Genomic DNA, 55,344 nt, shown 5'->3' with positions numbered 1-55,344 from the left:
TGTCGATGTCGCTCACGGGCTCGCGCTTCTCTTCGGAATCGGCACCAGGGCCCTTCCATCATGGGATTCGAGGATGAGGTGGAACAATCTATACCGCGGCCTTGTCGTCAGTTTGAACGGCAGGTTCAAGCGGACTCGCGAACTCACCTCATCCATCGTCCCGCGAGGGACATCTTTCCACTGCTGGGTGGATCTCGATTTTTCTCCTTATCGGGTTTGATCCTGAACGGCTTTCATGCTGCTGCCGTGGCCGGCTCCCGGGTCCACCGGAACTCGGTGCCATCAATCCATATGCGGTGCATGATGACGGCCAGCCGGCGGGCCAGGGCGACGATCGCCCTCTTCATTCCACGGCGCCTGGCGATCTGCATGGCCCAGGCTTTAAGCCATGACCATTTCTTCGAATGCAACATGCTCTGCGCTGCTTCGTAGAGCATCGTCCGCATCATCTCATCGCCACAGCGCGATATCCTACCGCTCCAATCGATCTCGCCTGATTGATACCTGGAGCTCGTCAGCCCAAATACTGCCCCGACTGACTTGGACTTTCGGAATCGGGCTGGCACATCGACAGTCGCGCGATAGGTCAGCGCCACCACCGGGCCGATACCGGGGGTCGTCATCAGGCGCCGGCACACCTCGTCGTCTCGCACGATTGCCAGCAAGCGGCGGTGCAGGATGACGATCTGTTCGCGCAGCGCCCGCCGCACAACGAGCATCGGTTCCACCAGCACCACCAGGTCGGGAATAGTCTCGACAAGCTCCTGGATGCGGGCCTCGAACCTCACCGTTCCGACCATGCCCACCTTGAGGCCGAAGTTACGCAAAGTCCCGCGCAGATCGTTCTCGATGGCGATGGCCTTCGACTGCAATAGCTTACGATGGGTCAGCAGCATACGCAGTTTCTGGCTGCGTAGCGTCTTTACATGCACCGGGCGGTACACTCCCACCCGCATCATCTGAGCGATGCCGCGCGCGTCATTGCGATCGGTCTTGTTGATCTGCGCCTTCAACACCGCCTGCATGTGCCGCGTCTCCACACAGATCACTGGTAATCCGGCTTCGGCGAGAGCGCTGAATAGCCATTGCGATAACGGTCCGGCTTCCAGTCCGATCCGCTTGAAGCGGTAGGCGGGATTCCCCAGAACCTTCAGAAGTGCTTGAGGCTCGCTCGCCACCTTCACTTCCTTCAAGATCTTGCCCGTGTCATCCAAAATACAGACACTCGTCTCCTTGACCGATACGTCCAGTCCGGCAAAATGGTCCATGCTGCGCTTCTCCTTCTGATGCTTGAGGCCGTCACCACGGACCTCGTTTCACCATCAGCCTGAAGCGCAGCACCTAAAATCTTCAGCTATCCACAAGCTGGATCGGCCGATTACCCCATCTATGCCCCACCGAAGCGGGCCTCCATCAGACGAGGCGCACTTCGCTGATGGGCCAAGAGGCGCCACCAGAAATTTGCGATCGCCCCACAACCGTGGGTCGGACGCCTGGAACTTCCAGAACCGGCGGCTGTTGTAGCGCACAGAGGGTCTCCTGCATGGACGTGGTCACGCACGTTCGCGGTTTGGATGCCGCTCCATCGGGCCGAGTTTCTCCGGTGAACTCACACAACGAGTGGGGCACGCTGGAGGAAGTGATCGTCGGAAGGCTTGAGGGTGCGGTCATCCCGTCCGATCATCCGGTTGTCACCTGCAACATTCCGGGCATGGCAGCGCGTGCTCAGTCGCTGCTCGCAGGCTTTCGTTACCCAAGGATCATGATCGAACCGGCGCAGCGTGAGCTTGATGGCTTTGTTGCGCTGCTACAGTCGCTGGGCATCATCGTAAGACGGCCGGACGCCGTCGACCACGGGAAGCGCTTCAGCACGCCGGAATGGTCCTCGCGCGGCTTCTGCAATTCCTGCCCGCGCGACAGCATGCTCGTGATCGGCGACGAGATCATTGAAACCCCAATGGTTTGGCCTTGTCGGTACTTCGAGACGCATTCCTATCGTCCAATTCTGAAGGACTATTTCCAACGTGGCGCGCGGTGGACGAGCGCACCCAGACCGCAACTGACGGACGAACTGTTCGACCCAGAATTTCGCGTCCCTAAGAAAGGCGAGCGGATCTCATACATCCTCACCGAATTCGAGCCGGTCTTTGACGCCGCCGACTTCTTTCGCTGCGGGCGCGACCTATTCGTGACCCGCAGCAACGTCACCAATGCGTCCGGTATTGAATGGCTGCGTCGCCACCTTGGCGACGGTTATCGCATCCATGAGATTGAGAGCCGCTGTCCCAATCCAATGCACATCGACACCACCATATTGCCGCTTGGGCCCGGCAAGATTCTGATCAATCCCGAATACATAGACGTCGATCATCTTCCGGCCATCTTGAAAGGATGGGACATCCTAGTGGCCCCCGAGCCCGACCCGATAACCGAACCTATGCTCAGGCTCACTTCGCTTTGTGGGAAATGGCTCAACATGAACGTACTGATGGTCGACGAGAAGCGCGTCATCGTAGATCCACATCATACTGCAACGACGCGTGCGTTGGAGAATTGGGGATTTGAACCGCTTCTCTGTGAGTTCTTACACTATGCGGCATTTGGTGGCGGCTTCCACTGCGCCACGCTCGACGTCCGACGGCGCGGCACGTTGGAAAGCTACTTCTGAGCTGATTTCCAACTCTCATCGCACCGCTCCGCCTAAGAGGTGATTTTCAGTCCGATGATGCCCAAGAGAATAAAGCCGATACAGGCTAATCTAAACAACGTCACGGGCTCGTTAAATAGATAGATGCCGAGCGCCGTGGTGCCAACAGTGCCAATGCCCGTCCACACCGCATAGGCGGTACCGACCGGCAGCGACTTAAGGGCGAGTCCGAGGAACCCAATGCTGGCCGCCATAGCAACGACCGTGCCGATTGTTGGCAAAAGGCGTGCGAAGCCTTCCGTGAATTTGAGGCCGATCGCCCAAGCGATTTCGCACAGGCCAGCAATGAGCAGAAAGAGCCAGGCCATGGGAATACCCTAAAATCCTTAAACCACGAGCACTCTCTCTCTCGGTATGCTCCAAATCAATGCTTTGAAAATCGGCAGTAGCATCGGGCCAGGCTGTCCCAAAGAGATCGAGCATTGCCCCAACGCCGTCTTGGTCGCCTTGCGTCAACCCCGCTCGCTAACGGCCTGCGCCCGATCTGTCTGGTTCAGATAAGCCTTTCCCCATGGCATCCAGATGCTGGACACAATTGATGTGGGACTAAATATCAGCCAGATTGTCCCAAGCTCAGACGGGTTGGCGGCCGCGCCGCTATCGGCTCACACAGCAACTGACACACCCCCCGAGCCCGTGCCCACTTTCGCTTGGTTGCCCTGAGTTGTTGCGCCGCTACCAGCAAGGTTGAGCTATGCTGAAACACTTGCTCCTTGAAGTCATTGGTCACATATCCGGTCTCAGCGATGCGCAGCTTGAAAAATTGAGCGGTCGTTGCCGGCAAGGTGCGGACCCCGCATCGTCTTCACCCTTTATTCGCGGTCACGGCGAGGGCGAGGCGGCCGTGCAAGCCACATTCCCTGGCGCAGCCGTTATCCGCTCTGCGGTAATGTTCGCGCGAGACGACGTCTTTCTCACGACAATTCTTGGGTTCGAGGTCGATCAACGCGCGGCGGCGTCAAACTCAAGAACGGCCAGCCACTCTCTTAGATGAACGGGCAACAACGGCAGGTTCAGCCTTCCTTCAAAGCGCGCGATGTAGAACGCGATCGCCACATGGAGGGGACAATGGTTTCGCTCAAGAAGGCTCTTTCAAGCAGCGTCGCCGCGCTTGCCGTCGCCGCAACGCTGTTCACCGGATCCGCACCAGCCCAAGCACACGACGGCCGCAACGCGGCGCTTATCGGCGGTTTGGTCGTCGGGGCTCTCGTCGGCGGCGCACTGGCGTCGGAGCCGCAAGGCTAATCCAGCCCCGCGTCGCTACTACAGCGGATATTCGACGTACAGCCGCGACTACAGCGGCTATGATGATAGCTATTACGCGCCCCAACATCGATATCGCCATTGCGACCACGATTACCGCAGCGTTTCGGGTTGGGACGACGACGAGGACTAATCCGCCAGCGCGGAAGAAGGCCCACCGGATCAACAGAGGGTGCTGCAAAAGCAGCGCCCCGACCGCCGGCGGGCCTTTGTGTTGGCCCGATCAGCATGACAGCCGGCCACGCGGTGGTGGTCGTGATAGCACCCTCTTACGGCCCGAACGCGGCCACGATGGTTCGTCATTCCACCAGGTCAGTCGCTGGGACCATCTTCTTCATCACAATCAACGCAAAGAGGCTCACGCGCGTGAATATTCCAAAGATTTCTGCGGCTAGTATCTTAGCCATTTGTATTTCGCTCGCGGGCTGCGCACAAACTCAACAGCAGCAACGGGCCGCGACCGGCGCCGCCGTGGGCGCTGTCGGTGGAGCGCTCGTTGGTCAAGCTATCGGCCGGAATGCGGGTAGCACCATTCTTGGTGCTGGTGCCGGCGCCCTGCTTGGCGCGGCCGTAGCCGACTCTACCAACCCACCACCGTCTGGGCGGGAAATGTGCCGCTACCGAGCTCCCGACGGCAGGATCTATTTCGCTGAATGTGACGAGCGCTATTACCAAGGCCGGTACTGACACCGGTCGGCAAGGCGTCCCCAGCCACGGCGGCGCCGCCCGCGCTACACTCCGCCCACGAATGCAACCATGGAGACTCCGATGGGAAAGCCGATTGCCATTCTACTCTCTTCCGCGGCGTTCGCCGCCCTTGCCGCGAGTAGTGCCGACGCCATGCCGATCTCGCGCTCGACCGCACCAACGTTGAACGTCGAGCAGGTTCGCTGGGTCTGCAACGAATCGGGGCGCTGCTGGCACCAGCGGGACTATTACCGTCCCCACGGCTACTATCGACGCTATGATGATGGCGACGAGTGGCGAGAGCGTTATCGGTACCGCTATAACTATGGCTATTACGGTCCACGTTGGGACGGTTACGGTTGGCGCCACGGTGGGGAGGATGACAACGAGCAATGAGCCGCGATCAGCGTGCGGCGTCGAGAGCATCGTGATCCACGCGCATGCTCGCTTCATCGCTAGAGTCACGCGCTGTTCGATAGGTAAAGCTGGGGCACAAGGTTCCCATGTAAGCTTGCTGTCAGGATATGAGATCGCAATCTCGAATAGGATCGTTCGAGCTTTGACGCATTCGCACCAAAGACCAGACTGCGTCTTACTTTGAACACGCCATCCGATTTCTACTTTTTCCCGATCCGGGACGGCTGCTGAATCGTTGGCAGCCGATCAAGGAGAAAGGGTGGATCAAATGAAAAAGGTGTTCGTAGTCGCGGCCGCGTTGGTCGCTGTCACTTCGGCAGCCCATGCGCGTGGACCGGGCGGTAGCTTTGGCGGAGGCGCCTCCAGCTTCTCGCCGGGCCATTCGTTCCAGAGCAGCGGCCCCGTCACGGGCTCTACCGGCGCTTCAGGCTATTCCCCCGGCCATCAGATGCAGTCCAATGGACCCGTAACCGGATCTCCGGGAGCCTCAGGCTACGCGCCCGGTAAGCTCAAGCGCTAATAGCATAAAGGACACGCGCAAGAGGCCGCCTCAGTTGGCGGCCTCTTTTCGTTTTTGGGGAGGATCAGCGCGCGGCTACAGCACGCCGGTTTCCCGCAGGAATGGCGTATGGTTCTTGTTGATGCAGGCCGTCTCGGCGAGCGCTGGCCGTTCCGGCGTAACGATCGAGGTTCATGGGGGAGCGATGGCGTTGATCGAAAGAGAGCCCCAGCCAAGGGAGCTGGGCCGGGGCTTAAAGGTCCTAGCGCGCGACCGGGAGAGGTGTCGCGCACCGTCGGAGTATGTCTGAGTCGATGCTGCCTAGCGCTGTGGTCCACAGGAAAGACCGGCCGCTAGCTTCACTCCGCGGCGAGCTTCGCTATCTGCTCATGGTCGAGAAGCGACGGCTGAGCTTCCCTGAATATCGTGGCGTCCAGGCCGTGTAGCTTCTGGGCCACGACCCGCTGAACAGCGGTTCGAAGCGTCATTTGGCCCTGCCCGTACAATGTGACGATCTCCTCAGGACCGAAGGTCATTTTGCTCCTGCGCTTGTCTTTGATGCTGCAGGTCGTGCAAGATAGCGCGGCTGTTGTCGGCAAGCATTACCCGCAAATTAGGGGTCGTCTCGTTTCGAAATCGTCTTGGGGCCGTTCTGCAAAACGAACGAGCGGCCGAGGTTGGCGGCTCGTGGACAACGGGAAACTGTCCGTATCGAACCCCCGGCGTCTGAAGTTGAATTTCGCGAATCCGGGCGCATATTCACGGTATGCCCCACTTGGATACTTGTCAGGGGATCCTGCGGCGGCTGATCGCCAAGGGAGACCCAAACGCAATTCCACTGGCTGAGAGGGCCATCAACGAGTACCTGGAAGTTACGCCCTCGGGCGCTCGTAAGAGCGGCCTAAGGCTTATCCAGCAAGACGTTCTGGCCCAGTATAATGCTGTGGTTGGCGTGCAGCGTTCCTTCGCTGAATCCGTAAATGCCTACATCGAAACGAAACTCGCGGAAGAGTAAGGCCACCTCAGTTGGCGGCCTCGCGGGGATTGTCCCTTGCCATTATGCCGCGGGCCGCGATGGAACCAGCGCGGCGAACTTACGGTTGATTAGCGTGTAAACCTTCCAATGGAGGGTGTCATGAAGAACTGGATGGCGAACTGGACGAACGCAAAACTGTGCGACGTCGCAAACCTGATCCTTGGCGCGATTCTGTTCGTTTCGCCCTGGACGTTCGGCTTCGACGCCGGAACGGTCTCCACCAACGCCTATATCACCGGCATCGCCATCGCGATCCTCGCAATCGCGGCGCTGGCGGCATTCGCGGTGTGGGAGGAGTGGCTTAACCTCGTCGTCGGTTTGTGGGCGCTGGTTTCGCCCTGGGTATTGGGCTTCCAGGGAACCACCGCGATGACGGTGCATGTGGTAATCGGCGCGGCGGTCGCGATCCTGGCTGCGATCGAGCTCTGGATGATGTCCCAGATCCCGCCGCGGCTGACCACTGGCCGCTGAGAGGCCTTTGCGCTTGCCGGTGTCGGAGCCCGGCCGAGGAACGCCAGTGCCGGTTGCAGGGCCCGCCAGATCGTGGCCTCGCCCACTTCGTATTCTTCTGCCAGCGCGGCCATTGTCTCGCCTGCAGCATAGCACTCGGCGATCTTCTGGCGCTGGCCTGCATCAAGGGCGCGAACCACTTGCCTTGCTTGCGGGCCTTCGCGATGTCGGCCTCGGTGCCGGCAAGGATCAGTGATCGTTCGAATTCGCTGATCCCGCCGAGGATGGTTACTAGCAACTTGCCCGCCGGGCTGGTGGAGTCGCACCACGACTCAGCCAAGCTGGCAAAGCCGCAACCAGCTTCCTGCAGGTCATGAACGATGTTCTGCAGGTCACGGCTGGAGCGCGCCAGCCGATCGAGGCGAGTCACCACGACTACGTCGCCGGGCGTCAAGGGCGCGCATGAGACACTTGAACTCCGGCCTGCCGCGGAGCGCCTCTCGCTGAGTCCCGACTTTCGGAATGAACGGTAGAGCGAGCTGCCGACGACCTGCCCGAGGGAACTGTTTTGGCGATTGCCGAATTGATAGGTCGCCAACGCGCGGGAGGTCGCCATGCGCCTTCACCTTCACCACAACTCGATCGACTTGGTCGCGGTAACAGCTGCCAGCATACTAGTGCTGGGGTTCGCCTCCGCCATCGCGGTCCTGCTGGTCCGTTAAAAAAATCCAAAGGCGCAGATGCGTATACGGGACCCGATCGTTGCGGGGGTGCCGATTTCCTGACTGTGTGCCCGCGTGATGCGCGAAAAAATCACGCGGAGCAATAAACTTTCGCGGAACGAATTGACTCGCAGCGCCGCGGCTCTCATCGCTATCCAATTGATACCTGCAACTAGATCACCCTCCGAGCCCGCCTCAGGATTACTGTGACTGTGCACTCAATGCTTCCGGCCGCTTCCGAAGGTTTATGAATTAAGGTGCACTGTCACCGTAATACATTATGTCTGGTGCTTTGCTGATCGAGGTCACCTTTTTCGCCTTGATCGGGATGTTCTGATAGGAACACAGGCTCCGTGCACCGCACAGCCGATGGGAAGAACCGCCGCCTCCAAGACTTCTAATCGCGACGCAGATGTTCCATTCGGAAGGAGGAACCTGGGGCTCCATGATGGCAACTTCGATGTAGGCGAAACATCGGCAGCAGCATTCGGGAACCATTTCTGAGAGTGCCGGTTGGTTTGTGGGGAGGGTCCGATGAAGGGACCATTGCCATGAGGACCGGATATCTCGCTGCGATTGTGATAACTGTTCTCGCCTCTGGTACGGCGCTGGCGGTCAATTCTGTCGGCTCGCGGCCTTCCGAAAATCAGTTCTTGCCGGGTGCCGCGCAAGTAGCGGAACGATTAGCTGCGTCCGTGGATGCGTTTTCGCTTCGGTTCTAACAGGCACGCGCAACTCAAAGGTATTGGCGGCGGGGTTTCGGTCTCCTAAAGCGCTTTCGCGAAATCCCCAGTGGCCCGACCGGCGCGCCGACAACCGCACATGAAGCGACCGTGCGCCCGTATCGGTCTGTTACCGGCTCACATGTCACGGGCCGCCCACCGACCAACGCTGCAAGTTCGTTAGCGGCCTTGGCTCCACATCGATATATGTATAGCGATGCGCAATCTGCGACCTTGGCTATTGCTTGGCGGTGCGGCAATGTCCGTAATCGTGCCCGCCATGGCGCAAACCTACGATCCCAGATATCCGGTTTGCCTGCAAAGATGGGTCTGGGGTGGCAGCACATATTTCGAGTGCAAGTTTACATCATGGGATCAGTGTCGAGCGGCGGCGTCGGGACTTCCGGCCATGTGCTTGGACAATCCCTATTGGTCGCAAGGGTATCGCCCCGCGGCGCGCTAGATAATGATGTTGCCTTTCCTGCGTGTAGCTTCGACGACAATTGCCATTCTATAAAACTGGCGCGGCGGCGTAATCATTGACGGCCTTAGCGCGGAGCGGCATATCCCTAACCGGGCGCCACTCGATCTTCCTTCTCCGGCCCACGGCATCACGATCTTGAGCGCGTGACGCGCATCCGCACGTCACGCTCCTCGTCGGTGGTCAGGATCGGGATGGATCGGGAGTTGACAGCGCGCTTATTGCCGCCGTGCCACGGGCCGCCGCTTGGGGCAACAGGGCCCCTCCCACGATTACCGCTCACAGGTCCACAACAAAGTGCTAGGCTCCTCCTTTCTCAGCGACGTGGTGGTTTGCCTGGTCGTTCGGAGGGCGCTGTGGCGGAGCAGCGGGTTCAAAGGCGATTAGCGGCGATCTTGGCTGCCGACGTGGTCGGTTACTCTGCGTTGATGCAACGCGCCGAGGAAGCCACCTACGCCGGGTTCGAGCGGCTCAAGCGGGAATTGATCGAGCCAAGCCTCTCCCGCCACGACGGGCGACTTATCAAGACAACGGGCGATGGCGCACTTGCCGAGTTCGCCAGTCCCTTGGCTGCCGTGAGATGCGCGGTTGAGATGCAGGATGGTCTCGGTTCGGACAGCGATGGCTTCAAGTTGCGCATCGGGATCAATCTTGGTGACGTAATCGTTGGAACCGGCGGCGATCTTTTTGGTGACGGGATCAACATTGCTGTCCGGCTAGAAGGGGCCGCCGATCCAGGCGGCATCCTGATTTCCGAAAAGGTGTACAGCGAGGTCGAGGGTAAGCTGGACGTTGGCTTCGAGGACCGGGGCGAACAGCAGCTCAAGAACATCGCCAAGCCGGTTCGCGCCTTTGCTGTACGCGCGGGCGAGCATAGCGCGCTGATCGAGAAAACAAATGCCCTACCTCCGCTACCCGACAAGCCATCCATCGCCGTGCTGCCGTTCGAGAACATGAGCGGCGATCCCGAACAGGAGTATTTTGCGGACGGAATGGTTGAGGAAATCATTACGGCGCTGAGCCGGTTTCATTGGCTGTTCGTCATCGCCCGCAATTCGAGCTTTACGTTCAAGGGCAAAGCCGTCGATGTGAAGGAGGTCGGACGCAGGCTTGGCGTGCGCTACGTCCTTGAGGGGTCGGTGCGCAAGGCGTCGGGGAAAGTCCGGATCACCGGCCAGTTGATTGACGCGGTGACGGGCGCCCACATCTGGGCAGACAGGTTCGAGCGTGAACTGACCGACGTTTTCGCTCTCCAGGATGAAGTCACCGTCGCCGTTGTCTCAGCTATTCAGCCGAAACTGCTTCAAACAGAAATCGCAATAGCGACGCGGCGGCGACCGCGGAACCTTACCGCCTATGATTTTTATCTCCGAGCTATGCCGCAGTTTTACCTAGCGACCCACGAAGGGGTGGCCGAGGCGATCACCCTGGCGCATCGTGCCTTGGAACTGGACCCTCGGTTCGGCCTTGTCGCGGCTCTGGCAGGTGTCCTCCACATGAACAACGTCGTTTTTGGCTTTGCTGCCGATCCGCAATTCGAACGCAAGGAAGCAATTCGGCTTTGTCGCCTGGCCTTGAGCCTCGACGATGGTGATCCGGAAACGTTGGCTTTTGCTGCCCTGATCTCGGCGTTCTTGGTCCGCGATTATGAAGGTGCAATCGAAATGGCTGACCGGGCCGTCGCGCTCAACCCAAATTCGCTTACCGGATGGGGTTGCAGAGGCTGGGTCTATCGAAGTGCGGGGCTGCCGGAGGAAGCGATCCGCAGCTTTGAACGTGCCATTCGCGCGAGCCCGGTAGACCCGCTGTTACACCGACCGCTTACCGGCATGGGGATGGCCTTAGTTGAACTGGGTCGCTTTGACGAGGCCGTCGTCGCCGCGAGGAAGGCCCTGCGTCAGAACCCCTTCTTTTCGCTAACTTATTGTTGTCTTGCGTCCGCTTTCGCCCATCTCGGACGCGACGCAGAAGCACGTGAAGCGGCGGCGCGTGTGCTCGAGACCGATCCCGCCTTCACAATCTCTGGGTTCATCGCTCGCGGCGGGCGATCAAACGCGAAGGTGTTGATTGAGGGCCTTCGGAAAGCGGGGTTGCCCGAGTAGACAGCCGACTTCATTCGATCACCTCGTCGGCGCGGACCAGCAACGAGGGCGGTACGGTCAAGCCGAGCGTTTTGGCAGTCTTCATGTTGATCACTAGTTCGAACTTGGTCGGCTGCTCGACCGGCAGATCGGCAGGCTTGATGCCTTTGAGGATCTTATCGACGTAGCCGCCTGCACGGCGGAACAGATCGGCTGTATCGGCGCCGTAGACCGACAATCCGCCATTCGCGTAATGTCGGAACAAGTAGTTTGCTGGCAGATGATACTTCGCCGCGAGCGCGATAACTCGCGGAGCCTCGACAAAGGTCAGAACATCGCCAAGATCAACTATGGCATCGGCGTGCTGGGCGGCGGCCGAGGCAAAGGCGGCGTCGAGTTCCTCGGCCGTGGTCGCCTCAACTATCGGCAGAGCCACGCCCAGGTTGCGGACTGTGCGGGGTATCTCCTCGGCTAATGCCAGCCTGTGCATTGGGTTGCCCGGATTGACTAGGATCGCGATTTTCGAGGCGAAAGGAACCAGTTCTCGGAGGATCTCTATCCGTTTCCCGATGAAGTCCCCAGATACGATGGTCGTAAGACCCGTTATGTTGCTACCTGGTCGCGATAGGCTTTGCACGAGGCCGAGCCCCACGGGATCGGCCACAAACACGAATACAATTGGAGTGCTGGCAGTTGCCGATTTAAGGGCTCCGGCTGCCCGCGGTCCCGCAGCGACGAGCACATCGGGATTGAAAGCAATCAAGTCGGCGACTGAAGCCGGCAGTCGATCCGGGGGTTGGGAAAAACGATACTCGATAATCAGATTTCTTCCGTCTATCCAGCCGTGGTTTCGCAGCCCATCAAACAACGCAAGCTCGGCGTAATTGAGGGCCTGCCCACTCCCATCACCTACAGCAAGAAAGCCAAGCCGACGGCGTGTCCCCTGCGCCCACGAACGTCGTGGTGAAACGAGCAGTGCCGCAGTAGCAGCCGCTATGAATTCCCGTCGCTTCATTCGATCCTCATCGCAGTTTGAGGACGACAGGGCCCAGAATATCACGTCTCGGTTGTAGCCGCACTCACTGCGCGCGCAAATGCTGCGCATGGCGAAAGATGGCTATGGGTCATGTGTGCGACAGGGTTGAGCCAGCGACAAGTCCGGACATGGTCCGCTATGCCGCCGAGAGCGGAAGTGAGGCTGTGATTACGGTGACAGTGCACTCAATGCTTCTGGCCGCTTTCATGGGCTCGAAGTCTTATGAATTAAGTGCACTGTCACCGTAATAGGCCGCATCTCAGCATATCTTCGCATTGTCGGCCTCGTCGCAAATGTGGCCGGGCCAGCCCCGGACCGATGGACCGAACCATATTGGAATGCCGCCCCAGATAATCCAGCGGCCATCCGGTTCAACCGGAAGCCTCATAGGCACGCGGATTTTGACGCGTGGCTCGCGAGCCACGGCGGACGTTGTGAGCATGGCGATTGCGATCAATCCAATCGACAAGAGCTTGATTGTAGTCATTGAACTTGCCTTTTAGCCCTTGATGGGGCTGCAACCTTAACCCGTTTCTTCAACCTCGTGCAGGCGAACCTGTGCCGCCCTCGCCAAGGTGTAACAAGCACAAACGGCATCCGTCGTTCGGGGGCACTTACCGCTGTCACCCTGCTCGTCAAACTCGCGACGTTTGAAGGGGCATGATTTGGGGCGCGCACCCATCAATAGGAGAAACATACCGCGCTCCGCTTGGTACTTAGCTTCGGCACGGGTACTTTCCCAACCCTGCAAGACGGCGTCGCCTAAAGGGTCACATACCCGCCATTCCCACTTACGACGGCGAGCGGTCTGTCTGTTAATCGCCCCATATATGGTAGTCTGACTTATTGCGAGGTTCACCATGAGGAAGACGTTATTGGCTCTCGCTGCCGCCGCGACTTTGGCCGTTTTAACAGCCTCGCCAGCGTATCCGCGCGATGATTACGGACCCGGCGGCAATCCGTATCCGCGCACTTATCCCGGACCACCACGCGGCACTCCGTACTGGTCGGGCTATGTCGATGCCCCGGTTGGCGAGGCGATGCCTCCCTGCCACTGGAATACCCAGCGCTTCTGGGACGGGCAGGGCTGGCGGGAGCGCCGCGTGCGAACCTGCGGCAGCGATCCAGCTTGGCCTTCCAGGCCTTAGAAGCTGACGACGGCTCGCGCAGCGACACACAATGCCGCCGCTACTAGCATCGCCAACGTGGTCCGTGCGATGAATAGACGATCGTGCAGCCCCATCTCGCAATGGTAGCAAAGCCGGTTCGCTGATCAATGCGGCGTCGCAGCTCGCCCTGCTGGGTGCGGCGGCCGGGGCCATTTCTTCATCGGCCCGTGCCGTGTAAGGCTAGCTCCCCCGTCCGCCATCTGGCGTCGGGAGGTGAGAAGGGCCCGGCTAGGTGCGGATGCCGGGCCCTTTCACTGCCAACTGCCGGGCGCCCATGCTTGTGGGGTCCTTTGGGAGGCACAGAGGATGCGGGGTACGCGCGACGCCGAGCCTTGAGGATATTTGGGGTTTTTAATTTTCGACTTTCTTTTTGTACCAGCTTGCACACAAATGTGGTTCGCGATGCATCCGCGAAGTGTCTACACGGGATTACGGTGACAGTGCACTCAATGCTTCTGGCCGCTTTCATGGGCTCGAAGCTTATGAATTAAATGCACTGTCACCGTAATACCTCCACCAGCTTTCGCTCGCTTCGCGAACTTCGGCTGGGCAAGCCCGCGGGATTTTCTGGCACAGAATATCCTCGCGGGCGTCGGTCGCGCGTACCCCGTGTTTTCCACGCGGCCCAGAGGACCCGGAGCCCGTGCTGGGTCCTCCGTCGCGAGCCTTCCATGTGTTTTCGTGCGGCTCGTGGTATGGTTCTCGGTACGGACACCTCCACATGCGGGGGGCAGCCATGGTCGAATGTCCTGACAGACGGATCGAGTACCGCGAGCAAGGATCGGGGCCGACCATTCTTTTCGTGCCCGGCTCATGGAGTACAGGAGCGCTGTGGCGTAGTGTGATCGCTCTCTTAGGAGATAGCTTTCGGGCGGTGACAATGAGCCTGCTCGGTTATGGCGACACCGAAGAGCGCCGCACCCCTGACGACATTTCTATCGAACGGGAGATCGACATCGTCGAGGCCGTCATCCAGCGCACCAACAGCCCTGTTCACCTCGTTGGGCATTCGTGGGGTGCCACGGTATGCTTGGCGACCGTCCTTCGCGACCGGACCAAGATCGCAGGCATGACCTTGATCGAGGCGACCCCGTTCAATCTGCTTCGCCACTCCGGCGATCTCGCGCTGTACGAGCAAGTGCGCGCCATGGCCGACGCTTATGTCCGCGCGTGTGATGACGGAAAGCTGCTGGCTGCGCGGAGCATCATCGATTTCTACGGCGGCGACGGCAGCTTTGACGCCCTCCCGGCGCGGACCCAGGACTACATTGTTGCCACCACGCCGACGAACGTTCTCGACTGGTCGTCGGCGTGGAGTTTCGATGTGCCGCTTGCCGCCTATGCGAGCATCACTGCGCCAAGCCTCTTCGTGCGAGGCGAGCGCGGTCATCCAGCCGTTCAACGTATCGCGGAGGTGCTGACTGGCGCAGTCTCAAGATCGTCGCTGGTAACCGTTCCCGGCGCCAGTCATTTCATGATCGCGACCCATACGTCGGATGTCGCGAGGCTCATCCGTGAGCACGTCGCGAGGGTCGAGACGCTGCGCTAGTTCAGCGACCGATCCCAAGTCCCGCACCAGAGGTGCCGCGTTTTGCCGCCAACTGCAATGAGAGCTGTACTCACCTTGCCAGCGCGGCATCGATCGCCGGCAAGAAGGCCGCCAAGCCTGCGCGCTCGAGCGTATCTCGCACGCGAAGAAGGTCGCCTCTCGGGCTGTCGTTGGCGCCACCGCGCAGCGCAGCAGCGAGCGCGCGACCGCGCGCCGCGAATACGTCCGCCCACGGCAGGGGCTCGGCGCGCGTATAGTCTTCGAGCGCACTGACATATTCGAGCGCGCTTGTCGCGTCGCCCGACGACAAAAGGCCCTCGATGGCATCGCGATAGAACCACAGGTAATTGTGCCCGACAGTACCGCGGGCGAGCATTGTCTTGCCTTCCGCCAGCAGATCCCAGCGTTCCGTCGAGTCCTCGACCGCCCGGCTCAGGGCGCCGGTGACCTTTGGACCACAAAACTGCGTTCCGGCCTGCTTGCAGATCGCAAGTGCTTCGCGCAGCATCGTCTCAGCTTCGGCTCTCCGGCCAGTATCGAGATACAAGCGCGCCTGCAGCTCCAGGCCCTGGGCTTCGAAGCGCGTTGCGCCGAGCTGATGGGCGAGCCGCATTGCCCGATCCAGGCAGCCTTGCATCACCTCGTAGTCGCCGAGCTCGTAGCAGGCGAAAACCCTCGCCGTCTCGCCGAGCAATTCGGCGCGGGGTTGGCCGACGAGCACGGCCAGCCGGGCCGTGGCCTCGCCGTCCTCGCGCGCCTGCCGGGGTTCGCCAAGGTAGATGCGGCTGAATCCGACCATCGAGCGGTTTGCCACTTCGATACGGCCAAAGCCGTGCTGCTGGCAGAGCGCGACGCATCGGCTGAAGTAGTCAAAGGCCGTCCGCATCTTGCCCTGCGCGTAAGCCGCATCCGCCAGGCCGCCGAGTGCGCGTGCCTCGGCTTCCGGAGAGCCCGATCGGGATGCATATTCGAGGCCTCGCTCATGCTCCTTTCGACAACCCTCGATATTGCCCATTGGAAAGAAAATATTTCCCCGCAGATGGTGCAGCCGCGCAAGCTCACTCACCATTTCATGGCGCTCGGCCGCGGTCTGCGCGTGGTCGAGCAATTCAAGCGCCTCGTTGAGGCCTTCGCTGACGCGCAAGCCCTCGGCGAGCCCGAGCCGCGCCCGGCACAGCGCGGCTTCGTCAGATGATGCGGATACCGCCAGCCGATAGGAGGCGATCGAGGCAGAAACATCGCCAAGGTCGCGCTGCAATTCGCCGCGCAGGCAGATCAGCGCATGGCGATCGGAATCCGCGCGCGCGATCTGGAGACCGCGATCGGCCAGGCGCAGCGCTGCATCGATATGGTAGTTGGCGCGTTGAGCCGTCGCCGCATCGAGATAAGCGTATGGCGCTCGACCGTCCTCGGCCCGATCGAGGTGCTGCGCGTGTAAAACCAGATCCTGCCCTGCAAACCATTCTGCGGCACGAAGATGCAGATCTTTCCGGCTGGACCGAAGCAGCGACGAATAGGCCCCCTCCTGGATGAGTGCGTGCGCGAAGAGAAAATCGTCGCCTTCCGGCAGGACGAGAGCGTTGCTGATGAGACCCGTGCAGACGTAGGACGGATCGCCGATGAGGTGCCGCAGCAGAGCGAGAGAGAAACGTTGGCCGATGACTGCAGCGGCTTGAAACGCGTAGTGGTCGGAAGCATTGAGGCGGTCCATGCGTGCCAGAACAAGGCTTTGAATCGACGGAGGGACGGCATCCGCGGTACCTTCCTCCGCATTGCGCAACAGCTGCTCCAGGAACAGCGGGTTGCCGCCTGCGCGCTCGATGCAGGCAGCCGCGACGCGCTGGGTCGCGTCCATGAAGCTGCCCGCGAGATTGAACGCCTCCTCCCGGCGCAGCGGACCGAGATCAATCGTTGCGAATGAAGTGCCGCGACAGCTAGCGCGCCACGCTGCATCGACAGGATCGCCTTCGATACGCGATGTCATGATCAATAGCCCCGGCCCGTCCGCCACCGCGGACGCAAATGCCGAGAGATGTCCGAGGAGCTGCGGATCAGCCCAATGAAGGTCCTCTACGACGATGAAGGTCGGCTTCTCGGCACAGGCATGCGCCGCGACGGCGGCGGCCACGGCTCGCCTGCCACGATTCCGTGCGACGTTATCCATTGCGTCGTAAAGCGTACGCCACTCACCGGTTTGCGGGAGATCCAGAAGATCGTACAGAAACGCAAGACGCTCAGCAGGCACGACGTTCGCCGCGACCAGATCATCAACCCTCTGCAGCCTGGCCTCGCTTCCGGATGCGGGTGAAAGACCAAGAAGGCTGACGAGCAACGCGCGAACCGCATCCTGTCCCTTGCCTACCCCAAAATCCAGGACCAGGCCACGGTGGGCGGTGAAACCATTTGCGTCTGCAATACGGCGCATCTCCTCGACAAGGCGCGTCTTTCCAATCCCCGCCTCACCGCGCACGTAGACAATCTGCCCACTGCGTCGCGCAACCGTTGCTGCAAGTATGCCCTTGAACTGCTCGAGCTCCGCCACTCGCCCGACAAAGGCGCTGCGGTGGGCGGACGCCGGGTCAGCCGACAGACCGACCAGCCGCCAGATGCGCACCGGCGCATCGAAACCCTTCACGTCCGTTTCCCCCAGCGCCTCGCACAACGCACGATCGGAGAGAGCCCGATAGACACCTTCGGACAGCAGCGTCTCGCCCGCTCCAGCGAGCGCGACCAGCCGCGCTGCGAGGTTCACGCTGTCGCCAAGAACCGTGTAGTCATGCGCTTCGACGCGGCTCAGCGTGCCAGCGACCACTTCCCCGCTGGCAATACCGACATGGGCCTGTAGTGGGCGGAAAGATGCGTCACTGATCCGAGCGAGCGCTGTATGAACGTCCAGGGCAGCTCGTGCCGCGCGCAAGGAATCGTCGTCATGCGCCCGCGGCGCGCCGAACAACGCCATCACCGCATCGCCGATATGTTTGTCGACCGTGCCTCCGTAGCTGATGACGATGCCATCCACCTGAGCAGTGAACCGAGCTACCAGTTCACGGATTTCCTCAGGATCGAGCGATCGAGACAGGGTTGTGAACCCGCACAGATCGGCAAACAGGATCGTGACCTGGCGGCGCTCGCCGGCCGTCCGGTCGACTGTCGGCGAAACGTTCGACGGCGATGCACATTGTAGTTCGCTTATTGCGGCGAGCAGCCGCTTGCGGTGCCCCAGCGAGGCCACGCCAAGTTCTTTGAGATCTGCTTCAGTGAGTCCGCTGAGAACGTCGAAATCGATATCGTTTTCGGCAAACGCCTCGGCATACTGGGCCAATCCCAAATTTCGCAGCCACTGCTCGACCGCCATGTCAAACAGGATCCTCGCGCCGCTTGGAAAGCCGCAGGGTACTCCGTATCCAAGTGGAATCAAAGGCATGCGGTGGCCAAACGCCTCCGCAGACCGCGCCAGTTTCGCGCCAGAAATGACCTCACCGAAACACAACAGACGCGATGGAATTCAGCCGAAAGCGCAGCAAAATCAACGATACTGATTATCACCATTCACCTGCAACTAGGTCACCCCCGGAGCCCGCCTCAGTCGGCAGCCTTTGCCTCCCGCGCCAGCCGCAGTGCGCGAAGCCGATCGCCGATTGCGGTGCACTCAATGACCCCGGCCGCTTTCGTGGACTCGACGGCTTAGGAAGGTTCAGGCCGCGCCAGCTTCGCGCCAGCTTCGCACCATAAACGAACCTTAACGGGACGCCACAGTCGCGCTCGGTGGACCCCGCCAGCATAGCTGAACGCGAACTGACGGAACGAGAAGGCAAGTGCGACGGACGCCTCCTTCGCGCGTGACTTAGGAATCGGCGAGCCATCTGACGTTGTCCACTTTTTTCTGGTCAGCTTATGAATCGTCAAGAGCGCCGGGCCGCGGCCAAGCAATCCCCAAAGGTCGCACCGCAAAATCTGGAGGCCGCGAAACGAAGTTTGGAGGCCGCGAAACAGGGCAAATTGCTGTTTGATCTCGGCCGGTATGCCGAAGCCCTGGAATGCTTCAACATATTCGCGAAGCTCAATCCGAATGTCCCGGCTCTGCATCAAACGCGCGGCCTTTGCCTCCAACGGCTAGGCCGGTTCGAGGAGGCGCAGGCCGACTTCGAGAGGTCCATTGCGCTGAACCCCGGCGAGGCGGAGACGCACAAGAACCTCGGCACGCTTCATTCAAGATTTGGACGGATGGAACAGGCGTTGGCGAGCATCGATCGCGCGCTCGCACTTCGTCCGAATTTTTCCGCAGCCCTGAACGAAAAGGCACGGGCGTTGTGGAGTCTGCAATTGCTGGATGAAGCTTTCGCGGCCTTTCACAAATCGCTGGCGGTCGATCCGAGCAATGCGCACACGATCTGGAATCTCGCGCTGCTTCAGATGCTGACCGGAGATTTTGAGCGCGGCTTGTCGGGGCGCGAGGCCCGCTGGAAAGCCTCTCTCGGCCTCGTCGATCGCGGCTTTTCCTGCCCGCTTTGGCTTCGTGACCAGCCGATCGAAGGCAAGACCATATTGCTTCATGCCGACGAGGGATTGGGCGATACAATCCAGTTTGCGCGCTATGTGCCCCTCGTGGCCGCGCTCGGGGCTCGAGTCATCCTGGAGGTCCAGTCTCCGATCCAGCAGCTTTTGGGGGATATCACTGGAGTCGCAACCTGTATCGACCGGTCGTCTTCGACGTCGCCGGCGTTCGACCTGCACTGTCCTCTTGGCAGCCTGCCGCTGGCGTTCGGGACGCGGCTCGATACGATCCCGTTCGCGCAAGCGTACCTTCCCGCGCCCCCGGCGGCGCGCGTGAAGGCCTGGGAAGACCTGCTTGAAGACCGGCTTGGCCTCCGCAATCGCTTCCGCGTCGGTCTTGCCTGGTCGGGGAATCCAGACCACAACAACGATCACAACCGATCGATGGCGCTGCGCTCGCTTGCTCCTCTCCTGGATTGCGACGTCCAGTTCGTCAGCCTGCAAAAAGGCGTCCGGGATCAGGACCGGGCCTTCCTCGCCGAACGTTTTGACATCCTCGACCTGACGGACCAACTCACGGATTTCAGCGACACCGCGGCGCTGATTTCCTGCCTCGATCTGGTGATCTCGGTCGACACCAGCGTCGTTCACCTTGCCGGCGCGCTGGGCACCCCTGTCTGGACGATGTTGCCATTCAACCCGGATTGGCGCTGGCTGCTCAACCGCGACGACAGCCCGTGGTATTCGTCCATGAGGCTGTTCAGGCAACCCAAGAGAGGCGACTGGGCCAGCGTCGTGGACTGCGTTCGCCTTGAACTGGAAGGACTGGTTTCCGCGTGGCGGTCGGGCGCACGGCAACACCAGAGCAAGGCGTTGCCCCCCACACCGCAGGAAGCGCTCCTCTCGAACTACCTCGGCTATCAGCACTGGCAACTCGGGCGCATGGACGAGGCCGCGCTGCATTTCCAGCAGGCGCTGAAACTTTATCCGCAATATCTGGATGCAGCGATCAACTGCGGCAGGCTGCTGCTTGATCTCGGCCGGCATACGGAAGCCCAGGAATGCTTCAACGCAGCCGAGAAACTGAATCCAAATTCCGCAGCTCTGTATCAAATCCGCGGCATGTGCCACCAGGAGGCGAACCGGCTCGAGGAAGCGGAGGCCGACTACAACAAGTCCATTGCGCTGGACCCCGGCCTTGCGGAAACGCACAGCAACCTTGGCACGCTCCATTCGAAATTAGGCCGGATGGAGCAGGCACTCGCGAGCCTCGACCGCGCGCTCGAACTTCGTCCGGATTTCAGCGCAGCGCTTTCCAACAAGGCATGGATATTGTTGGACCTGCAATTGCTGGATGAAGCGTTCGCGACCTTTCACAGATCCCTGGCGATCGAACCAAACCGTGCGCCGACGATTTTCAATTTCGCGCTGCTTCAGCTGCTGACCGGAGATTTTGAGCGGGGCTGGCGGGGACGCGAGGCCCGTCCATCTCTCGGCACCATCACTCGCGGTTTTTCCAGTCCCCCTTGGCTCGGTGACCAGCCGATCGAAGGCAAGAGCATACTACTTTATTGCGACGAGGGATTGGGCGACTCAATTCAGTTCGCGCGCTATGTACCCCTGGTGGCCGCACTCGGGGCTCGAGTCATCCTGGCGGTCCAGCCTCCGATCCAGAAGCTCTTGAGTGGCACCACTGGAGTTGCAACGTGTGTCGGCGACGTGTCTGGAACGTCGCTGGCGTTCGACCTGCACTGTGCTCTTGGAAGCCTGCCGCTGGCGTTCCGGACGCAGCTCGATACGATCCCGTTCGCGCAAGCCTACCTTCCTGCGCCGCCGACGGAGCGCGTGAAGGCCTGGGAAGACCGGCTTGGACCTCGCAATCGCTTCCGCGTCGGTCTTGTCTGGTCAGGGAATCCAGATCACAAGAACGATAGCAACCGATCGATGACGCTGCGCACGCTCGCGCCTCTCCTCGATTGCGACGTCCAGTTCGTCAGCCTGCAAAAAGGCATCCGGGATCAGGACCGGGCCTTCCTCCGCGAACGTTCTGACATCGTCGACCTGACGGAACAGCTCACGGATTTCAGCGAAACTGCGGCACTTGTTTGCTGTCTCGATCTGGTGATCTCGGTCGACACCAGCGTCGTTCACCTTGCCGGCGCGCTGGGCGTTCCCGTCTGGACGATGTTGCCATTCAGCCCGGATTGGCGCTGGCTGCTCAACCGCGACGACAGCCCGTGGTATCGGTCCATGAAGCTGTTCAGGCAACTGAAGAGAGGCGACTGGGCGAGCGTCGTAGACTGCGTTCGCCTCGAATTGGAGAGCCTGGTTTCCTCATGGCGGCCGGAAGCGCGGCAACACCAGAGCAAGGCGTTGTCCCCCACACCACAGGATGCGCTCCTCTCGAATTCCCTCGGCAATCTGCTCCAGCAACTCAAGCGCACGGAAGTGGCTGAGCTGCATGTCCAGCGAGCGCGGGAACTGGATCCGCAAAGCCTGGAGACAGCGAATAGAAACGGCGAACAGCTGTTTAATCTTGGCCGATATGCGGAAGCCCTGGAATGCTTCAACGTAGCCGAGAGACTGAACCCAAATTCCGCAGTTCTGTATCAAATGCGCGGCGTTTGCCTCCAGGAGGCGAACCAGTTCGAGGAAGCGGAGGCCGACTACGAGAAGTCCATTGCGCTGGATCCCGGCCTGGCGGAAACGCACAACAACCTCGGCTTGCTTCATTCGAGACTTGGCCGGGTGGAGCAGGCGTTGGCGCGTTTCGATCGGGCGCTCGAGCTTCGACCGGATTTTACTGCAGTGCTCAACAACAAGGCATTGGCATTGTTGAATCTGCAATTGCTGAATGAAGCTTTCGCGATCTTTCACAGATCCCTGGCGGTGGACCCAAACCACGCGCCGACGATCTTTAATCTAGCGACGCTTCAGCTGCTGACCGGAGACTTTGAGCGAGGCTGGCCTGGGCGCGAAGCACGCTGGAAGCTTCCTGTCGGCTTGCTCGATCGCGGTTTTTCCCAACCCCTTTGGCTTGGTGACCAGCCGATCGAAGGCAAGACAATATTGCTTCATTCCGATGAGGGATTGGGCGACGCAATTCAATTCGCGCGCTATGTGCCCATGGTGGCCGCGTTCGGAGCTCGAGTCATCCTGGAGGTCCAGCCTCCGATCCAGCGGCTCCTGGCTGGGGTGTCCGGCGTCGCAACGTGCATCGGCCGACCGTCCGCAACGTCGCTGGCGTTCGACCTGCACTGTCCTCTTGGAACTCTGCCACGCGTGTTCGGGACACGGCTCGATACGATCCCGTTCGCGCAAGCGTATCTTCCTGCGCCCCCGGCGGCGCGCGTGAAGGCCTGGGAAGACCTGCTTGGCCCCCGCAATCGCTTCCGCGTCGGTCTCGTCTGGTCGGGGACTCCAGATCACAAGAATGATCACAATCGATCGATGGCACTGCGCACGCTTGCGCCTCTCCTGGATTGCGATGTCCAGTTCGTCAGCCTGCAAAAAGGCGTCCGGGATCAGGACCGAGCCTTCCTCCGCGAACGCTCCGACATCGTCAACCTTACGGACCGGCTCACGGATTTCAGCGAAACAGCGGCGCTGGTTTGCTGTCTCGATCTGGTGATCTCGGTCGACACCAGCGTCGTTCACCTCGCCGGCGCGCTGGGCGTTCCCGTCTGGACGATATTGCCATTCAGCCCGGATTGGCGTTGGCTGCTCAACCGCGACGACAGCCCGTGGTATCGGTCCATGAGGCTGTTCAGGCAGCCAAATAGAGGCGACTGGGCCAGCGTCGTGGACTGCGTTCGCCTCGATCTCGAGGGACTGGTTTCCGCGTGGCGGCCAGGGCAAGCGCCGCCTTTGCTTCTGCCTGCCGAGTTAGAATCGAACTGAGCCGAGTTGACCCCCTGGCACCGCGGCGTCCGGTTCAACGCGCCTCGACGATCCCGTTGTCTTGCTTTGAACAAGCGTCCGATGGCGCGCGGTTCCGAGTTTGGGCAGCTACTCCTATCGAGTCCGTCTGCCACGCCTCCAAGGAAACACCTCCGAGAGAGAAGACCAATTAGGGCGCGTACTCAGAAATTCGCCTTACATGCCCTCAACCTCTATCTATCATCCAGCGGTTTACCGCTTGGTGAAAATTAAGAGGGCCAGGAACGGTCATGTGCGTCTTGACGTACTTGAAACCTGCCTTTTGGAGAGCGCGGTTCGGAGCCGCATTGAACGCATTGGGCTCGCAGAAGAGTTGCTTCAGCTTTAGAAGCTGGAAATAGAGTTCGACGGTCTGTCTGACAGAACCAATGCCCGCTCTTGCAAGCACACTTCAATCTTCGACCCGGTACAGGCGCCATCGCTCCGGCACGCCTTTGAGCTGGTGGACGCCGTGATCCATGAAGCGGATCTGAGACTGCGCCATCAGGTCCTTGACCGCACTGGAGACCAGGACTTCGCCGGCACGCGCTTTCGCAGCGACGCGCGCGCCGATGTGAAAAGCGAGGCCGACCACCTCAGTCCCGCTCACCTTGTATTCGCCCGCATGTAGCCCCACCCTGATCTCGAGCCCCAGTGTGCGCACCGCCTGGCGGATCGCGTTAGCGCAACGAATCCCCGCAGCCGGCGCCTTGAACGTCGCCAGCAGTCCGTCCCCCGTCGTCACGACTTCCTTTCCGCGTGAAGTCTTCAGCTCCTTGCGGACGGCTGCGTAATAGTGGCTCATCACCTTTGTCCAACGCGCATCGCCCAGCTTCGCTGCTTTTTCGGTGGAGCGGACGATATCGACAATCAGGATCGTGGCGAGTGCCTGCTTGAGGTCGGCGCTGCGGTCGGCGGATTGGCGTCGGATCGCTATCGGTCCGGCCAGCGGTTCATAGCGATGGTTGCGGCGCCGCGCGATCGCGGCTTTTGCATAGTCCTGTGCACGCTGCGCCGTGCCGCAACGAATTGTCTTCTCCCTCGGCGCAAGCGTCCAGTAGACCTTTCGCCCATCGCCGGCACCATGGACCTCCACGGCGCCCCACTTCAGAAAGACCGCCGAGCCAACGCGCCTGACACACCACGCCTTTGACGTGTATCCGGAGACGTTCGACTGATGGACTCCGATGCGAAGGAATTTTGGCATGAACACGCGGCCGATTGAATGACCGTTTGGACGAGTTGAGGCAAAGGGTAGTCGTACAATCCAGAGTTGGCAACAGTCGTCCCAGTCGGAAATTTGCCAATGGCTCCGAAGTCTGCTCGCGGTCACGGCCCCCCCCCGCGCCTTGTCGAGGCGCTGGCATTCCTTTTGCTGCACTGTTCGCAAACCCCAAAAGCCCCGACGGGGTCTGTTCCAGATTGAGGCGAACACATGCAGCCAATGTCCCATTTCAATGCGTCCGCCACCCTTCATCTCCACGCCCTGATTTCCGACCTGCATTGGCGCGTCGCGATGCTGGATGCCGACATTCAGGAAGCGGAGCTGAAGGGCAACAACTCGGACCCGAGCAGTCCCACCTACCCCACGCTGGCACTGACGCTGAGGGATCGGCGCAGCAACCTCCGCGCCTCGATCGAGACGTTGGAAGGTCGGCTCGACAAGGCTTCTGACGTGGCACACGAGACCTAGCGCGGGAACATCAACTCCGCAGCGTCGAATGCCCGCCACGGTTCACCTATGCCGGGGGTGTTGCGGATGCGGGAGCACGCGTTCGTCGTCACCGCAACAATGACCAAGGTGTAGGCGGCAGCTATGCCTGCTGCACAAGCGAATGCAACGCCTTGACCGCGGCCTCCCGACTCTCCACGGGGACAAACAGACTGACCGAATGCGGCGACAGCACGTAACTGTCGGGGACGATCCCGTGATGTCCGAGAACCTGCAACGCCCTGAACGGCAATTCCGATGAAACGCCGCCGAAACAGGTGAGACTCACCGAGCTTGACGCCTCGCGCTGCTTGCGCAGATCCTTGGCGTCCTCCAGCGTACGCGACAGGGCATCTAACCACTCCGCATCGCAGGCTACCGTCATGCTGGTTCTCCCCGCGGCGAAGTGCGATGCCAGGAGCTGCGGCCACGACAGGCTGTTTTGCTTGAGATGCTGCGCGAATTTCTCGAACCCGTGGTTGAGATCCCTGGAATCGATTTCCACGTGCTCAATGCGAGCGATCGCATTGACGGCCAGAACCTTACCGCTTTCCATGCCTGCAACCTCTTTCGTCACTTGCGTGCTGTGTTCAACGCTACCCCACCGCTTGAGAGCCAGAGGCACATCCTGACTTTGCGCCAGCTCTACGCTGCGAAAATGCAGGATCTTTGCGCCCCAGAAGCACATCTCCGACAGGGATGCAAAGTCCACGCGCCGCAGGGGCTTTGCATCCGGCACGATGCGCGGATCGGCCGAACAGATGCCGTCGACCTCTTTGATGATTTCACAGCGCTCGGCTTTCAGTGCCGCAGCCATTGCAACCGCCGTGGTATCGCTGCCGCCCCGGCCGAGCGTGGTGATTTCCCTGGTCGCCGGGTTCACGCCCTGAAATCCTGCCAGCACCACCACGCGCCCGCGATCGAGTTCCTCGCGCACGCGAATGGGCCGCACATCCAGAATGCGTGCCGATGAATGGGAGTCGTCGGTCATCACGCCAGCCTGGCTGCCGGTGAAGCTGATCGCGGGCACGCCGAGATCGGCAAGCGCCATGCTCATCAGGGACATGCTGATGCGCTCACCGGTCGTCAGCAGCATGTCGAGCTCGCGGCGATTGGGAGCCGGGCTCACCTGGTAAGCCATCTGGATCAATTGATCGGTGGTCGTGCCCATGGCGGAGACGATCGCCACGACGCGATGACCACGGCCATGCAGCTCGGCGAGACTGCGCGCAACCGCGCGAATCTTCGCCGGTGTTTCAAGGCAGACACCACCATATTTTTGCACGATGATGGGATGATTGCGCATCTAACCTCGCCTGGAAGCCTCGCTCGCCTCGTCCATCGAACCGACACCGCCTATCCATGTGCCGACGACCTCGAAGTCCGGAGTGAAGGCGACAAGGTCCGCGCGGTATCCGGGCGAGATCCGTCCGAGCTCGGACTCAAGACCCAGAAACGCCGCTGAAGTCCGAGAAGCCATGATCAGGGCATCGACAAGCGAGATGTCGAGCAGCGCAACAGCGTTGCGCACCGCCTCGATCATCGTGAGGTGAGCGCCCGCGAGTGTGCCATCGGGGCCCGTCAAGCGATTGTCGCGCAAGGTGATCTGCCGTCCTTGCAGCATGAATTTCTGATCGTTCGTGCCCGCCGATGGCATGGCATCGGTGACCAGCATCAATCGATCCCGTCCCTTGCAGCGGAAGGCAACGCGCAAACTGAGCGGGTCAACGTGGATGCCGTCGCAGATGATTCCTGCAAACAGCCGGTCATCCCCGAGCGCGGCGCCCACCAGGCCCGGCTCCCGCGCGTTCAACTGCGACATGGCATTGAACAGATGGGTCACCCCCGAGACGCCGCGATCGACCGCACGCCCGATGTCGGCTGCGGTGGAGTCGCTGTGGCCCGCCGCGATCCGCAATCCGGCGCCGATCAACGCGTCGATCATGGACGCGGGCACGCATTCCGGGGCCAGGGTCACAATGGAGCGGCCGCGGTTCCCAAATCTCTTGATCGCGGCGAGATCGCGGCCGTTGGGCACACGTATCTCGGCTTCCGGATGAATGCCCTTGCGGGACCTGTTGAGGGCCGGCCCTTCCAGATGAAAGCCGAGCACGCCGGGAATTTTGAGGCACGCCTCGGCTGCCGCGGCCAATCGCTCGATGATCTCGCTTCGATCGGTGATGAGGGTCGGCAAGCAGCCCGTGGTCCCCGCCTTGCGGTGCGCCGCGACGATGCGTCGAACGCCGGCCTCGGTTGGCTCGTCATTGAGAAGAACGCCGCCGCCTCCGTTCACCTGAATGTCGATGAATCCCGGTGCGAGGATCGCATCTCGAGGAAGCTGGATTGACGCGCGCGGCTCTGACGTTCCGAAAGCGATGCTTTCAATCCGGCCCTTCGAAATCCTGATCGCTCCCGGACCGCGCATGGCGATACCGTCAAAGATTTGCGGCGCAGCAATCGTGAGAACGTCGGAAGAGGAGCAGTCGCCCATCAGCATTCATCCGAGAGTGGCAGTCACAGACCCGTGAGACGAGTGCTATAATCTCAAATGTTCCCCATCTACGCATTGGGGGACCCGGACCGAAGCCCTCGCGTTAGCATCCGATGGGAACAAAGGGTATCACGTATCTCGGCATTGATGGCGGCGGAACTCGCTGCCGCGCCCGGATCGAGGACGACAGCGGCAGGCTGCTCGGCGAAGCAAGCTCGGGCCCTGCGACGACGCGGATTGGCGTCGAAAAGGCCTGGCGTTCCATCATGGAGGCGACCGAAGCCGCAAGCGCACAGGCTGGCCTCGCGCGAGAGGATCTTGCGCGGATGCGCGCCGGAATTGGCCTCGCCGGGCTCGGCCGACGGGGCGCGGAAGCGGCGCTCAAGGAGATCGCCCATCCCTTTGCGTCCGTTATCTTCATCAGCGACGGCATGGCCGCCTGTCTCGGCGCCCACAGCGGCGCGGACGGGGCCATCGTGGTCGCCGGCACGGGCTCGGTGGGTGTCGGCCTGATCGGCGGTCGCGAAATCCGTCTCGCCGGTTACGGCTTTCCGGTCTCGGACGAAGGCAGCGGCGCCGACATCGGCCTGCAGGTTGTTCGACTGGCGCTGCGGGCCGCGGATCGCCGCGGCGAGCTGACCCCATTGCTTGCGGAGGTGCTGGGCGCATTCGATCATGATCCTTATCAGGCGGTGGCCTGGTCTGAAGACGCCCGGGCCACGGACTACGCTGCGTTCGCGCCGACCGTGATGCGGCACGCCAATCAGGGCGATCCGGTCGGCCGTCGCATTGTCGAACGCGCGGCCGATGCCATTGGCGATCTCCTTGATCTGTTCCTGGCGAGAGGAATTGACCGGCTCGCATTGGTCGGCGGGCTGGCGGATGCCATTACGCCCTGGCTGACGCCCGACCTGCGCGCCCGCCTGAGGCGTCCCGACGCCGACGCAGCCGCCGGTGCGTTGCTCGTGGCGCGAGGGCGGTTCGACCTGCCCAAGCTGGATTTGCCCAAGAGAGAAGCTGAGCGAGAAACTGACCATGAACAGGCTTCAAAGTTCCGCGGTTAAGGACGCATGGATCAACTTTATGGCCACCGAAGAAGTCGACCCCCGTTTTGCCGATCTTGATGCATGGTCACTGCTGACAGCGATGGAAGCCATGTGGGAGGGCCAGCTTGCGGCAGTTGCCGCGATCGGCCATGCCCTTCCCGCGCTCACTGCGGCGACCGAAGCGGCGAAGGCGGCGCTGGGCGATCGCGGGCGCATCGTCTATGTCGGCGCCGGCACCTCCGGCCGCGTGGCGGTCCAGGACGGCGCCGAGCTGATGCCGACCTTCGCCTGGCCAAAAGAGCGCGTCCGCTTCATTGTCGCCGGCGGTGACAGCGCGTTCGTCACCAGCATCGAGGGCGCGGAGGACGATGTCGATGATGCAGTCACGCAAGTGAACGCGGCGCGGCTCACGCCGCACGACGTGGTGATTGCGGTAGCCGCCAGCGGCACGACGCCGTTCACGGTCGCGGCGCTGCAGCACGCAGGCTCTTTCGGTGCAGTGACGATCGGCGTCGCCAACAATCCCGGCACCGCACTGTTGGCATCGGCAAAGTTTCCGATCCTGATCGAGACCGGCCGCGAGCTGATCGCCGGCTCCACGCGGATGAAGGCGGGCACCGCGCAGAAGGTCGTCCTCAACCTGATCTCCTCAGGGATCATGCTGCGCCTTGGCCGGGTGTATCGCGGCATGATGGTGAACATGCCGCCGACCAATGCCAAGCTGAAGCGGCGTGCCGAGGCCATGGTGGCACAAATCGCACACTGCGATCCGTCGCACGCGGCACGCTCGCTCGAGCAGGCCGAGGGAGACATCAAGACCGCAGCCCTTCTGGCGTTGGGTGTCGACAGGGTTGATGCGGAGACCGTTCTGAAAAACTGTGACGGCAACCTTCGGCGCGTGTTTGCCGAACTCGCCAAGAACCGTGACTCGCATCGTGACCGACATCCCAAGGGAGCGGCGGCGCCCAATCGAGGCGGAGCGGTCGAGTCGTGACGACATCCGCGATGGCGAGCGAAATCGGGGAAAGCGCGGATGTTGTCGCCAACATCGTTCGCAGCCGCCCCGTCACGCGCGACATCGCACAGCGAATTGGGATTGGCTCCGCCCCCCTGTGCGTCGTATGCGGGCGCGGAAGCTCCGGGCATGCCGGAGTTTTCTTGAGATACCTTGTCGAGACGCGGCTTCGCCTTCCCGTTTCAGCCAGCGCTCCCTCGGTGATCACGGCATTTCGCACGCCCCTAATGCTGCGCGATGCGCTGTTCATCGTGATCTCGCAGTCCGGGCGCAGCCCGGATCTTGTCGCAGCGACCAGGTCGGCCCGCGCCGCGGGCGCCCGCACCATCGCCATCGTCAACGCGACGTCATCGCCGGTGGCTGACGAAGCGGAGTTCGTCGTTCCGATCGAAGCCGGCCAAGAGCACTCCGTAGCGGCGACCAAGACCGTGATCGGTTCGATGGCCGCGAGTGCCGTGCTTGTTGCCGAGCTGGCGGCAGATCATGCGCTGCGGTCGGCCCTCGACAGGTTGCCCGAGCGCCTGCACCGCGCGCTGGCGCTCGACTGGTCTGCGATTGCCGATGATCTCGCCAAGGCATCTGCTGTGTTCGTGGCGGCGCGAGGCCTCGGCCTCGGCTCGGCGCGGGAGATCGCGCTCAAACTTTCGGAAATCCTGCGCCTGCCTTCCATTGGAATGAGCGCCGCCGAACTGCAGCATGGGCCGCGCGCCGCGCTATCGTCGCGTACGCCAGTCGTCATGATGCGCCTCATGGATGAAACGGCGGCCACGGTGGACGCGCTGGCAGAGGAGTTGCGCGAGCAAGAGATCGCGCTGCATCTCTGCGGCGGACCGCATGGCTCGCTGCCCTGGCTCACCGAGGATGACCCCGCCACCGACCCGATCACCATGCTCGTTCCAGCCTATCGGATGATCGAGCAGACGGCGCGCGCCTGCGGATTTGACCCGGATCGCCCCCCTCGCCTGAGCAAGATTACCGAGACGTTTTGACAGCTTACCAATCGCCGGCTGGCGACCGACGGCCCAGACGAGCGGGCCTGGGCTTAAAGAAACCCCACCGATATCCAGGGCACGGCCGCGACGACAAGTGTCCCGATCAGCAGTGCGATCATGTATCCCACGATCGGCTTCATGCCTTCGTCCGGGTTGATGCGGCTGATGGCGCATGCCGCGTAGTAGCCGACGCCGAACGGAGGCGCGAACAGGCCGATGCCCATCGCGAGAACGACCACCATCGCGTAATGGACATCATGCACCCCGACCTGTCGGGCAATCGGAAACAGCAGCGGGCCGAACAGAACGATCGCCGGGATTCCCTCCAGCACGCTTCCCAGAATGACGAAGGCCATGATCGTGACGCCGAGGAACACAGGCGCGCCGCCGGGAAGGCCAGTCATGAACTTTGCCAGAGAGCCGGAGAAGCCTGACTGGGTCAACGCCCAGGCCATGCCCGTGGCCGCACCGATGATGAGCAGGATCGCTCCGGACAGCGACGCCGTCTCGATCAACATCGGATAGATTCGTCGCCAGGCGAATTTCCGATAGATCAACAGGCCTGCGAAAACCGAATACAAGATGCCGATGGTCGAAACTTCGGTTGCCGTCGCAACGCCCTCGACCACTGCGGTCCGGATCACGAACGGCAGGGCGATGGCAGGAATCGCAATGACGAAGGCGCGCCCGATCTCTCGCCCACTCGCCCGTTTGACGTGGGACAGGTCTTCGCGGCGATACCGCCACCAGACAACCGCTCCAAGCATGACCGCGAGCACGAATCCCGGAAGCAAGCCGCCGGTGAACAGCGCCGAGATCGAAACACCCGTCACCGAGCCGATCGTGATCAGAACCAGCGAGGGCGGTATAGTCTCGGTTTGCGCGCCCGTTGCGGCCAGGAGTGCAACGAGATCGCCCGGCTTCGCCCCGCGCTGCCGCATCTCGGGAAACAACACCGGAGCCACGGCCGCCATGTCGGCAGCCTTGGAGCCGGAGATGCCGGAGACCAGGTACATCGCTCCGACCAGCACATAGTGCAGGCCGCCGCGAACGTGACCCAACAGGCTCGCCAGGAAGCCGACCATGGCGCGCGCCATCCCCGTCATCTCGATCAGAAGCCCAAGGAAGACGAAGAGAGGCACGGCGAGCAGGATGAGATGGCTCATCCCCTCGTCCATCCGACCGATGATCACGACATCGGGCGTATTCGTCGTCAGCGCGAGATAGCCGACGGTGGCAAGGCCGAACGCGAACGCGATCGGCACGGCTGCAAAGACCATGGCGCCGACGACGAAGACAAAGAAGATCAGAAGGTTCACATTGCCGAGCGGTTTCAGCACCGGCGCCAATAGCACGAACAGGGCAATGATGCCCGCAACGAGCGCCAGCGAGGTCACCAGACTGCGCAGAGGCGCAATTCGAAGCAGCCGCAGGATCGCCGCGATCAGCATCAAGGCGATGCCGACCGGCAGCGCTGCTGCGCGCCAGCTATTGGCGATCTCGAGCGCCGGCGTGGTGACGAAGGCTTCATCGGCCGCAAACTCATAGGCCGGCCAGACGATGAGCATGAGAAATGCCAGCGACGCCGCGGCGGCGATGACGTCCAGGAATGCACGAACGTCCGCGCCGAGCACGCCGACGATCGCCGTCATCCGCATGTGCTCGCCGCGCTGGAACGCGATGACGGATCCGAACATGGCGAGCCAGAGGAAGAGAATGCCGGCAAGTTCGTCGGACCAGACGATCGGCGAGCGAAATACGTATCTGCCCACGATGCCTGCGGACAGCACCGCGATCTCCGCCAGCACCAACAACGCCGCTGGGACCGCGACGATGTGGCCCAGCAGCGCATTGGCCTTCACCGCCCAGCCGCGCGAGCCCATTCGAGACACGCCGGCCGCCACCCCGGCACCGATCTGCGGCGTGTGGCCCATGCTGGTCATGAGAGCTGGCCCGCGGCTTTCTCGAGCTGGGACCATGCCTCCTCGCCAAACTTCGCCTTCCAGTCGGAGTAGAAGCTCGTCTTCGACAATGCCTGACGGAAGGCGGTGCGATCGACATCGATGAACTTGAGCCCTTTGGCCGACAGATCGGCGCGCAATGACTGGCTGAGCTTGGCGATGTCGGCGCGCTGATCGACCGCGGAGCGGTCGAGCTCACGCGTCACGATCTCCTGCACGTCCTTGGGCAGGCGTTCGAAGGCGCGCTTGTTGGCGAGGATCCAGTAGCCGTCCCAGACGTGACCGGTCAGGCTGCACAGGCTCTGCACCTCATAGAGGCGCGCGGTTGCGATGATCGGCAGAGGATTCTCCTGGCCGTCGACCACCTTCGTCTGCAACGCCGAATAGACCTCGTTGAAATTGATCGGCGTTGGGCCGGCCCCGAGCGCCTTGAAGAGCGAAGTCAGCAGCGGCGCGGGCGGAACGCGGATCTGGAAGTTCTTCAGGTCATCCGGCGTTCGCACCTCACGCCCAGAGGAGGTCACCTGACGGAAGCCATTGTCCCAGGCCTTCGACACGGCCATGATCGGCGTCTTGGCGATCTGCGCCCGGATATAAGTGCCGAGATCACCGTCCATTGCCTTCCATACGCTGTCGTAGTCGGCGAATGCGAAGCCGGTATTCACGATGCCCGCGCTCGGCACCAGCGTGGCAAGGATCGACGACGACTGATTGAAGAACTCGACGCCGCCGCTGCGCACCTGGGTCAGGAGCTCGGTGTCGGAGCCGAGCTGGTTGGCCGGAAACAGCCTGATCTCCAGCCGGCCGCTGGTGGCTTCGCGGATGCGTTCGATCGCCTCCTGCGCCCGGATGTTCACGGGATGCGTCGGATCCTGCCCGGTCGCGAACTTGTAGACGAATTCGGCCGCAGATGCCGGGCGCGTGAGAATTCCGCAGAGAGGTACGGCGCTGGCCGCCAGCAGTACGGAGCGGCGGCTGATGTTTCCGTGCTTCGACGCAGTCATGGTTTCCTCCTTGTTCTGCAATAGCCTTCCCGCTCGCGCCGCATCGTTGCCGACCGCGCAGCTTCGGGATTCTCTTTGCCGGCTCTCGACCGCCGGAGTTTGGGCAGCGGCCCTCGTTCGCATCGCAAGCACGCGAGCGACGTGGCCGCTTGCCTTGAATTTCGTGGCGTCGCCGGCAGCGTTGATGCGCTACAGCCACTGCCGGATCTGTCGTGAGACTTCTGCGGTCGAAATGCCGTAACGGTCGTGCAGCGTCGGAAGCGCGCCGGCGTCGAGAAATTCGTCCGGCAACGCGATCTGGCGGAAAGCCGGATGAATGCCCGAACGCATCAGGAGTGCGGCGACCGCTTCGCCGAGGCCACCTATCACGGTGTGGTTCTCGGCGACGACGACGAGACGGCCGGACTTGCCGGCCTCACGCAAGATCGCCTCGGTATCGAGCGGCTTGATGGTCGGAACATGCAGCACCGCGGTATCGACGCGGTCGTCCTTCAAGGCCTGCGCCGCCTCGAGCGCACGCATGGTCATGAGGCCAGACGAGATGATCAGAACGTCTCGTCCGTCGCGGATCAGCTTGGCCTTGCCGAGCTCGAACTTGTAGTCATATTCGTCGAGCACGACCGGCACCTGTCCCCGCAGCAGGCGGGCGTAGACCGGCCCGCGATGTGCCGCGATTGCGGGCACCATCTGCTCGATCTCATGGGCGTCGCAGGGATCGATGACCGTCATGTTCGGCATGGCGCGAAACAGCGCGAGGTCCTCGGCGGCCTGGTGGCTCGGGCCGTAGCCCGAGGTCAGGCCCGGCAGCGCGCAGACGATCTTCACGTTGCGGTCTTCCTCCGCGATCGTCTGGTGAATGAAGTCATAGGCACGCCGCGATGCAAATACCGCGTAGGTGGTCGCAAAGGGCATGAAGCCTTCGGCAGCAAGGCCCGAGGCGGCACCGAACAGCAATTGCTCGGCCATGCCCATCTGATAAAAGCGGTCCGGGAATTCCTTTCCGAAGATGTGCAGATCGGTGTATTTACCGAGATCGGCCGTCATGCCGATCACGTCGGGGCGGCTACGCGCGAGCTCGACGAGCGCGTGCCCAAACGGCGCAGGTCTCGTCTTCTGCCCCTCGGCCGCGATCGAGGCGATCATCGCCGAGGTGGTGAGGCGCGGCTTTCCCGGTTGCGGTGCTGGTCTGACGGTCTTCATGGCTGCCTCCCGGCCTCGAGCGCGGCAAGCGCGAGCTGCCACTCGTGCTGCTCGACGCGGATGAAGTGGTTCTTCTCGCGCTGCTCCAGGAACGGAACGCCCTTGCCCATCAGCGTGTCCGCAACGATCATCCGCGGCTTGGGCTCGGGATGCGATTTGGCCGCATCGAACGCTGCAATCACGGCATCGAGATCGTTGCCGTCGACGCGCTGCACGAACCAGCCGAAGGCCCGGAGCTTGTCGACCAGCGGTTCGAACCCCATCACCTGCGTCGAAGGACCGTCCGCTTGCTGATTGTTGACGTCGACGATGGCGATCAGATTGTCCAGCTTGTAGTGACCTGCCGACTGGATCGCTTCCCAGACGGACCCCTCATCGAGCTCACCGTCGGAGAACAACGTGTACACCCGCGACTCGGATTTCTTGCGCTTGAGGCCGAGCCCCATGCCGACCGCGATGCTGAGCCCTAATCCGAGCGAGCCGCCCGACATCTCCATTCCGGGCGTGTAGGAGGCCATGCCCGACATCGGCAGACGGCTGTCGTCGCTGCCGTAGGTCTCGAGCTCCTCTTCGGGGACGATCCCCGCCTCGATCAGAGCCGCGTAGAGCGCGATCGCGTAGTGCCCGTTGGAGAGCAGGAAGCGGTCTCGCCCTTCCCAGGAAGGATCTTCCGGGCGGTAACGCATCGCATGGAAATAGGCGACTGCGAGAACGTCGGAGATGTCGAGCGCCTGCGCAATATAGCCTTGTCCCTGAACCTCACCCATGCGTAGGGCATTGCGGCGGATGTTGTAGGCACGGTCCGCAAGCGCGGGCGTGTTCGTGAGCGTCTTCGTCGCCGTTTCCATTGGTCTGGACCTCGTCTGCGCTCAGTGGATGAGCATGCCGCCGTTGACGTCGATGACCGCACCGGTCACGTAGGCGGAGAGGTCCGACGCCAGGAAGGTATAGATGCCGGCGACGTCGTCGGCCGAGCCGAGACGATTGAGCGGAATGCCTTCGAGGATCTTCGCCTTCATCTCCTCGGTCAGCTTGCCGGCGGTGATGTCGGTGCCGATCAGCCCCGGCGTGACGCAATTGACGCGGATGCCGTCCGGGCCGAACTCGCGCGCCATGGCCTTGGCAAGGCCAAGGACGCCGGCCTTCGCCGCCGAGTAATGCGGACCGCCAAAAATCCCGCCGCCGCGCTGCGCCGAAACCGAGGACATGCAGGCGATCGAGCCGGACTTCCGCGCGCGCATCTGCGGGATCACAGCTTGCGACAGGAAGAGGACCCCCTTCAGATTGACATCCTGGATGCGATCCCAGTCAGCCGGCGAGATCTCCAGAAATTTGACCGGCTGGGTGATACCGGCATTGTTGATCAGGATATCGATGGCCCCGAAGGCTTCGACCACATTTGCGACTGCCTTCTCGCAGGAGGATTTGTCGGCGACGTTGCAGCCGAGACCAATGTGGGACTTTCCAAGCGTCGCTGCGGCGTCAGCCGCGGCACCCGCATCGATGTCGACAATGGCGACCCGCGCGCCTTCGGCCGCGAACCGCCGCGCCGTGGCAAGCCCGATGCCTCGCTGCGAGGCCGCGCCCGAAATGATCGCCGTTTTGCCGCTGAGCAGCATCAACTCCTCCCGCTCATTTGTTCTTTCTTGCCGGGCCAGGAATGGCGCGTGGATGCACCACAGACAAACGCGTAGTTGTCACGGATCGGTGAATCTGGTTCACTTATGAGATGCTATCGAACGTCCCGATATCGGCAATTCGAGCCTTCGAAGCCGCGGCTCGCACCGGATCGTTTCGCGATGCAGCGAATGAGCTTCACTTGACGCCGAGCGCGGTCAGTCACGCGATCCGCAAGCTCGAGACGACGATCGGGACTGTCCTGTTCGAGCGCAGCGCACGGGCCGTGCGGCTCACGCCGGCGGGCGAGAACCTGATGCGTCACGCGGGAGCGGCCTTCGATCAGCTTCGCCGCGGTCTCGAGGAGGTCGCCGCGCGCGGACCGCAATTGGTGCGCGTCCATTCAGCGCCCAGCTTTGCGGCACAATGGCTGGCCCCGCGGCTTGCACAGTTCCTCAAATCCTATCCAAAGCTGGAAGTTCGGTTGGCCGCAAGCACGGACTATGCACGCTTCAGCAATGACGACTTCGATGTCGACATTGTCTACGGCCAGCCGCGCGCCGAGGGCGTCGAGGTCATTCCCCTCAAGGAAGAGACGGTCACTCCCCTCTGCTCCCCCGCGCTCGCGAAATCGATCAGGAAGCCGGCCGATCTCCTCCATCGGACGCTCATTCGTTCGGACATGAAGCAGATCCAGTGGCATCAATGGTTCGCGGCCAATGGGCTCGAAGCGCCCGCGCTTCACGGCATGAGATTCGACCGGAGCTTTCTGGCAATCGCAACGGCTGCGGAGGGATTGGGTGTGGCGCTGGAATCGACCCTCCTGGCAGAACGCGAATTGGCCTCCCGACGGCTGGTTGCTCCCCTGGCAGGACACGCAACCGACATGCACTATATCGGTCACCGCCTCGTCTATCCGCGCGCCAGCCGACAACGATCCGCTGTTCGCGCTTTCGCAGACTGGATCGTGTCTCAGCTCGAAGACCGAGACGTACGTTCCTCGCACTGAAATGCGGGTCGGGTTCTGGCCCTCTCATGATGGCTGTACGCCAAGCCCTTGGGAGCCGCTGCCCCGGGGCGTCGCAACCCGATATTGGCTAGAAGTTTTCCGACGTCGAAAGGTTCGAATGTTCACTTGCGGACAGTTCGGGGAAAAATGGCGATCCGATGAATTTTTCGAGGTGCATGCTCCCGCCATCGCAATCTTGAATCGTCGAATCGTCCTTAGTCTGATCTCCGTCAGGATTTTATCGTGACGAGCGCCCGGACAAGCTCGGGCAATCAGGCGCAGAGTGCCACCTTGGGACGGGGCCGCACGAGCGATTGTTTGCGGCCTTGTGCTTGGGTGGAGGGCCCCGCCAAGCCAGCCCCGGTGGGGCCTTCCCTCAATCAACGGAATTGGGGGTGATGCGTTCGGCTGGCGCGAGACTCTGTCACAAAGCTGTGGCATGACCATTGCATACTAAGAACCAACTGGGATTTCAGCGTCCAGTTAGAGAATAGAGCGCTGCGGGGACGTGTATTTCGAGCCCGGCAGCGCTTTTTTATTGGCCGATCTGGCGCGCTTAGCGACTCGCGAAGTGATGGACACGAGCATCCTCAGTCCGCGCCTTCATGCCGAGAGCATCATTTCAACTGGGTATGCACAGCAGGTTTTGACGCTCGGAAGATATAGCGGTTAGTGCTGAAGAAGTATCTTCCTGCCTCGCTGAGGCGAGCGAACTCGCCATGCCAGGCGTTCAGATCATCGGCAGAAACGTCGTTCCTGCGTCCGACGAAGTTCTGAATGCCCTGGGCCAGTCCCTTGCTGTAGCTCTCATCATCATATTGCAGATTCAAAATCGGAAAAACGGATGCGCCGTCCAGGTGAAATCCTGCGTCGACCAATCTGCAGGCCATGGATCTTGGGAGACGCGGGTGAGCACAGTGCGCTTCCCACGATTTCATGACCGAGGCCATGCGTTCCGGGTCTTCGGAATGCCACACCACAGCGTCCCAATCCGTCGCGACAAAAATCGCTCGGCCGCCTGGCTTCAGGACACGAAATGCCTCGATGAGGGCGCGATCGACGTCGGGCACGTATTCGGCAACCTGTGTGCAGACAACGACATCAAACGATGCATCTGCCTCGCTCAACCTGGTCGCGTCGCCGATGGAATATGAAATCCAGTCGGACGCTTTCCGCCGATTGCAGACGGCTATCAGGTCGGTCGAAACATCGACGCCGACGACAGCACCATCACGTCCAACGATCTGCGCCATGCTTTCGCACAGATAGCCCGGACCACACCCGATATCCAGAACACGCTCACCGGCAGACAAATCGAGGCGCCGAATTGTCTCCGCGCGTTGTGCCTTCACATCCCCTGTGAGATAGATTCTTTCGAGCCGTTTCGCGTTTTCCTTGGTGTACTCCATCCCGCTCATCTTCGCCTCCAGCGTCGAGGGGTATGAAGAAATTGAACTCGAAGGCGGGACTAAATCAATGGGCGGCAGCTCCAGCTGGGACGCCGCCGACGTCTCAATTCGCCGGCGCCGGCGCCCCTTCGTACCATCGACAACTTCAAGGATATCTGCGTCGGCGGTAAGCCGCGCGGGGACAGGTCGACGGAAGTGAGCCCATTTGCTCGAACCTGACGAGCGTGTCGAAAGTCGGATCGATCTGGATTGCACGGACGGGAGCACCGCGAGACAACGCGCATGGCAGCTCGCAGAGGAAGTCGAGGCCAACGGGACCACTGCACCAGATACCGCCGGGTGGGGCACGCCGCGGCGGCTTGGCGTCAAGCTTCTCAGCCGCGGAAGGAAGGCTGGGTCTGGTCGGCGGGCGTCGGCAGACCCCGATGGCGGAATTTTGCGCTTTCCGAATGAAGTAGTGATTTTTTAACTTGCGTTAAAAGACCGCACGGACAATTGTGACGGCCGCGTAAAGCATACTGCAAGCTCCACTTGTTCTACGGCTCCCGTAGTTTTGCGGACTTTTGATGCGGACGTTTCTGATAATCCTGGGCATCTGGCTGTTGCTGAATGCCCTGTTCGTTGTGCTCATGATCCCGGCGCGCAAGCCGTCATCGCGCGGCCCGGGCGGCTTATTGCCTATACCGATCCATCGGCGCGCCGGTCCGCCCGATGAGGAGGACGATAAGCTCTCCTTTCGTCACGTCATCATTTCGGCCGCGCTGACTGTCGTCGAAACCGTGACCCCGCCCTTGCTCGAAGCCTTCGACGCCGCCAGAGGCCTGGTCAGCAGCAGCCGCTCAAAGCCGCGGAACCCGAAGGCGCCGATCGGCGCCCGCGAAGCAGACGAGATTTGAAACCGCGGCACCATTCTTCGGAAACCAGCAGAATCCCATGACCAACCGAACGCGCCCGACAGCGGCTCCCGCCGTATCCCGCCTTGGTCTTGCGCTTGCGGCGTTGCAGGAGAAGCGTGGCCAGACCCTTCGAAGCATGGCTGCCGAGATCGGCACCACGGCATCGAGCCTGCAGCGAATCATGAAGCGGGGCCAGCTTCCGGATGCGCTCGGCATGACCAAGATCCTGATGTGGCTTACCGAACCTTTTCCGAAGGCCGACGGCAAGGCGCGCAAGAGGGCGCGGTCCGCGTAGCTGCCCTTCGTGCGAGCCGGCGAACGCTGCTCTTTGCCGCGTCTTCCCATCGCATTCGTATTCGCGTCGAAGTCCGCCTCGATCATGTGAAAATTGCAGCTGGCCGTTTGCCCTTCGGCAGATCGCGGTCAGGCCGGAGAGTGCTCGCCTATCGCAAGGCGAACAAGTCACCGATCCTGAAGCTGCTGCTTTCCAGGATCGGAGGGCCGGCACGATGACGGCGGCCAATGCCATCGAATTCGGCGTCGGACCGGGAGGCGTCTACGCTGGCCCGGACCGGTATCATTACTACGATCGCGATTACGGATCGGACTGCCGGACCATCATCAGCCACCACACCAATCGCTTCGGCGAGGACGTTGTTGTTCGCAGGCGGGTCTGCGACTGACGCCTCACCTCAACAAGAGGACGTCTCGAGCCTGCGCGGAGCCCAGCTCCGCGCAGCGCGGCTTCAACCGTTATATGCGAACAGCTCGATCGGCTCACTGAAGCCGCGCACCTCATATTCGCCGACGTGCTCCAGCGCGAAATCGTGCTCGACGAGGTCGGCGAATGCGCGTGACAGCAGCACCGTCTTGCCCAACTGCTTGGTGAGGGCCTCGAGACGCGAGGCCATGTTGACGGCAGGACCGATGACGGTGAAGTCGAGCCGGGTTCGCGAACCGATATTTCCGTACATGACGTCGCCGACGTGGACGCCGATGCCGTAATTCATCGGCGCGCGGCCGATGTCGCGGTTCCTCACGTTCAGGGCGGACATGGCCTGTTGTGCCTCGGTCACGGCGTGCAGCAGATTTGCGCAAGCTTGCGGTTGACTGAGCGGGAAGATGGCGAGCATGCCGTCGCCGATGAATTTCAGGATTTCGCCGCCATGCCGGGCAATCGGCTCCGACATCGCATCGAAATAGTCGTTCAGGAGATCGATCACGTCATCGCGCGGCCAGCTGTCCGAGATCCGGGTGAAATCGCGCAAGTCGCAGATCATGATCGCGGCGCGCACTGTCGTCCCGCTGCCGCGCCTGGTGGCACCCGCAAGGATGAGCTCGCCGGCGTGGGATCCGACATAGGTTTCCAGCAGCGTCCGCGCCAGCCGGTTCTTGACGCGGATCTCGCTGACGAGCGCCAGAACCGGCAACAGTCCTTTCAGGCTAGCGATATGCGCATCGTCGAAACCACCGGAACGGTCGGTGGCAAAGGTCACGATGTGCCGCTTGCCGAGCGTATGGTAGAGCGGCCACGCCACATAGTCGGTCAGGCCCTTTTCCCGCATTTCATCATAAAGGGCGTGCTTGCGGCCGAGCGAGCGATCCTGCTCGAGATTCTCGCGGACCTCGGCGGCACCGTCCTGGATCTCATTGGCGGAGCTGCCGATGTATTCCGATCGCTCCCTGACATCGTAGTCGACGCGCGCGATCTCCGCCTCGCGCATCCCGTCGGCCCACATCATCCGGGCGCCGAGCCATTGCGGATGGTGGATGAGAACATGAAGCGTTGCCCGCTTGACTGGAATGCCTGCGCGCTGGAGCCGCATGCACATCTCGGCGAAGATATTGTCGATGAAGCGCTCATCGCGCGTGTCATTGGTCAGCCACTGCACGACGTCGTTGTCGGACTGCGTGGTGACGGAACCGGTGTCTCGTGGCGCGTCCATGTCCTGCCTCTGGGCGGCGATCTCAATCTGACCGGATATATCGTGTTCCCGTTTGGCGACGTCAACCTGGTCCGTTGGCCGATTGCGGCCTAGCCGGCGACCTGAATCGACCCGAGCACCACCAGCCCCGAAACGAGCGCGACCTCCGAGGCCTCGCTCAGCTCGACCCTCAACGTGCTGCCATCGGTGATGGCAAAGTCCTCTCCATCGAGACGAATGTGACAATCGCCGCAAGCTGCGTAAACGAGATGCGTGCCGGCGGACAGCCGCCGATCGCCGGACTCTCTGAGCGCTACCAGCTCGATCTCCGCAGCATTGCGCCGCGCCATCAGGTTCACGACCTCGACCGGACCGGCCTCGAGTTCGGTCACGATCTCGAGTTCGCCAGTGAAGCGGACGGTCGTGAACGGGTTGCGCTCGTCGAATTCCCGCTCCGGCGCCTTGAGCACCAGCCCACGCCCGCGAACAACCATCTGTAAACGGTCGACGCCAGGCATGTAGGAGAAGGGGCCAGGCGTCATGATCGGCGTAGAGGCGAACCGCCAGAGCAGGCTGCTCCAATCCTTCGCCGGCGCATCGGCGCGATAAGCACCCGCGATATCGGTGAAGATGCCGCCGCCGTTTTTCCACAGCGAGCGGGTGTAGTTCTCAGGTTTCAGCAGCGTGACTTTCATGTCTTGAAGACCACTCGGGCATCTGAATGGATATACCCGCGCATCATGCGCACGATGAGTGCACTTTGCGAGTCGATTCGGCCGACGTTTCTTCGAGCGCGTCCGGCAGGCGGCATTGAGCTGGGACGGCACGCGGCCGATCCGCGAGGTCGGCGGCGCAAAATCGCAGGACCGGCTGCCGGATTGCGTACCCGGTCAATGCACCCTAGCATCCGCCCGTTCTGCTCGCCGAGCAGCGTCTTGTCAGGAGTTAAGGGGATGACCACGTTTGTCCTGGTTCACGGCGCCTGGGGTGGCGCACACGGATTTCGGCATGTGCGACGGCTGCTCCGCGCCAAGCAGCACGACGTGTTCACGCCGAGCCTGACCGGGGTTGGTGAACGCATCCACCTGTCCAGCCCGCAGGTCGGCCTCGGCACGCACATTCGCGACGTCGTCAACCATGTGCTGTACGAGGACCTCGACCGGATCGTCCTGCTCGGCTTCTCCTATGGCGGCTTTGTCGTCACCGGCGCGCTTGAGCACATCGCCGAGCGCGTTGCGCATCTTGTCTATCTGGACGCGTTTGTCCCTCAAAATGGCGAGTCGGTCTCGTCGCATCTCGGGCGCCCGGCCCGCGCCAAGATCGAGCTTGGCCAGGATTGGCTCATGACGGGTCCCGCGCGTGACTATGACAACCCTGCGGAAGGAGAGTGGATGGCCGCACGGCGGACCACCCATCCGCAGGGCTGCTTCACGGAGCCCGTTTTCCTGTCACAGCCGCTGGAGTCCTTTCCATTCACTAGGACCTACATCAAGGCAACGCGGGCTCCCGAAAACGACATCGGCAACGACGCGTTCTGGCGGGCTGCCCGGCACGCCAAGGACTCACTCGCCTGGCGCTACCACGAGATCGCGACCAATCACATGGTTGCCAACAACCGGCCCGAAGAGCTGGCGGGGATACTCGCGGATCTTGCCTAGGCGCCTCCGCGATCAGACGCCCAGCGCCTTCCGGTTGAAGGTCCGCAGAAAGCGCAGCGACAGCGTCCGCAAATTGGCGACGTTGAGGAGCCACGCCGTTCCGGCATAGGCGATGCCGCCCGCGAGGCTCACGATGATGAGCGACAGGAGGCCGGTGCCGGCGACTTGCGAGCGTGCGAGCAGGATCGCGGCGGCCATCGCTGCCACTGATACGGCGATGCCGGCGAGCCGGTTGACGTCGAACGGCACGGGAAAGGCGCGGTGCATCAGGACGACCGCGACGAGGAAGCCGATCGCCTCGGTCGCAAGGGTCGCGAGTGCGGCCCCGTAGAGACCGTAGCCCGCGACCAGCGCGAACATCAGCAGCACGCTCACCACCAGCGTGAGGAAGGACTGCGCCGCCAGCATGAAGGGCCGCTCGGCGAGCTGGAAGCTGATCTGCACGTAGAACTGGTTGGCGATGCCGAAGAAGCGTGCGAGCACCAGCATCGGCAGCAATGCGGACACGCCGGCGCGGAAATCGACACCGACGAGCGTGCCTGCGACCTGATCCGCCGCGAGCGCAAGCCACACGGCGACGGGGGCGACCACGACGAGCAGGAGCTCGAGGCTTTCGGTCAGGCGCTCGCGGGTGGCCGCATCGCTCTTCTCCGACAGTGACCGGAACACCAGCGGCACGGTGGCCGCGGCGACGCTGGATGCGATCATCACCATGAACTGACGCGGCAGATCGGCGGCGACGCCGAAGATGCCGGCGGCATCCTTGCCGAGCAGGTAGGCGACGATGAGCCTGTCGCAGGTCGAATAGAGCGCAACCGAAAGGCCGGCGAGCGTGAGCGGCAGGCCATAGCGCGCCAGTTGCATGAACTGAGAGCGCTGAAAACGCGCGACCCTGGACCGATCGCCCACCAGATTGAGGATGATGCCGGTCAGCGAGCCCAGGCCGAACGCGGCGAGCAGGCCCATGCCGCCCCAGCCGAGCCAGATCCCCAAGAGGCCAAAGCCGACGCTCGAGATGCTGCGCACGATCGCGATCGCAGCGAACCGGTAGGGACGCAATTTGGCACGTTCGAATTCCTGGCCGACGTCGACCGCATTCGCCATGATCGCAACGAACATGCAGGCAAGCAGCAGCTCGACGCTGACGTCGCTGCGGAACAGGAGGACCAGCGGCGCCGTGGCGCAGAGCACGGCAACCGTCAGCGCAAAGCCGACCATCGCCGTGCCGCGGAAATCCGCCTCGGCCGACATTGCCTGATAACGGGACACCGACAATTTGATCCAGGCGAAGAAGACCGCGCCCAGAATGCTGGCGATGCTCATGCCGACGACGTAGACGCCGTACTCGGCCAGGCTCAGAAGCCGCGTGTACGCGGTGATCGCGAAGAAGCCGACCGCGGCCGGCAGCACATAGGCTGCGAGGTAGATCGAGAAATGGCGGTTCAGCATGCGAGCACGGGACCGTTGGCGGCCTTGCGGATGAACGGATCGTTAAACAGTTGGCGTGGCGATCGGACTGCGCCGCAGCATCGGCAAAGATAGCCACATAAGCCTGCAAATCGGACCGCGAATGGAGCGGCGAAGCGGATTTCGCGCGTTAGCGTTAAATTTGTGAAATGACCGGCGCGATTACCGAAGGGTGCCACAGGCACGCTGACGAAGCCGTTCGGCAACAGTTAACCCAACCGCTGGAAACCTCGGCGTCGCAACCCTCTGCTTGGTACGATGACGCGTTGGTTCCGAAAGGACTGCCGCCTCGTGACCAGGCTCGACCGACGCGAATTTCTTCTCGGCAGCGCCGCAACGCTCGCGGCCGGCACATCTGCGGCTGCCGCGCCGGAATCCAAGCTTGCCCAGCGCCGCCCGGGCTATGGTGCGGCGGCCACGCTGTGGAATTTGCAGGCCGATCCGCGGTTCGGCGAAGCGATCAGCACCTATTGCACGCAGCTCGTGCCGGAGCTCGAACTGAAATGGCCGATGCTGCGGCCCGACGCCCACACCTTCGCCTTCGAGCGCGCCGATGCGATCCTGGATTTTGCCCGGCAGAACGACCTGACGATGCGCGGACACGCGCTCGCCTGGTACCATGACATTCCGGACTGGACCAGGCAGATCAAGGACGCGAAGGGCGTCGAGCGTGCCTTCGTCGATCACATCGCGACCGTCGTGTCCTACTACAAGGACAAGCTGACCTCGTGGGACGTCGTCAACGAACCGATCCCCGACAATCCGAAGAAAGTCACCGACAGACGCGACTCGTTCTGGTCGCAAAATCTCGGTGACCGCTGGATCCCGCTGGCCTTCCGCACGGCGGCCGCCGCCGATCCCTATGTCAAGCTCGCGATCAACGAATACGACATCGAGTCGGCAAAGGGCTCTTTCATCGCAAAGCGCGCCGCGTTCCGCAAGCTCATCATGGATCTGCTCGACCAGGGCGTGCCGCTTCACGCCGTCGGGCTCCAGTCGCATCTGCACGCCGAGCTCGAGATCGACACGCACGGGCTTGCCGAATTCGTCACCGAGCTGCGGTCGTGGGGCCTCGAGGTCCTCGTCACAGAGCTCGACGTCAACGACCAGAAGCTGGCGGGCAATCCGGCCGAGCGCGACGCCATCGTCGCCCAGCGCGTCGATGATCTGCTGACCGCGATCTCGACCAGCGGCCCGGTGCGCTCGATCCTGACCTGGGGAATCTCGGATCGCCACAGCTGGATCAACGGGACGTTCGCCCGCGAGGACAAGCAGCCAAACCGTCCGTTGCCGCTCGACGGCGAGTTCAAGCCAAAGCCTTTCCTGGACGTCATCACCAAATTCGCGAACGCCGCCTGAGGCGGACTTAGTGCGCCTTCGACGTCTCAAATGACCATCGAGCCTCACCCACACGCCCGGCGAGGTGGTGGAAACTCACATTCCGAATCAAGATAAAGCGAATCGAAGTCTATTCAGCCGGCAGTCCCTGCGCGAGGCCACGAAAGCGCAGCGGCGCCAGCGATGATGCCCGCTCCCACCAGTCGGCGACGCGGTCGTCGAGCGCGGTCGTACCGCGGCCCCGGCCGGGAAATATCCGGATCTGCTGGACTGCCTCCGCTTCGAAGCCCCTAGCCTTACGCGTGATCCTGACGACGGCGCCTTCGCGGTCCCTTTGCGTCAACGGCACGAGAAGCCGGCCGCGCGGACGAAGCGACTGCAGCCACAACGGCTGCGGATGCGAGAAGCCGGCATGCACGATGATCACGTCCGCGGGGCCGCCGATATCCGCGCATCCGTTGCGATTGATGACATCGACATTGCGGTACGGCGCGAGATAGCCCGCGGCGCGCCGTGCCAGCCGCTCGTCGCATTCGATTGCACGCACCTCACCTTTCGGGCCCACCATCCTCGACAGCACGGCCGAAAAATATCCGAGCCCGCAGCCAACCTGCACCACGCGCTGCTTCGTACCGACGTCGAGCACGTCGATGAAATGCGTCCACAGGCTCGGCAGGCCGGTGTCGAGCCTGCGGCGCGCATCGATCGCCACCAAAACATTGTCATAGAGATGGACGGGGTCGGCGTCCGGCGTCAGCCGATAGCTGCGCGCCGCCTCGCTCTTGATGCGCCAGGGGCCCTTCGGCAGAAAATCCTCGCGCGGGACCGCAGCGAGCGCGTCGAGCAGGCGCGGCGACGAAATCTGCTCGCGCCTCGCAATCAGCTCGACGTAACGCGCGCGCGCGGCCGCGAGATCGCTCATTTCGCCGCATCGACATGGTGACGGTGCGCGGATGCATCCGCGCCGAGCTCGTTCACGAGCTGCATCGCCTGCTTCAGGTCCGGCGTGAGGAAACCTTCGCTGAACTTGCCGACGATCGGCGTGAGCAGCAGGGATGCATGTTCGCGCCTGCCGGCGTCCTGCGACAGCCGCGCAAGGCTGACGGCGGTCCGAAGCTCCCAGGACAGCGCGCCCTGCTTGCGCGCGGTCTCCAGCGAAAGACCAAATAGATCCTCCGCCTCCTGGAGCGAAGCCGCGCTGCCGTCCGACAGGGTGATCTCGCCCTGCAGGCGATAGACCTCGGCGAGATAGGAGTGATCGCCGGTCCGTCTTGCGGTCGCCAGCGCACCGTCGAGAGCACGCAAGGCCGCATCACGCAGGCCGACCTTGGCATAGGCTTCCGCGAGCAGGCAGCGGAACCAGCAGCCCGCGAGCCAGGAGTCCATCGCCTCATACTCGTCGAGACCGAAGCGCATTTGGCTGAGGCCTTCGTCGGCCTCGCCGAGCTGGGTCAGCGCCCAGCCGCGCAGGATCGCAGCCTGCTGCTTCCAGTGCAGGAAGTTGTGCTCGGTCGCGATGATCATGGCGCGGTTGGCGTGATCGCGCGTACCCTCGACGTCGCGCAAGTGCTGGCAGAGATAGGCGCCGAACACGAGCGCGAAGGCGAGCGTGAAGGGATGACGGATCTTCTCGGCATTCGCGATCGCCTGCTCGCTGTGCTGGCGCGCCGCGTCGGGCCGGCCGAGAAACCACAGGAGGTAGCCGAGATAGGACAGCGAGACCACGCCGGGATCGGTGCCATGCCGCTCCATCAGGTCGGAATGCAGATCGGGGCTGTAGAGGTTGATGCAGCGGTGCAGGTGATGCTGTGCGGCGGCAAAGCGGCCGCGATAGAGCATGGTCATCGCGATGGCGCGGTGTGCCTCGATGAGATAGCCGGTCTGCTGCGCCGGATGCGCCCGCTCGTTCAGCCGTTCGCGCTTGGCGAATTTCAACAATTCGACGCTGAGATCATGCGCGCGCGTGAGGTCGGCCCGGATGAAATGGCAGACCCAGAGCCCGCGGGTGGCCGCGAAGGCCTTCTCCTCGTCGTCGAGCTGCTGGCCGAGTTCCAGCGCTCGGATGTAGTTCTCCTCGACCTCCTGCACGGCATAGCCCTTGGCGGCGATCAGCGCGTTGCCGAGCGCGATGCGCAGCTCGAGCTCCATCTCGTCGGCGCCCTGCATGCGCGGATTGGCCTGAACGACGCCGAGGCCGCGACGCAGATGGCCGATCGCCTCCAGATTGGCGCCGCTCTTCGCCGCCCGCTTTCCGGCCTTGAGCCAGAAACTGGCGGCGCCCTCGCTCTGCCCGGACTCGGTCAGATGATGGGCAAGAAGCTCCGGCTCGCGCTCGGTCTTCTCCGGATACATCTCGGCGAGCACCTGAGCGATCCGCGAATGCAGCTTGCGCCGTTCGCTGTGCAACAGGCTCGCATGCGCCGCATTCTGGATCATCACGTGCTTGAAGGAGTAGAGCGCATCCGGCGGATGCCCGCGGCGCACGATCAGCCCCGCCCCTTCCAGATGATTGAGCGCGGCCTCGATCTGCTCCGCCGGCGTGTTGGCGACCGCGTGAAGCGTCTCGTAGGAGAACTCGCGACCGATGGTGGCGCCGATCTGCGCGATCCGCTTGAACGGCCCCATGCGATCGAGCCGCGCCATCAGCGAGTCCGTCAGCGTCGCCGGGATCGCGAGCTGGCGCCATGGCCCCGACAGCACGTAGCGGCCGTGTCGCTCGGTCAGCACGTTGGATTCGAGAACGGTCTTGGTCAGCTCTTCCAGAAACAGCGGCACACCGTCGGTCTTGACGATGATCTCCTCGATGACCTCCTTGGGAAGCTCCCGGCCGGCGACGCGCTCGACCATGGTCGCGCGCAGCGGCCGGCTCAAGCGGTTCAGCACCAGCGTGGTGATGTGCGAATGCGCGTTCCAGCTCGGCTGGAATTCCGAGCGCGCCGTGATGATGACGAGGATCGGCCGGTTCTGCGCACGATCGACCAGGAGATCGACGACCTCGCGGGAGGTCGGATCGATCCAATGCAGGTCCTCGAGGGCAATCACCAGCGGCATGTCGCGCGAGAGCCCCAGGAGATGGTTGACCAGCGCCGCGACGGTCGCGTCCTTCTGCTGCTGCGGCGACAGATCGAGCGGCGGATAGCGGTCTCCCGTCGGAATCGACAGCAGTGCGGCGAGCAGCGGCGTCACCTGCTCGACATCGCCATGGGCGGCGGCGATCGCAATCTCCAGGTTCGTCAATGTCGCGGCAGACGCGTCCTCACGGTCGAGGCCGAGGGAGAATTTGAGCTGCTCGATAAAGGGATAGAACGCCGTCGAGGTGTGATAGGGCGAGCACTGGAACGAGACGTGCCCGTGACGGTCGCCCGCGATCCGCTCGAAGATTTCCTGCACGATGCGCGACTTGCCGATGCCGGGCTCGCCGAACTTGACCACGACCTGGCCGTCACCCTCCTTGACCTGCAGCCAGCGCCCCGTGAGCAGCGCGATCTCCTCCTCGCGATTGACGAGCGGGGTCAACCGCGTGCCCATCGCGGCGGCAAAACGGGTTTCCACCCGCGAGGCACGCACCACGTGCCAGGCCTGGGCCTTCTCCGGGATGCCCTTCAGCGCATGGACGCCGAGATTGCGGTAATCGAATTTCCCCTTCAGTAGTGATTGCGTCGAGGAGGAGATCACGACGCCATTCGGCGGCGCCAGACCTTGCAGGCGCGCAGCGAGATTGACGGTTTCTCCGACCGCGGAGTCGCGCTCCTCGGTGCCCTGGCCCACGAGATCGCCGACCACGACGAGGCCGGTCGCGATCCCGATGCGGACGGCGGGTGCGTGGCTGAGCGCGCCGCGCGGCTCGATCGCGCGCGCGGTCGACAGCACCCGCACGATCTCCAGTCCAGCGCGCACCGAGCGCTCCGCGTCGTCCTCATGCGCGGTCGGATAGCCAAAATAGACCAGGATACCGTCGCCGACGAAGCGGGCGGCATAGCCTTCGTAATGCTTCACGACGCGGACGCAGGTCTCGCGGAAGCTCGCGATCATGTCGCGCACGTCTTCCGGATCGAACTGGGCCGAGAGCGAGGTGGAATCCACCATGTCGCAGAACATGGTGGTGAGCTGACGCCGTTCGGCGCCGGCTTCGGCCCGGGCCTGAGGGCGCGCCACCGCAACCGGCTTCTCCGCCGTCTCGGCCTGAAATAGCGCCGTCATGGCCCGCTGCAGCCGCTTGCGATCGCCAAGCGGCAGTCCGAGTTCGACCAGATCGGCCTCGGTCAGGTCGCCCATGACGTCGAGATCGAGGCGGTGCTGCACGAAAAGATCGTTGTAATGTCCGAGACCGACGCCTTCGAGCCAACGCTTCAAGCCGCCTTCTGCTCCCGTACTCGGCTCTGTCTCCAGCATGGTGATTTCTGCCCGACTATCACTCCGTCGAAGGGCTTTATGGCCCCTCAACCACAGATTTTGGGGCCCAAACTTCACCTCAGACTGGACGCGTTCCCTAAGTTCTTGGAAGAATAGCCCAATCAGACCAAAAAGGAATGGAATTGTCGGAGGTTGCACACCCGGCGCCGGAGCGATCGGCCAGCACGCTGGCCGAAACGAGAGGCTTTGCGCATATCGGCGGCCTTCTCGAGCTCTACGCCCGGCAGACGCCGGCCGCACCCGCTTTGCTCGCGCCCGACCGGCCACCGCTCAATTACGGCGAGCTCGGCGCCCGGATCCTGCATCTGGTCCGCACGTTGCGCGGGCTTGGTATCGCGCCTGCGGACCGCATCGCCGTTGCGCTGCCGCGCGGCGCCGACAGCGCGCTGGCGCTGATCGCAGTCGCAACGGCCTGCGCCTGCGTGCCTGTCAATCCCGATCTGACCGCGGATGAGCTGCAGCGTTACTTCAGCGAATTGAAGCTGACGGCGCTCGTCACGCGGTCCGACATGAACTCGCCAAGTCGTGATGTCGCCAAGGCGCTCGGCATCGCGGTGATCGACTTCGTGCCGGGCCCGGCGGACAATCTCGGCGGCTGCGAGCTCGCCGGCCCGACCGTCGGCCCGCCCAGTGCCAGCGGCGTCTCGCGCGCCGACGACGATGCGTTCATCTTGCTGACCTCCGGCACGGCTGCGCGGCCGAAAATGGTACCGCTGACACATCGCAATGTGTGCCTCTCCGCCGACAATGCCGGCCGCGTGCTGGCGCTCACCGCGCACGACCGCCTGCTGAACGTACTGCCGCTGTTTCATGCACATGGGCTGATCTCCGGCCTTTTGACCGCGCTCGCTGCAGGCTCCAGCGTGATCTGCACCAACGGCTTCGACGCCGCGTCCTTCTTCGGCTGGATACGGGCGCTGCAGCCGACCTGGTACACGGCGGTGCCGACGATTCACCGCGCGCTGCTGACGGCGGCGGAAGCGGACCCGGACCGCGCGCGGTCGTCATCGCTGCGCGTGATCCGCTCCGCCTCGGCTTCGCTCGCGCCCGCGATCCTCGAAGGGCTGGAGGCAACCTTTGGCGTTCCCGTGCTCGAGACCTACGGCATGACGGAAGCCGCCTCGCAGATCGCGGCCAATCCGTTCGAGCTGCGCAAGATCGGCTCGGTCGGCCGTGCCGCGGGCCCCGAGATCGCGATCATGGACGAGGCCGGCCGCGCATGTGCAAGCGGCGTGCGTGGCGAGATCATGCTGCGCGGCGCGAACATGACGCGCGGCTATTACAATGACGAGGGGGCCACAACAGCCGCCTTCCGCAATGGCTGGTTTCGGACCGGCGATCTCGGCTACCTCGACGGCGATGGCTATCTCTTCATCGTCGGCCGCATCAAGGACGTCATCAACCGCGGCGGACAGAAGGTCTCGCCGCTCGAAGTGGAAGAGGTCCTGCTGAGCCATCCGGCGGTGCTGGAGGCCGGCGTCTTCGCCATTCCGCATCCCAAGCTCGGCGAGAACGTCGCGGCTGTGGTGGTGCTGCGGCCGGAGGCGGACGCCACGCCGGATCAGCTCCGCCAGTTCGCGCGAAAACGGCTCGCAGCCTACAAGGTGCCGAGCCTGATCCGCAGCGTGGGGGCGCTGCCGAAGGGCGCCAGCGGCAAGGTCAAGCGCAACGCGCTGGCCGGGCTGATCGCGACTGCCGACGATGGCGATGAGACACGGCTGCCGCGCAATGCGCTGGAAACCCAGCTTGCGGAGATCTGGGCTGGTCTCCTCGAGCTTCCGCAGGTCGGCATCGACCAGGACGTCTTCGCGCTCGGGGCGGATTCGCTTGCGGTGACGCAGATGCGCTCGCGCCTGCGCGAACGCTTCAACGTCGATTTCTCATTCGAGGACATTTTTGATTGCGCCACCGTGGCAGCGCTTGCGGCCCGGCTCGAAACCGCCGCCACTCGCCGCGAGACGACGCTACCGACATGGCACCGTGCCGCGGACGACCACGCGCTGCTGTCGTTCCAGCAGCAGCGGATGTACCTGCTCTCGCGGCTCGATCCGACGCACTACAACTATAATGTGGTGGAAATCGCGCAACTGACTGGCCAGATCGACGCCGCGGCACTTGAGGCGAGCCTTGCCGCGATCTGCCAACGCCATGAGGTGCTGCGCTCGGTGTTCGTCGAACGCCACGGGGAAGCCATGCAGCGCGTGGTTAGCTCGGCGCCGCGCCTCGAACGGACCAAGCTCAGGCCTTGCGCGGCAGACAAGCGGATCGCGGCGATCAGGCGCGAGGCACTCCAGCTCGCGCAGTATCAATTCGATCTCGCGCGTGAGCCGCCGTTAAAAGTCACCCTGCTCTCCTTCGACAAGTCCAGCCACGCGCTGGTGGTCAATGTCCATCACCTCGTCACCGACGGCTGGTCACAACGATTGTTCTGGGAAGAGCTTGCCGCGCATTATTCCGCTACGCGCAAGGGCGGCGTAGCGGCGCTGCCCGCGCCCGCCTTCCAGTACCGCGACTTCGCGCTCTGGCAGCAGAGATGGGCGCGGTCGCCGGCCGCGAACGAGCAGCTCGATTATTGGCGGGCCCAGCTCGACGGCGTCACCACGCTGCCGCTGCGGACCGACCGGCCGCGTCTCCAGGTCTGGAGCGGTCACGGCGCGCGTCACTATCTCGACTTCTCCAAAGCCCTCTCGGCCGATCTGCGATCCCTGAGCCAGCATCAGGGCGTCACATCCTTCATGACGCTGCTCGCGGCCTTCCAGTGCCTGCTGTTTCGCTACACCGGGCACGAGGACGTGGCGACCGGCTCGCTGATCGCCAACCGCAACCAGATCGAAAGCGAGCGCCTGATCGGGCTGTTCGCCAACACGCTGATCCTGCGCAACGATTTTGGCGGCGATCCGACTTTCGGCGAACTGTTGCGACGCGTTCGCCAGGTCACGCTGGATGCCTACCGCAACCAGGACCTTCCGATCGAGGAAGTGTTGCGGGCATTGCAGATCGCGCGAAGGAGCGACGGAAATCCGCTGTTCCGGATCATGTTCATCCTCCAGAACGCATCGATCGAGGCCGCGCGGATGCCTGGCCTGTCGACCCGCCGCCTCGAGGTCGACCCGAAGGTCGCGCGCTTCGACATCACGCTCGAACTGGTCGAGGCCGACGGCCGCTTCACCGGCTTCTTCGAATACGCCACCGACCTGTTCGACGCCGACACGATCGCGGAGATGGCCGCGCAGTTCAAAACCCTGCTCAAATCCGTCATCGCCAATCCGGAGCAGCGCATCTCACGCCTGCCGCTGCTGACGGCGGCCGACCGCCGGCGGTTGCTGGCGATGGGCCATGGCGCTGCGGCGAATTTCGCAAGCCGCGGCAATCTGTGCGAACGCTTCGAGCGGCAGGCCAAGCGGACGCCGAACGCCGTGGCCGTGTCCGACGGGCGCGTGTCGCTCAGCTATCGCGAGCTGGCCCGCAAGAGCCAGGCGGCCGCACGCTGGCTTGCGCGCGAAGGCGTCGGCGCGGAGACGGTGGTGGCGCTGCTTGCGCAGCGCGGTCCGGATTTGCTCGCAGCGATGATCGCCGTGCAGCGGGTGGGCGCCGCGTTCCTGAATCTCGATCCCGAGCAGCCGCCGTCGCGGCTCGCGACGATCCTGGGATCGAGCGGTGCCGGCATGCTGCTGACGGCGCGCGACCAGTCCGCCACGGTCGAAGCGCTGCTCGAGCCGCTGGTCGAAAGAATCCGGGTGGCCGACCTCCAAGATGCGCTTGCGTCGGGATCGACGAAGCCGGCTCGTCCAGTGCAGCGTTCACCCGCGAGTCTGGCCTATCTCATCTATACGTCCGGCTCGTCAGGCGCGCCCAAGGGCGTCATGATCGAGCAGCGAGGGCTGTCGAACCATCTGGCGTCCCTCATTGCCGAACTGGGCCTGTCGGCGAAGGACGTGATCGCGCAGACCGCGCCGCAGAGTTTTGTCATCTCGGTCTGGCAGTTCCTGGCCGGCCCCATGGTCGGCGCGCGCGTCCATGTCTGCGGCAACGAGATCGCGCAGGATCCGATTCTGCTCGCGCGGGAGATCGAGCGCGAGCGGATCACGGTGCTGGAGATCGTTCCCTCGCTCTTGCGCGTCATCGTCGAGCGGATGGACGAAGCTTCCATCCTGCGCGCCTTCTCGAAGCTGCGACTGCTGATCTCGACCGGGGAGCCGCTGCCCGTCGATCTCTGCCGCGCCTGGTTCGCCCGCTGTCCGAAGGTGCCGCTGATCAATGCCTACGGCGCGTCGGAAAGCTCCGACGACGTTTCTCTGCATCGCCTGACCGGCGCCCCAGCGGGGGCGACGACCAGCGTCCCGGTCGGCGCTCCGCTGCCCAACACCCAGCTCTATGTGCTCGATCCGAACCTCGAGCCGCAGCCGGTCGGCGTGGTCGGCGAGCTCTGCATCGGCGGCGCCGGCGTCGGCCGCAGTTACATCAACGATCCGGCGCAGAGCAAAGCGCGCTTCCTGCCCGATCCGTTCGCGCGCCGGGCCGGCGCACGGCTGTACCGGACCGGCGATCTCGCCCGCCGCCGCGCCGACGGCACGATCGAGTGCCTGGGCCGCGCCGACCATCAGGTCAAGGTTCGCGGCTATCGTATCGAGCTCAAGGAGGTCGAGAATGCGCTCAGCGAACATCCAGCCGTGCGCACCGGCATCGTCGAGCCGCGCCGTGACGGAAGCGGCGACGTCAGGCTGATCGCCCACATCGTCGCCAAGGCAGGCACGCCGATCAGCGCCAACGAGCTACGCGATTTCCTGAAAGGCTGGTTGCCGAGCCACGCCGTCCCGTCGGCATTCCTGTTCCTGGAGCAGGTGCCGCTCAACGCCCATGGCAAGATCGACCGCTCCGCCTTGTTGGCGCCGACACTGCAGGAAACGTCCGGAACGAAAGCGGCCGTGCCGGCGCGACGGTTCACCGAGAAGGTTCTTTCC

At 62.7% G+C, this 55,344-nt stretch carries 39 protein-coding genes and 2 pseudogenes (1 of these 41 running past the window's edge); 21 read left to right on the top strand and 20 right to left on the bottom strand.

What is annotated here, in order from left to right; translation table 11 throughout:
- Window positions 1–233: 233 nt before the first annotated feature.
- The gene (locus AXW67_RS39690; protein ID WP_063678329.1) at window positions 234–1,268 is read right to left on the bottom strand and encodes an IS110 family RNA-guided transposase; all 1,035 of its coding nucleotides are present in this window, start codon (window positions 1,266–1,268) and stop codon (window positions 234–236) included.
- Window positions 1,269–1,543: 275 nt separating this feature from the next.
- On the opposite strand from AXW67_RS39690, the gene AXW67_RS39685 reads away from it, so the two are divergent.
- The gene (locus tag AXW67_RS39685; protein ID WP_063682273.1) at window positions 1,544–2,668 is read left to right on the top strand and encodes a hypothetical protein; all 1,125 of its coding nucleotides are present in this window, start codon (window positions 1,544–1,546) and stop codon (window positions 2,666–2,668) included.
- A gap of 32 nt (window positions 2,669–2,700) precedes the next feature.
- Here AXW67_RS39685 and sugE read toward each other — a convergent pair whose 3' ends face one another.
- The gene (gene sugE / locus AXW67_RS39680) at window positions 2,701–3,015 is read right to left on the bottom strand and encodes a quaternary ammonium compound efflux SMR transporter SugE (protein WP_027552789.1); all 315 of its coding nucleotides are present in this window, start codon (window positions 3,013–3,015) and stop codon (window positions 2,701–2,703) included.
- A 760-nt stretch (window positions 3,016–3,775) separates the two neighbouring features.
- Here sugE and AXW67_RS44690 point away from each other — a divergent pair.
- The 3 genes from AXW67_RS44690 to AXW67_RS39670 all read left to right on the top strand — a co-directional run bounded on the left by AXW67_RS44690 (window position 3,776) and on the right by AXW67_RS39670 (window position 5,053).
- On the top strand, window positions 3,776–3,952 hold the full coding sequence (locus AXW67_RS44690) for a hypothetical protein (protein WP_245315891.1): 177 nt from the start codon (window positions 3,776–3,778) through the stop codon (window positions 3,950–3,952).
- 384 nt (window positions 3,953–4,336) lie between these two features.
- Window positions 4,337–4,657, top strand: coding sequence for a YMGG-like glycine zipper-containing protein (locus AXW67_RS44685; protein WP_145928177.1), 321 nt, complete (start codon window positions 4,337–4,339; stop codon window positions 4,655–4,657).
- Window positions 4,658–4,738: 81 nt separating this feature from the next.
- Window positions 4,739–5,053: a hypothetical protein gene (locus AXW67_RS39670; RefSeq protein WP_063682279.1), complete on the top strand. Its 315-nt coding sequence runs from the start codon at window positions 4,739–4,741 to the stop codon at window positions 5,051–5,053.
- Window positions 5,054–5,932: 879 nt separating this feature from the next.
- Here AXW67_RS39670 and AXW67_RS44680 read toward each other — a convergent pair.
- Window positions 5,933–6,109 (bottom strand): hypothetical protein, encoded by a 177-nt coding sequence (locus AXW67_RS44680; RefSeq protein ID WP_201723773.1) that lies wholly within the window; start codon window positions 6,107–6,109, stop codon window positions 5,933–5,935.
- A 611-nt stretch (window positions 6,110–6,720) separates the two neighbouring features.
- Between AXW67_RS44680 and AXW67_RS39660 the strand changes: the two genes are divergently transcribed.
- On the top strand, window positions 6,721–7,080 hold the full coding sequence (locus AXW67_RS39660; RefSeq protein WP_063682278.1) for an SPW repeat protein: 360 nt from the start codon (window positions 6,721–6,723) through the stop codon (window positions 7,078–7,080).
- A 235-nt stretch (window positions 7,081–7,315) separates the two neighbouring features.
- Here AXW67_RS39660 and AXW67_RS41430 read toward each other — a convergent pair.
- Window positions 7,316–7,675: pseudogene (locus AXW67_RS41430) on the bottom strand (recombinase family protein); the annotation flags it as partial.
- Window positions 7,676–8,720: 1,045 nt separating this feature from the next.
- Here AXW67_RS41430 and AXW67_RS41425 point away from each other — a divergent pair.
- Window positions 8,721–8,966, top strand: a complete 246-nt coding sequence (locus AXW67_RS41425; protein ID WP_082908233.1) for a DUF3551 domain-containing protein — start codon at window positions 8,721–8,723, stop codon at window positions 8,964–8,966.
- Between the two features lie 374 nt (window positions 8,967–9,340).
- Window positions 9,341–11,086 carry an adenylate/guanylate cyclase domain-containing protein gene (locus AXW67_RS39655; RefSeq protein WP_145928175.1) on the top strand — a complete coding sequence of 582 codons (1,746 nt, stop codon included), beginning with the start codon at window positions 9,341–9,343 and terminating at the stop codon, window positions 11,084–11,086.
- A 10-nt stretch (window positions 11,087–11,096) separates the two neighbouring features.
- Here the strand turns inward: AXW67_RS39655 and AXW67_RS39650 are convergent, their stop codons facing one another.
- On the bottom strand, window positions 11,097–12,080 hold the full coding sequence (locus tag AXW67_RS39650) for an ABC transporter substrate-binding protein (RefSeq protein ID WP_063682270.1): 984 nt from the start codon (window positions 12,078–12,080) through the stop codon (window positions 11,097–11,099).
- Window positions 12,081–13,991: 1,911 nt separating this feature from the next.
- On the opposite strand from AXW67_RS39650, the gene AXW67_RS39640 reads away from it, so the two are divergent.
- Window positions 13,992–14,819 carry an alpha/beta fold hydrolase gene (locus tag AXW67_RS39640; RefSeq protein ID WP_145928174.1) on the top strand — a complete coding sequence of 276 codons (828 nt, stop codon included), beginning with the start codon at window positions 13,992–13,994 and terminating at the stop codon, window positions 14,817–14,819.
- Window positions 14,820–14,889: 70 nt separating this feature from the next.
- On the opposite strand, the gene AXW67_RS39635 is transcribed toward AXW67_RS39640, so the two are convergent.
- Entirely contained in the window at window positions 14,890–18,174 is a 3,285-nt protein-coding gene (locus AXW67_RS39635) for an adenylate/guanylate cyclase domain-containing protein (protein WP_063682268.1), read from the bottom strand.
- Between the two features lie 539 nt (window positions 18,175–18,713).
- Between AXW67_RS39635 and AXW67_RS39630 the strand changes: the two genes are divergently transcribed.
- The gene (locus AXW67_RS39630; protein ID WP_082908230.1) at window positions 18,714–23,213 is read left to right on the top strand and encodes a tetratricopeptide repeat protein; all 4,500 of its coding nucleotides are present in this window, start codon (window positions 18,714–18,716) and stop codon (window positions 23,211–23,213) included.
- Window positions 23,214–23,643: 430 nt separating this feature from the next.
- On the opposite strand, the gene AXW67_RS39625 is transcribed toward AXW67_RS39630, so the two are convergent.
- Window positions 23,644–24,438, bottom strand: a complete 795-nt coding sequence (locus tag AXW67_RS39625) for an adenylate/guanylate cyclase domain-containing protein (RefSeq protein ID WP_027552783.1) — start codon at window positions 24,436–24,438, stop codon at window positions 23,644–23,646.
- A 309-nt stretch (window positions 24,439–24,747) separates the two neighbouring features.
- Between AXW67_RS39625 and AXW67_RS39620 the strand changes: the two genes are divergently transcribed.
- Window positions 24,748–24,924: a hypothetical protein gene (locus tag AXW67_RS39620; protein WP_245315888.1), complete on the top strand. Its 177-nt coding sequence runs from the start codon at window positions 24,748–24,750 to the stop codon at window positions 24,922–24,924.
- A gap of 121 nt (window positions 24,925–25,045) precedes the next feature.
- On the opposite strand, the gene AXW67_RS39615 is transcribed toward AXW67_RS39620, so the two are convergent.
- Both AXW67_RS39615 and nagA read right to left on the bottom strand, forming a co-directional pair.
- Window positions 25,046–26,248 carry an aspartate kinase gene (locus tag AXW67_RS39615; RefSeq protein WP_027552781.1) on the bottom strand — a complete coding sequence of 401 codons (1,203 nt, stop codon included), beginning with the start codon at window positions 26,246–26,248 and terminating at the stop codon, window positions 25,046–25,048.
- A complete protein-coding gene (gene nagA, locus AXW67_RS39610; RefSeq protein ID WP_245315887.1) occupies window positions 26,249–27,439 on the bottom strand; it encodes an N-acetylglucosamine-6-phosphate deacetylase in 1,191 nt (396 codons plus the stop codon).
- A 107-nt stretch (window positions 27,440–27,546) separates the two neighbouring features.
- Between nagA and AXW67_RS39605 the strand changes: the two genes are divergently transcribed.
- Genes AXW67_RS39605 through AXW67_RS39595 form a run of 3 tightly spaced genes read left to right on the top strand, consistent with a single transcriptional unit; the run spans window position 27,547 to window position 30,483 of the window.
- On the top strand, window positions 27,547–28,497 hold the full coding sequence (locus tag AXW67_RS39605; protein ID WP_063682264.1) for a glucosamine kinase nucleotide-binding domain-containing protein: 951 nt from the start codon (window positions 27,547–27,549) through the stop codon (window positions 28,495–28,497).
- Window positions 28,469–29,473 carry an N-acetylmuramic acid 6-phosphate etherase gene (locus AXW67_RS39600; RefSeq protein WP_283806487.1) on the top strand — a complete coding sequence of 335 codons (1,005 nt, stop codon included), beginning with the start codon at window positions 28,469–28,471 and terminating at the stop codon, window positions 29,471–29,473. Before AXW67_RS39605 ends, AXW67_RS39600 begins: the two co-directional genes overlap by 29 nt.
- Before the next feature lie 11 nt (window positions 29,474–29,484).
- A complete protein-coding gene (locus AXW67_RS39595) occupies window positions 29,485–30,483 on the top strand; it encodes an SIS domain-containing protein (RefSeq protein WP_063682262.1) in 999 nt (332 codons plus the stop codon).
- 53 nt (window positions 30,484–30,536) lie between these two features.
- Here AXW67_RS39595 and AXW67_RS39590 read toward each other — a convergent pair whose 3' ends face one another.
- From AXW67_RS39590 to AXW67_RS39570, 5 genes are all read right to left on the bottom strand, one after another.
- Window positions 30,537–32,420 (bottom strand): TRAP transporter large permease, encoded by a 1,884-nt coding sequence (locus AXW67_RS39590; protein ID WP_430648754.1) that lies wholly within the window; start codon window positions 32,418–32,420, stop codon window positions 30,537–30,539.
- Between the two features lie 5 nt (window positions 32,421–32,425).
- A complete protein-coding gene (locus AXW67_RS39585) occupies window positions 32,426–33,451 on the bottom strand; it encodes a TRAP transporter substrate-binding protein (protein ID WP_063682277.1) in 1,026 nt (341 codons plus the stop codon).
- A gap of 189 nt (window positions 33,452–33,640) precedes the next feature.
- Window positions 33,641–34,651: a transketolase family protein gene (locus AXW67_RS39580; RefSeq protein ID WP_063682261.1), complete on the bottom strand. Its 1,011-nt coding sequence runs from the start codon at window positions 34,649–34,651 to the stop codon at window positions 33,641–33,643.
- Window positions 34,648–35,499 carry a transketolase gene (locus AXW67_RS39575; protein WP_063682260.1) on the bottom strand — a complete coding sequence of 284 codons (852 nt, stop codon included), beginning with the start codon at window positions 35,497–35,499 and terminating at the stop codon, window positions 34,648–34,650. Before AXW67_RS39575 ends, AXW67_RS39580 begins: the two co-directional genes overlap by 4 nt.
- Window positions 35,500–35,520: 21 nt before the next feature.
- On the bottom strand, window positions 35,521–36,270 hold the full coding sequence (locus AXW67_RS39570; protein ID WP_063682259.1) for an SDR family NAD(P)-dependent oxidoreductase: 750 nt from the start codon (window positions 36,268–36,270) through the stop codon (window positions 35,521–35,523).
- A gap of 110 nt (window positions 36,271–36,380) precedes the next feature.
- On the opposite strand from AXW67_RS39570, the gene AXW67_RS39565 reads away from it, so the two are divergent.
- Window positions 36,381–37,277, top strand: coding sequence for a LysR substrate-binding domain-containing protein (locus AXW67_RS39565; protein WP_063682258.1), 897 nt, complete (start codon window positions 36,381–36,383; stop codon window positions 37,275–37,277).
- A 617-nt stretch (window positions 37,278–37,894) separates the two neighbouring features.
- On the opposite strand, the gene AXW67_RS39560 is transcribed toward AXW67_RS39565, so the two are convergent.
- On the bottom strand, window positions 37,895–38,695 hold the full coding sequence (locus tag AXW67_RS39560) for a methyltransferase domain-containing protein (RefSeq protein WP_035685020.1): 801 nt from the start codon (window positions 38,693–38,695) through the stop codon (window positions 37,895–37,897).
- Window positions 38,696–39,315: 620 nt separating this feature from the next.
- Here AXW67_RS39560 and AXW67_RS39555 point away from each other — a divergent pair.
- The 3 genes from AXW67_RS39555 to AXW67_RS42955 all read left to right on the top strand — a co-directional run bounded on the left by AXW67_RS39555 (window position 39,316) and on the right by AXW67_RS42955 (window position 40,265).
- Window positions 39,316–39,582 carry a hypothetical protein gene (locus tag AXW67_RS39555; protein WP_245315885.1) on the top strand — a complete coding sequence of 89 codons (267 nt, stop codon included), beginning with the start codon at window positions 39,316–39,318 and terminating at the stop codon, window positions 39,580–39,582.
- 37 nt (window positions 39,583–39,619) lie between these two features.
- Window positions 39,620–39,877 (top strand): hypothetical protein, encoded by a 258-nt coding sequence (locus tag AXW67_RS42560; protein ID WP_145928171.1) that lies wholly within the window; start codon window positions 39,620–39,622, stop codon window positions 39,875–39,877.
- Between the two features lie 214 nt (window positions 39,878–40,091).
- Entirely contained in the window at window positions 40,092–40,265 is a 174-nt protein-coding gene (locus AXW67_RS42955) for a hypothetical protein (protein WP_156918031.1), read from the top strand.
- A 63-nt stretch (window positions 40,266–40,328) separates the two neighbouring features.
- Here AXW67_RS42955 and AXW67_RS39550 read toward each other — a convergent pair whose 3' ends face one another.
- Entirely contained in the window at window positions 40,329–41,528 is a 1,200-nt protein-coding gene (locus tag AXW67_RS39550; protein WP_063682256.1) for an adenylate/guanylate cyclase domain-containing protein, read from the bottom strand.
- 89 nt (window positions 41,529–41,617) lie between these two features.
- On the bottom strand, window positions 41,618–42,202 hold the full coding sequence (locus AXW67_RS39545) for a HutD/Ves family protein (protein ID WP_063682255.1): 585 nt from the start codon (window positions 42,200–42,202) through the stop codon (window positions 41,618–41,620).
- Between the two features lie 88 nt (window positions 42,203–42,290).
- Between AXW67_RS39545 and AXW67_RS44925 the strand changes: the two are divergent.
- Both AXW67_RS44925 and AXW67_RS39540 read left to right on the top strand, forming a co-directional pair.
- Window positions 42,291–42,368 (top strand): annotated as a pseudogene (locus AXW67_RS44925) (VOC family protein); the annotation flags it as partial.
- A gap of 92 nt (window positions 42,369–42,460) precedes the next feature.
- Window positions 42,461–43,165 carry an alpha/beta hydrolase gene (locus tag AXW67_RS39540; protein WP_063682254.1) on the top strand — a complete coding sequence of 235 codons (705 nt, stop codon included), beginning with the start codon at window positions 42,461–42,463 and terminating at the stop codon, window positions 43,163–43,165.
- 12 nt (window positions 43,166–43,177) lie between these two features.
- Here the strand turns inward: AXW67_RS39540 and AXW67_RS39535 are convergent, their stop codons facing one another.
- On the bottom strand, window positions 43,178–44,614 hold the full coding sequence (locus AXW67_RS39535) for a lipopolysaccharide biosynthesis protein (RefSeq protein ID WP_063682253.1): 1,437 nt from the start codon (window positions 44,612–44,614) through the stop codon (window positions 43,178–43,180).
- A 309-nt stretch (window positions 44,615–44,923) separates the two neighbouring features.
- Here AXW67_RS39535 and AXW67_RS39530 point away from each other — a divergent pair, with 309 nt between their 5' ends.
- Window positions 44,924–45,991: an endo-1,4-beta-xylanase gene (locus AXW67_RS39530; RefSeq protein ID WP_082908235.1), complete on the top strand. Its 1,068-nt coding sequence runs from the start codon at window positions 44,924–44,926 to the stop codon at window positions 45,989–45,991.
- Between the two features lie 109 nt (window positions 45,992–46,100).
- Here the strand turns inward: AXW67_RS39530 and AXW67_RS39525 are convergent, their stop codons facing one another.
- Together AXW67_RS39525 and AXW67_RS39520 are read right to left on the bottom strand one after the other, a co-directional pair.
- Complete coding sequence (locus AXW67_RS39525; protein ID WP_063682251.1) at window positions 46,101–46,892, bottom strand: protein-L-isoaspartate O-methyltransferase family protein; 792 nt, start codon at window positions 46,890–46,892, stop codon at window positions 46,101–46,103.
- Entirely contained in the window at window positions 46,889–50,362 is a 3,474-nt protein-coding gene (locus tag AXW67_RS39520) for an ATP-binding protein (RefSeq protein ID WP_063682250.1), read from the bottom strand. The genes AXW67_RS39525 and AXW67_RS39520 overlap by 4 nt, the downstream gene beginning before the upstream one ends.
- A 137-nt stretch (window positions 50,363–50,499) precedes the next feature.
- Here AXW67_RS39520 and AXW67_RS39515 point away from each other — a divergent pair, with 137 nt between their 5' ends.
- Window positions 50,500–55,344 carry the 5' portion of a non-ribosomal peptide synthetase gene (locus tag AXW67_RS39515; protein ID WP_063682249.1) on the top strand. The gene runs 1,599 nt beyond the window's last position, so only the first 4,845 of its 6,444 coding nucleotides appear in the window; its start codon is at window positions 50,500–50,502; the stop codon falls past the right edge of the window.

This window comes from Bradyrhizobium neotropicale (assembly GCF_001641695.1).
Taxonomy (GTDB): Bacteria; Pseudomonadota; Alphaproteobacteria; order Rhizobiales; family Xanthobacteraceae; genus Bradyrhizobium; species Bradyrhizobium neotropicale.
The sequence above is the reverse complement of the archived record's forward strand: the minus strand, read 5'-3'. Positions and strand labels throughout refer to the sequence as shown.

Coding starts and splice junctions, on each gene's coding strand:
- AXW67_RS39690 (WP_063678329.1), bottom strand. CDS start 1,268: ATGGACCATTTTGCCGGACTGGACGTATCGGTCAAGGAGACGAGTGTC.
- AXW67_RS39685 (WP_063682273.1), top strand. CDS start 1,544: ATGGACGTGGTCACGCACGTTCGCGGTTTGGATGCCGCTCCATCGGGC.
- sugE (WP_027552789.1), bottom strand. CDS start 3,015: ATGGCCTGGCTCTTTCTGCTCATTGCTGGCCTGTGCGAAATCGCTTGG.
- AXW67_RS44690 (WP_245315891.1), top strand. CDS start 3,776: ATGGTTTCGCTCAAGAAGGCTCTTTCAAGCAGCGTCGCCGCGCTTGCC.
- AXW67_RS39670 (WP_063682279.1), top strand. CDS start 4,739: ATGGGAAAGCCGATTGCCATTCTACTCTCTTCCGCGGCGTTCGCCGCC.
- AXW67_RS44680 (WP_201723773.1), bottom strand. CDS start 6,109: ATGACCTTCGGTCCTGAGGAGATCGTCACATTGTACGGGCAGGGCCAA.
- AXW67_RS39660 (WP_063682278.1), top strand. CDS start 6,721: ATGGCGAACTGGACGAACGCAAAACTGTGCGACGTCGCAAACCTGATC.
- AXW67_RS41425 (WP_082908233.1), top strand. CDS start 8,721: ATGCGCAATCTGCGACCTTGGCTATTGCTTGGCGGTGCGGCAATGTCC.
- AXW67_RS39650 (WP_063682270.1), bottom strand. CDS start 12,080: ATGAAGCGACGGGAATTCATAGCGGCTGCTACTGCGGCACTGCTCGTT.
- AXW67_RS39640 (WP_145928174.1), top strand. CDS start 13,992: ATGCGGGGGGCAGCCATGGTCGAATGTCCTGACAGACGGATCGAGTAC.
- AXW67_RS39635 (WP_063682268.1), bottom strand. CDS start 18,174: ATGGCGGTCGAGCAGTGGCTGCGAAATTTGGGATTGGCCCAGTATGCC.
- AXW67_RS39630 (WP_082908230.1), top strand. CDS start 18,714: ATGAATCGTCAAGAGCGCCGGGCCGCGGCCAAGCAATCCCCAAAGGTC.
- AXW67_RS39625 (WP_027552783.1), bottom strand. CDS start 24,438: ATGCCAAAATTCCTTCGCATCGGAGTCCATCAGTCGAACGTCTCCGGA.
- AXW67_RS39620 (WP_245315888.1), top strand. CDS start 24,748: ATGCTGGATGCCGACATTCAGGAAGCGGAGCTGAAGGGCAACAACTCG.
- AXW67_RS39615 (WP_027552781.1), bottom strand. CDS start 26,248: ATGCGCAATCATCCCATCATCGTGCAAAAATATGGTGGTGTCTGCCTT.
- nagA (WP_245315887.1), bottom strand. CDS start 27,439: ATGCTGATGGGCGACTGCTCCTCTTCCGACGTTCTCACGATTGCTGCG.
- AXW67_RS39605 (WP_063682264.1), top strand. CDS start 27,547: ATGGGAACAAAGGGTATCACGTATCTCGGCATTGATGGCGGCGGAACT.
- AXW67_RS39600 (WP_283806487.1), top strand. CDS start 28,469: ATGAACAGGCTTCAAAGTTCCGCGGTTAAGGACGCATGGATCAACTTT.
- AXW67_RS39595 (WP_063682262.1), top strand. CDS start 29,485: ATGGCGAGCGAAATCGGGGAAAGCGCGGATGTTGTCGCCAACATCGTT.
- AXW67_RS39590 (WP_430648754.1), bottom strand. CDS start 32,420: ATGGGCCACACGCCGCAGATCGGTGCCGGGGTGGCGGCCGGCGTGTCT.
- AXW67_RS39585 (WP_063682277.1), bottom strand. CDS start 33,451: ATGACTGCGTCGAAGCACGGAAACATCAGCCGCCGCTCCGTACTGCTG.
- AXW67_RS39580 (WP_063682261.1), bottom strand. CDS start 34,651: ATGAAGACCGTCAGACCAGCACCGCAACCGGGAAAGCCGCGCCTCACC.
- AXW67_RS39575 (WP_063682260.1), bottom strand. CDS start 35,499: ATGGAAACGGCGACGAAGACGCTCACGAACACGCCCGCGCTTGCGGAC.
- AXW67_RS39570 (WP_063682259.1), bottom strand. CDS start 36,270: ATGCTGCTCAGCGGCAAAACGGCGATCATTTCGGGCGCGGCCTCGCAG.
- AXW67_RS39565 (WP_063682258.1), top strand. CDS start 36,381: ATGCTATCGAACGTCCCGATATCGGCAATTCGAGCCTTCGAAGCCGCG.
- AXW67_RS39560 (WP_035685020.1), bottom strand. CDS start 38,695: ATGAGCGGGATGGAGTACACCAAGGAAAACGCGAAACGGCTCGAAAGA.
- AXW67_RS39555 (WP_245315885.1), top strand. CDS start 39,316: ATGATCCCGGCGCGCAAGCCGTCATCGCGCGGCCCGGGCGGCTTATTG.
- AXW67_RS42560 (WP_145928171.1), top strand. CDS start 39,620: ATGACCAACCGAACGCGCCCGACAGCGGCTCCCGCCGTATCCCGCCTT.
- AXW67_RS42955 (WP_156918031.1), top strand. CDS start 40,092: ATGACGGCGGCCAATGCCATCGAATTCGGCGTCGGACCGGGAGGCGTC.
- AXW67_RS39550 (WP_063682256.1), bottom strand. CDS start 41,528: ATGGACGCGCCACGAGACACCGGTTCCGTCACCACGCAGTCCGACAAC.
- AXW67_RS39545 (WP_063682255.1), bottom strand. CDS start 42,202: ATGAAAGTCACGCTGCTGAAACCTGAGAACTACACCCGCTCGCTGTGG.
- AXW67_RS39540 (WP_063682254.1), top strand. CDS start 42,461: ATGACCACGTTTGTCCTGGTTCACGGCGCCTGGGGTGGCGCACACGGA.
- AXW67_RS39535 (WP_063682253.1), bottom strand. CDS start 44,614: ATGCTGAACCGCCATTTCTCGATCTACCTCGCAGCCTATGTGCTGCCG.
- AXW67_RS39525 (WP_063682251.1), bottom strand. CDS start 46,892: ATGAGCGATCTCGCGGCCGCGCGCGCGCGTTACGTCGAGCTGATTGCG.
- AXW67_RS39520 (WP_063682250.1), bottom strand. CDS start 50,362: ATGCTGGAGACAGAGCCGAGTACGGGAGCAGAAGGCGGCTTGAAGCGT.